The sequence below is a fragment of the Edaphobacter sp. genome (assembly GCF_028283685.1).
In the GTDB taxonomy this organism is placed as follows: Bacteria; Acidobacteriota; Terriglobia; order Terriglobales; family Acidobacteriaceae; genus Edaphobacter.
The window spans coordinates 346,030-403,700 of record NZ_JAPWKF010000007.1; the positions used below are offsets into that span (position 1 = coordinate 346,030).

At 59.2% G+C, this 57,671-nt stretch carries 49 protein-coding genes and 1 tRNA gene (2 of these 50 only partly in view); 18 read left to right on the plus strand and 32 right to left on the minus strand.

Annotated features, from left to right (window positions below; all coding sequences use genetic code 11):
* Both PW789_RS12245 and PW789_RS12250 read right to left on the minus strand, forming a co-directional pair.
* Window positions 1-131, minus strand: partial view of a TonB-dependent receptor gene (locus PW789_RS12245; RefSeq protein ID WP_299376639.1) — the 5' portion only. 2,158 nt of this gene lie to the left of the window's left edge; the window shows 131 of its 2,289 coding nt (coding positions 1-131); its start codon is at window positions 129-131; its stop codon lies off the left edge, out of view.
* A gap of 211 nt (window positions 132-342) precedes the next feature.
* Complete coding sequence (locus tag PW789_RS12250; RefSeq protein WP_299376641.1) at window positions 343-1,503, minus strand: PepSY domain-containing protein; 1,161 nt, start codon at window positions 1,501-1,503, stop codon at window positions 343-345.
* Between the two features lie 596 nt (window positions 1,504-2,099).
* On the opposite strand from PW789_RS12250, the gene PW789_RS12255 reads away from it, so the two are divergent.
* Window positions 2,100-2,876, plus strand: a complete 777-nt coding sequence (locus tag PW789_RS12255; protein WP_299376644.1) for a c-type cytochrome — start codon at window positions 2,100-2,102, stop codon at window positions 2,874-2,876.
* A 64-nt stretch (window positions 2,877-2,940) separates the two neighbouring features.
* Entirely contained in the window at window positions 2,941-4,638 is a 1,698-nt protein-coding gene (locus PW789_RS12260) for a PQQ-binding-like beta-propeller repeat protein (protein ID WP_299376647.1), read from the plus strand.
* A gap of 34 nt (window positions 4,639-4,672) precedes the next feature.
* Here PW789_RS12260 and PW789_RS12265 read toward each other — a convergent pair whose 3' ends face one another.
* Complete coding sequence (locus tag PW789_RS12265; protein ID WP_299376650.1) at window positions 4,673-5,485, minus strand: FadR/GntR family transcriptional regulator; 813 nt, start codon at window positions 5,483-5,485, stop codon at window positions 4,673-4,675.
* 261 nt (window positions 5,486-5,746) lie between these two features.
* Between PW789_RS12265 and PW789_RS12270 the strand changes: the two genes are divergently transcribed.
* From PW789_RS12270 to PW789_RS12300, 7 genes are read left to right on the plus strand one after another with little or no spacing between them, the layout of a single operon-like run.
* Window positions 5,747-9,001 (plus strand): carboxypeptidase-like regulatory domain-containing protein, encoded by a 3,255-nt coding sequence (locus PW789_RS12270; protein WP_299376653.1) that lies wholly within the window; start codon window positions 5,747-5,749, stop codon window positions 8,999-9,001.
* Window positions 9,002-9,017: 16 nt separating this feature from the next.
* Complete coding sequence (locus tag PW789_RS12275) at window positions 9,018-10,748, plus strand: beta-xylosidase (RefSeq protein WP_299376656.1); 1,731 nt, start codon at window positions 9,018-9,020, stop codon at window positions 10,746-10,748.
* Window positions 10,749-10,765: 17 nt separating this feature from the next.
* The gene (locus PW789_RS12280) at window positions 10,766-12,010 is read left to right on the plus strand and encodes an MFS transporter (protein ID WP_299376659.1); all 1,245 of its coding nucleotides are present in this window, start codon (window positions 10,766-10,768) and stop codon (window positions 12,008-12,010) included.
* Window positions 12,007-13,179 carry an L-rhamnonate dehydratase gene (locus tag PW789_RS12285; protein WP_299376663.1) on the plus strand — a complete coding sequence of 391 codons (1,173 nt, stop codon included), beginning with the start codon at window positions 12,007-12,009 and terminating at the stop codon, window positions 13,177-13,179. Before PW789_RS12280 ends, PW789_RS12285 begins: the two co-directional genes overlap by 4 nt.
* 12 nt (window positions 13,180-13,191) lie before the next feature.
* Window positions 13,192-14,202 (plus strand): AraD1 family protein, encoded by a 1,011-nt coding sequence (gene araD1 / locus PW789_RS12290; protein WP_299376666.1) that lies wholly within the window; start codon window positions 13,192-13,194, stop codon window positions 14,200-14,202.
* Between the two features lie 13 nt (window positions 14,203-14,215).
* Window positions 14,216-15,112, plus strand: a complete 897-nt coding sequence (locus PW789_RS12295) for an NAD(P)-dependent oxidoreductase (protein WP_367182550.1) — start codon at window positions 14,216-14,218, stop codon at window positions 15,110-15,112.
* Window positions 15,113-15,132: 20 nt separating this feature from the next.
* The gene (locus tag PW789_RS12300) at window positions 15,133-17,298 is read left to right on the plus strand and encodes a glycoside hydrolase family 3 C-terminal domain-containing protein (protein WP_299376672.1); all 2,166 of its coding nucleotides are present in this window, start codon (window positions 15,133-15,135) and stop codon (window positions 17,296-17,298) included.
* A 116-nt stretch (window positions 17,299-17,414) separates the two neighbouring features.
* On the opposite strand, the gene PW789_RS12305 is transcribed toward PW789_RS12300, so the two are convergent.
* From PW789_RS12305 to PW789_RS12335, 7 genes are all read right to left on the minus strand, one after another.
* Window positions 17,415-18,167: an SDR family NAD(P)-dependent oxidoreductase gene (locus PW789_RS12305; protein WP_299376675.1), complete on the minus strand. Its 753-nt coding sequence runs from the start codon at window positions 18,165-18,167 to the stop codon at window positions 17,415-17,417.
* Window positions 18,168-18,333: 166 nt separating this feature from the next.
* On the minus strand, window positions 18,334-19,404 hold the full coding sequence (locus tag PW789_RS12310; RefSeq protein ID WP_299376678.1) for a DUF481 domain-containing protein: 1,071 nt from the start codon (window positions 19,402-19,404) through the stop codon (window positions 18,334-18,336).
* Window positions 19,405-19,825: 421 nt separating this feature from the next.
* Window positions 19,826-20,485 carry an HD domain-containing protein gene (locus tag PW789_RS12315; RefSeq protein ID WP_299376681.1) on the minus strand — a complete coding sequence of 220 codons (660 nt, stop codon included), beginning with the start codon at window positions 20,483-20,485 and terminating at the stop codon, window positions 19,826-19,828.
* A 103-nt stretch (window positions 20,486-20,588) separates the two neighbouring features.
* The gene (locus tag PW789_RS12320; protein WP_299376685.1) at window positions 20,589-21,536 is read right to left on the minus strand and encodes a DJ-1/PfpI family protein; all 948 of its coding nucleotides are present in this window, start codon (window positions 21,534-21,536) and stop codon (window positions 20,589-20,591) included.
* An 80-nt stretch (window positions 21,537-21,616) separates the two neighbouring features.
* Window positions 21,617-22,000 carry a DUF1634 domain-containing protein gene (locus tag PW789_RS12325; protein WP_299376688.1) on the minus strand — a complete coding sequence of 128 codons (384 nt, stop codon included), beginning with the start codon at window positions 21,998-22,000 and terminating at the stop codon, window positions 21,617-21,619.
* A 6-nt stretch (window positions 22,001-22,006) separates the two neighbouring features.
* Window positions 22,007-22,843 carry a sulfite exporter TauE/SafE family protein gene (locus PW789_RS12330; RefSeq protein ID WP_299376691.1) on the minus strand — a complete coding sequence of 279 codons (837 nt, stop codon included), beginning with the start codon at window positions 22,841-22,843 and terminating at the stop codon, window positions 22,007-22,009.
* Between the two features lie 71 nt (window positions 22,844-22,914).
* Window positions 22,915-24,180: a cupin domain-containing protein gene (locus tag PW789_RS12335; protein ID WP_299376694.1), complete on the minus strand. Its 1,266-nt coding sequence runs from the start codon at window positions 24,178-24,180 to the stop codon at window positions 22,915-22,917.
* 83 nt (window positions 24,181-24,263) lie between these two features.
* Between PW789_RS12335 and PW789_RS12340 the strand changes: the two genes are divergently transcribed.
* Window positions 24,264-25,196 carry a LysR family transcriptional regulator gene (locus tag PW789_RS12340; protein ID WP_299376697.1) on the plus strand — a complete coding sequence of 311 codons (933 nt, stop codon included), beginning with the start codon at window positions 24,264-24,266 and terminating at the stop codon, window positions 25,194-25,196.
* Window positions 25,197-25,354: 158 nt separating this feature from the next.
* Here PW789_RS12340 and PW789_RS12345 read toward each other — a convergent pair whose 3' ends face one another.
* Window positions 25,355-26,035, minus strand: a complete 681-nt coding sequence (locus tag PW789_RS12345; protein ID WP_299376700.1) for a TetR/AcrR family transcriptional regulator — start codon at window positions 26,033-26,035, stop codon at window positions 25,355-25,357.
* Window positions 26,036-26,236: 201 nt separating this feature from the next.
* Here PW789_RS12345 and PW789_RS12350 point away from each other — a divergent pair, with 201 nt between their 5' ends.
* The 4 genes from PW789_RS12350 to PW789_RS12360 all read left to right on the plus strand — a co-directional run bounded on the left by PW789_RS12350 (window position 26,237) and on the right by PW789_RS12360 (window position 29,150).
* Window positions 26,237-26,863, plus strand: coding sequence for an NAD(P)-dependent oxidoreductase (locus PW789_RS12350; protein ID WP_299376703.1), 627 nt, complete (start codon window positions 26,237-26,239; stop codon window positions 26,861-26,863).
* Window positions 26,864-27,050: 187 nt separating this feature from the next.
* Window positions 27,051-27,923, plus strand: coding sequence for an NmrA family NAD(P)-binding protein (locus PW789_RS12355; protein ID WP_299376706.1), 873 nt, complete (start codon window positions 27,051-27,053; stop codon window positions 27,921-27,923).
* Between the two features lie 134 nt (window positions 27,924-28,057).
* Window positions 28,058-28,414 carry a DoxX family protein gene (locus tag PW789_RS20135; protein ID WP_367182569.1) on the plus strand — a complete coding sequence of 119 codons (357 nt, stop codon included), beginning with the start codon at window positions 28,058-28,060 and terminating at the stop codon, window positions 28,412-28,414.
* A 214-nt stretch (window positions 28,415-28,628) separates the two neighbouring features.
* Window positions 28,629-29,150, plus strand: a complete 522-nt coding sequence (locus PW789_RS12360) for a cupin domain-containing protein (protein ID WP_299376709.1) — start codon at window positions 28,629-28,631, stop codon at window positions 29,148-29,150.
* 218 nt (window positions 29,151-29,368) lie between these two features.
* On the opposite strand, the gene PW789_RS12365 is transcribed toward PW789_RS12360, so the two are convergent.
* The 5 genes from PW789_RS12365 to PW789_RS12385 all read right to left on the minus strand — a co-directional run bounded on the left by PW789_RS12365 (window position 29,369) and on the right by PW789_RS12385 (window position 36,777).
* A complete protein-coding gene (locus PW789_RS12365; RefSeq protein WP_299376712.1) occupies window positions 29,369-31,465 on the minus strand; it encodes a pyrroloquinoline quinone-dependent dehydrogenase in 2,097 nt (698 codons plus the stop codon).
* A gap of 334 nt (window positions 31,466-31,799) precedes the next feature.
* Window positions 31,800-34,250, minus strand: coding sequence for a TonB-dependent receptor (locus tag PW789_RS12370; RefSeq protein ID WP_299376715.1), 2,451 nt, complete (start codon window positions 34,248-34,250; stop codon window positions 31,800-31,802).
* 525 nt (window positions 34,251-34,775) lie between these two features.
* Window positions 34,776-35,585 carry an anti-sigma factor gene (locus tag PW789_RS12375; RefSeq protein ID WP_299376718.1) on the minus strand — a complete coding sequence of 270 codons (810 nt, stop codon included), beginning with the start codon at window positions 35,583-35,585 and terminating at the stop codon, window positions 34,776-34,778.
* Window positions 35,586-35,741: 156 nt separating this feature from the next.
* On the minus strand, window positions 35,742-36,320 hold the full coding sequence (locus PW789_RS12380) for a sigma-70 family RNA polymerase sigma factor (protein WP_299376721.1): 579 nt from the start codon (window positions 36,318-36,320) through the stop codon (window positions 35,742-35,744).
* Between the two features lie 380 nt (window positions 36,321-36,700).
* A tRNA-Arg gene (locus PW789_RS12385) sits at window positions 36,701-36,777 on the minus strand.
* A 63-nt stretch (window positions 36,778-36,840) separates the two neighbouring features.
* Between PW789_RS12385 and ispG the strand changes: the two genes are divergently transcribed.
* Window positions 36,841-38,073 (plus strand): flavodoxin-dependent (E)-4-hydroxy-3-methylbut-2-enyl-diphosphate synthase, encoded by a 1,233-nt coding sequence (gene ispG, locus PW789_RS12390; RefSeq protein WP_299376724.1) that lies wholly within the window; start codon window positions 36,841-36,843, stop codon window positions 38,071-38,073.
* A gap of 4 nt (window positions 38,074-38,077) precedes the next feature.
* On the opposite strand, the gene PW789_RS12395 is transcribed toward ispG, so the two are convergent.
* The 11 genes from PW789_RS12395 to queF form a co-directional block, all read right to left on the minus strand.
* Window positions 38,078-38,926, minus strand: coding sequence for a tetratricopeptide repeat protein (locus PW789_RS12395; RefSeq protein ID WP_299376727.1), 849 nt, complete (start codon window positions 38,924-38,926; stop codon window positions 38,078-38,080).
* 219 nt (window positions 38,927-39,145) lie between these two features.
* The gene (locus PW789_RS12400) at window positions 39,146-40,330 is read right to left on the minus strand and encodes a glycosyltransferase (protein WP_299376730.1); all 1,185 of its coding nucleotides are present in this window, start codon (window positions 40,328-40,330) and stop codon (window positions 39,146-39,148) included.
* A 206-nt stretch (window positions 40,331-40,536) separates the two neighbouring features.
* Window positions 40,537-41,769, minus strand: coding sequence for a spinster family MFS transporter (locus PW789_RS12405; protein ID WP_367182551.1), 1,233 nt, complete (start codon window positions 41,767-41,769; stop codon window positions 40,537-40,539).
* 26 nt (window positions 41,770-41,795) lie between these two features.
* Complete coding sequence (locus PW789_RS12410; protein WP_299376736.1) at window positions 41,796-42,902, minus strand: hypothetical protein; 1,107 nt, start codon at window positions 42,900-42,902, stop codon at window positions 41,796-41,798.
* Window positions 42,903-43,349: 447 nt separating this feature from the next.
* A complete protein-coding gene (locus PW789_RS12415; RefSeq protein ID WP_299376739.1) occupies window positions 43,350-43,643 on the minus strand; it encodes an EthD family reductase in 294 nt (97 codons plus the stop codon).
* 381 nt (window positions 43,644-44,024) lie between these two features.
* Entirely contained in the window at window positions 44,025-44,777 is a 753-nt protein-coding gene (locus PW789_RS12420) for an SDR family NAD(P)-dependent oxidoreductase (RefSeq protein WP_299376742.1), read from the minus strand.
* Window positions 44,778-44,902: 125 nt separating this feature from the next.
* Window positions 44,903-45,658 carry a PEP-CTERM sorting domain-containing protein gene (locus PW789_RS12425; protein ID WP_299376746.1) on the minus strand — a complete coding sequence of 252 codons (756 nt, stop codon included), beginning with the start codon at window positions 45,656-45,658 and terminating at the stop codon, window positions 44,903-44,905.
* Window positions 45,659-45,992: 334 nt separating this feature from the next.
* A complete protein-coding gene (locus tag PW789_RS12430; protein WP_367182570.1) occupies window positions 45,993-46,880 on the minus strand; it encodes a sterol desaturase family protein in 888 nt (295 codons plus the stop codon).
* 261 nt (window positions 46,881-47,141) lie between these two features.
* A complete protein-coding gene (locus tag PW789_RS12435; protein WP_299376749.1) occupies window positions 47,142-47,282 on the minus strand; it encodes a hypothetical protein in 141 nt (46 codons plus the stop codon).
* A 29-nt stretch (window positions 47,283-47,311) separates the two neighbouring features.
* Complete coding sequence (locus tag PW789_RS12440; RefSeq protein WP_299376752.1) at window positions 47,312-47,827, minus strand: BON domain-containing protein; 516 nt, start codon at window positions 47,825-47,827, stop codon at window positions 47,312-47,314.
* Between the two features lie 88 nt (window positions 47,828-47,915).
* On the minus strand, window positions 47,916-48,350 hold the full coding sequence (queF, locus tag PW789_RS12445; protein WP_299376755.1) for a preQ(1) synthase: 435 nt from the start codon (window positions 48,348-48,350) through the stop codon (window positions 47,916-47,918).
* Window positions 48,351-48,420: 70 nt separating this feature from the next.
* On the opposite strand from queF, the gene PW789_RS12450 reads away from it, so the two are divergent.
* Window positions 48,421-48,936, plus strand: a complete 516-nt coding sequence (locus tag PW789_RS12450; protein WP_299376758.1) for a cupin domain-containing protein — start codon at window positions 48,421-48,423, stop codon at window positions 48,934-48,936.
* A gap of 311 nt (window positions 48,937-49,247) precedes the next feature.
* Here the strand turns inward: PW789_RS12450 and PW789_RS12455 are convergent, their stop codons facing one another.
* The 4 genes from PW789_RS12455 to PW789_RS12470 form a co-directional block, all read right to left on the minus strand.
* On the minus strand, window positions 49,248-50,495 hold the full coding sequence (locus tag PW789_RS12455) for a M48 family metallopeptidase (RefSeq protein WP_299376761.1): 1,248 nt from the start codon (window positions 50,493-50,495) through the stop codon (window positions 49,248-49,250).
* Window positions 50,496-50,774: 279 nt separating this feature from the next.
* Window positions 50,775-51,221 (minus strand): type II secretion system protein, encoded by a 447-nt coding sequence (locus tag PW789_RS12460; RefSeq protein WP_299376764.1) that lies wholly within the window; start codon window positions 51,219-51,221, stop codon window positions 50,775-50,777.
* 77 nt (window positions 51,222-51,298) lie between these two features.
* Window positions 51,299-51,982 carry a type II secretion system protein gene (locus PW789_RS12465; RefSeq protein WP_367182552.1) on the minus strand — a complete coding sequence of 228 codons (684 nt, stop codon included), beginning with the start codon at window positions 51,980-51,982 and terminating at the stop codon, window positions 51,299-51,301.
* Between the two features lie 5 nt (window positions 51,983-51,987).
* On the minus strand, window positions 51,988-54,402 hold the full coding sequence (locus tag PW789_RS12470; protein WP_299376767.1) for a cohesin domain-containing protein: 2,415 nt from the start codon (window positions 54,400-54,402) through the stop codon (window positions 51,988-51,990).
* Window positions 54,403-54,797: 395 nt separating this feature from the next.
* On the opposite strand from PW789_RS12470, the gene smpB reads away from it, so the two are divergent.
* Together smpB and PW789_RS12480 are read left to right on the plus strand one after the other, a co-directional pair.
* Window positions 54,798-55,340, plus strand: coding sequence for an SsrA-binding protein SmpB (gene smpB / locus PW789_RS12475; protein WP_299376769.1), 543 nt, complete (start codon window positions 54,798-54,800; stop codon window positions 55,338-55,340).
* A 174-nt stretch (window positions 55,341-55,514) separates the two neighbouring features.
* Window positions 55,515-57,068 carry a leucyl aminopeptidase gene (locus tag PW789_RS12480; RefSeq protein WP_299376772.1) on the plus strand — a complete coding sequence of 518 codons (1,554 nt, stop codon included), beginning with the start codon at window positions 55,515-55,517 and terminating at the stop codon, window positions 57,066-57,068.
* Window positions 57,069-57,548: 480 nt separating this feature from the next.
* On the opposite strand, the gene PW789_RS12485 is transcribed toward PW789_RS12480, so the two are convergent.
* Window positions 57,549-57,671, minus strand: the 3' end of a protein-coding gene (locus PW789_RS12485; protein WP_299376775.1) for an arginine--tRNA ligase. Its footprint extends 1,959 nt past the window's final position; the window shows 123 of its 2,082 coding nt (coding positions 1,960-2,082); its start codon lies off the right edge, out of view — the gene reads right to left on this strand; its stop codon occupies window positions 57,549-57,551.

Below are 57,671 nucleotides of genomic sequence, written 5' to 3' on the forward strand. Positions count from 1 at the left end.
TGAGCGACGCCCGTCTCATTGGTCTTCTCATCCTCTACCGCCGCTCCGCAGCTGAGCGAGAGGTGAGCTCCGGAAATAGATGCACCCTGGGCATCCGTGACCGACAGCTCAACCGCAGTCTTTGCTCCCACACAGACTGCGGGGGCGCTATCCACAGTCTGAGCAGCAACGTGCATGGCAGCCAACGGGCCGGCCCCCAGGGCCAGCAGTAAAGCCCTTGTATAGTTCCTTCTCATGGTGTCTTCCTTCCCTCTATGCAAGAGGTTGTTTTGTCGATCTCAACCCTGCCCGGTGCTTCGCCAAAAGACCACCGGGACACGGCGTTTATAAGCTGCCCAGTCGCTAAGCCGCTATGCTGTTTCGCATGCTCTGCGGTGTTCTGTGGGCACGCTTCTTCCTGCCTCGCCACGCAAACCAGCGACGAATCGAAAGGGAGAAGCCTGTCAACACCAGCAGCACGGTGCCCAGTGCTGTAAGAAGCGACACGGTCTGCCCGACAATCCCGAAGAGTTCTCCGGTATGAACGAAATGGGCCAGCAGCCGCCACCGCCTTGCGCGCGTGTTGTCCTGGTACCGTGTCCACTTCGAGACTTCCGCGGTCTTACGCGTCAACGACAACTGAGACTTCGTGCGCGGATCGCCACCATTCCCCTCATCCAACGTAAAGGCGATCTCCTTGCCCCTGGCAGGCGGCATGCGAAACATCAGGCTCGACCACGCCGGATCCTGCGCTGCAGCCTTGGCAATCAGTCGGTCGAGATCCTTGTAACGCTCCACCGGAAGTACGTCGGCCCTGGCTTCACGCTCTGCACGCGCCGGCGGCAGTGTCTCTCCCGCGACGCGATACAACAGGCCATTCGCCCACGCGTAAGCCATGATCAGTCCTGTGAGCACGATCGTCACCAATGGCAGAAACAGCCAGAAGCCAACCACTGTGTGCAAGCTCCACTCCGAGGTACGGCCAAGCCCCTTCCACTTCGGTACCAGGCCAACCCGCGCATGCTTCCACGTCCATTGCCGCGGCAACCACAGCACCAGACCACTCACCAGAAGAAACAAGAAGGCGAGTACGCAAGCGTTCTTGATCGAGCGCAAGCCTTCATTCTTCGTGCCAACAAAGGCGACATAGCGATGCAGATCATGGACCTGGTCGAAGAACCCGCGTAATTGTCCGGCGTTCGCATCCAGCACGGCCCCACTGCACGCATCGACCAGCAGCAGCCTACCGTGCGGGAAGGCAACTTCGGTAGGCCGGTGGTCGGCATACGACATCCATGAGGATGGCGCACCGTACCCAAGAGAGGCCGTGTTCGTCAGAATTTGGGAGGGAGTGACACAGCCCTGTGCAGGTGCCACGGCAGACACAAACTTATGCTCCGACCACCGGATGATCTGCGACCGGAAGGCGAGGATGCTGCCCGTAATGGCAAGAAACGCCACGACGCTGCCAACCGTGATACCAGTAAAAAGGTGTAACCAAAAGAGGATCCGTCGAGCGGTCATATCGCACCGCTTTGCGTTTGATCTGATCCAGAGAAGACGAAGCTGCTAAGGCGCATGATGGCATCCATAGCTGATCGTGCTCCACATGATCTATAGTGGTGGGCATTCGTCAGCCTTTCAAATGTTGTCGATCTCAGCCTCCTTCGGTACTTCGCCAAAAAGACAGCCGAGGAGGCTTTACTTGTAGCTCTTATCATATAGGACAAAAACAGTCCTCGTTCAGTCCGATTGAACTATAGGATTCATTAAGCGAACCTTAAGCCTCCCCACGATGTGGAGTGCCATAGATACCGGCAGTCGCCGGTTGGAACTTGGCGGCTCTAATTCTCTCCTCCATCTCTCACAAGCCGGATCTTTTGAGAAAAGCAAACCGGGCTTGTTCGCCTATCCGTATTGAGCTGGATGAGCTCTCGTGGGAGGACGCTGATTGACCAGCGAGACGCAACACTGATATATCAACCCTACAAACGAAAAAATGAATGCCGCCTTTTGCTTTGCAGCTGACTTGCGTGCGCATGGCGAACTTCTTCCCAGTTGAGATATGACCGTTCTAAAGCCACTTTATGTATAACGATTTCCTGTCGAAAGTCCGGCACTTGCTTGTAGCGCTTATCGCGATGCTGGCATTCGCTCCCTCTCTGCTGCTAGCCCAGGGAGACGCCTCTGCCGGCAGCAGGATCTTTGCGACGAACTGTTCGGGATGCCATGGTGCAGATGGCCGCGGCGGCGAGCGAGCGCCCGACATCGCGACAGACCCCAATATCAGCTCTATGGCAGACCCTGACCTGGCTGGCTTTGTGAGGAATGGTGTGGCGGGCGCGGGAATGCCTGCATTCGGCTATCTGGGCGATGACGGCATTCGTAACGTCGTCGCATACCTTCGACAGCTGCAGGGGAGGACAGGGCAGGTAAAGGTCACGGGAGATAAGTTCGCAGGCAGGTCGTTGTTCCACGGAGAAGCGGGATGCGCAAAATGCCACATGATGCACGGAGAGGGTGGATTCATGGCAAGCGACCTCTCCTCCTACGGCAGCGGTGCCCCGGTGAAGCGGATACGGACAGCCATCCTCGATCCCGCCACCATCGTGACGCCGAACTCTGAAGTCGTAGAAGTTGCGAATGGTGCGGAAGTTCTACGCGGCGTGTTGCGGTCAGAGGATAACTTCAAGGTCATCGTTCAGACGGAGGATGGGAGCTTTCACAGATTCGCGAAGTCCGCTGTAAAGGTGACGTACACGGGCCACACCATGATGCCGGCCGATTACAAGAGCAGGCTCTCCGAGAGGCAGTTGAACGACATCGTCAGCTACCTGGTGTTATCGGCCAGCAAGATCGATCCCGCAACAGCGGGCAACAAACACGGTGAACAGTGATAAGAACACGGGTCAAAAAAAAGGCAACGGGGTATCTGCCCTACGCAGAACCGAAGGGTGCGAGATGAGCACTCAGCTTTGGAAGAGCGTTCTGCGGTCTGCCGCGTGTGGCATGCTCGCCGCGTGTGGGGTTGCATCAGCAATAGCCCAAGAAAAAAATCAGGAAAGCGGCATCGTCACCACCGAGATGCTGCGCAGCACAACGCTCCGGCAGAACTGGCCTTCCTATAACGGCGACTACACGGGACGCCGCTACTCCAGCCTCACGCAGGTGACGCCGCAGAATGCGGGGCAGCTTATGGTGAAGTGGGTCTTTCACAGCCGCAACGCAGGCATCCTCGAAGCCACGCCGGTCGTCGTGGATGGCGTGATGTATATGACGGGCTCGAATGATGCCTATGCCCTCGATGCGGTGACGGGCAAGGTGCTATGGCATCACCAGCGGTCCGTGACACAGGGACTCATCGACGATGCTTCGGGGCACATCAACCGCGGCGTCGCGATCCTGGGGCATCGTCTTTACATGGAGACGGACAACGCTCATCTGCTCTGCCTGGACGCGCGATCGGGAAGCCTGCTCTGGGATGTGGCCTATGCTCCGGGAAACAAGAACTACGGAGCAACCAGCGCACCGCTGGTTGTGAAGGACAAAGTTCTTGTCGGGACATCGGGCGGCGACGACGGTGTGCGCGGATTTATTGCGGCATTCGATGCAACGACCGGCAAAGAGGCGTGGAGATTCTGGACGATTCCTGCACCGGGCGAGCCAGGCTCAGAGACCTGGCCAAAGGGCTCGGCCTATCAGCATGGCGGCGGAACAACGTGGATGCCAGGCACCTACGACCCGGAGCTCAACACGATCTACTGGGGCACAAGCAATCCTTCACCGGACTTCGATGGCAGCGTGCGCGAAGGCGACAATCTTTACACGAACTGCGTCCTGGCTCTCGATCCCGATACCGGCAAGCTGAAGTGGCACTTCCAGTTCACGCCACACGACCTGAACGACTTCGATGCAACCGAGACACCCGTACTGATTGATGCCGCCCTCAAAGGCAAGAAGCGAAAGCTGTTGGTACAGGCAAACCGTAACGGCTTTCTGTATGTGCTCGATCGAGAGACAGGCGCGTATCTCCAAGCTACGCAGTTTGTGAAGGTGCAAAACTGGGCCAAAGGGATCGACGCAAACGGACGCCCCATTCGCACGGATCTGATCCCGATGGAGGAGGGCACGCGGATGTGCCCAAGCTATGCAGGCGGAACAAACTGGTATTCCCCCACATATAGCGAGCACATGCGGATGTTCTACTTCATCTCGCAGGAAGACTGCAGCGTGTACAAGGCGAAGCCCGAAGGCTTCGAAGAGGGACATGCGTACTACTCGACCGGAGCAACCCATCTGCCCACAGAGCTGAACCGGAAGTTTCTCAATGCATATGATCTAAGCACTCAGAAACGAGTGTGGAGCTACGAGCAGGTGGGCGACACGCGCAGCTTCGCCGGGGTTATGAGCACGGCAACGGGGCTGGTTGCCTTCGGTAATCCTGCCGATGAGTTTGAAATCGTGGATGGGCGCGACGGCCGTTCCCTCTGGCACTTCAACACCGGCCAGCAGGTGCATGCGTCTCCGATGAGTTATGCAGTCGATGGCAAACAGTACTTTGCCATTGCAGCCGGAAGCGATCTTTTCACATTCGGCCTGCCGGACTCAGCGGTAGGCATACACACAGGTAAGACGGGCAGGCGAAAGCCAACGAAGTGAATCTATTTCTCCGAACTTTAAGACAGCTCATCCATTAGCGTTTTTTTGGATTTTTCAACTTATGGATTGGCTCTTTTGTCTGAATGACCCTGGAATGCAGCTGCGACTCGTGCTGCTTGGTTTGTTCATTCAACAGTAATGCTGTTGCGTCCAAGATGTGATCCCTCATCAGATCTGCCGCCTCATCTCCTTTGCGCTGCTCAATCGCACGCATGATCGGCTTATGAAATGAGAGAGTATGCTCCAGCTCAACCAAGTGGGACGTCACCAGAATCATCTTTGCCATTGCATGGTGAATCGTCTGAAACAGACTACTCGCCGTACGATTTTTTGAAGCCTGAAAGATCGCTCGATGAAAGAGCAGGTCCGAGGATACAAGTTTCAACCGATCCTGCGAACTGGATTCCAGGTCTCGAATTGACTTCTTCAACAGAGCAATATCATCTGCGGTGGCACGCTGCGCCGCAAGGCGTGCAAGGCCTGGTTCCATCAGCAGTCGCAGCTCCGTCAGCTCTTCGACCGACGTGTCGTCGAGCAAGAAGAGAAACTGCAGTGGAACAGCAAGAATGGTTGAAGTATCCGTGTTCAGATAACTGCCGTCGCCAACTTTTTGCGTGATGATCCCCATGATCTCAAGCACCTTCAGAGCCTGGCGCAGCGATGAGCGCGCCACGTTGAAGTGCGCCGCCAGCTCCCTCTCTGAGGGCAAGCGCGTACCCTGCGTCAAAACCCCTTCACGCAGTAGTTCCTGAAACCGCTGAATGAGTAACTGGGTAACATTCTCCTTGCTTCCGGTCAAAGAAGTTGGAAGCAAGGGCTCATCGATCATTTTCTTCGCCTGACGCATACACGCATATTCAGCGAGGGCCGTCCCGATCGTCAATCGCTATCCCACGCCAGGACGCAGACAAAGGGAATTCCTGCCATCCGTCTTCCCTCCAGGCGCCTATCTGTCGATCTATCGGAAGAAAGTCTTGACAGATTTTTCTCAAAGGTAGTACCTTTCGCTGCGTTTCGTAACCCTTCACTTTTCGGGGTTGAACGGCTGGAGGCCGCAGGTATGTTTTGCAGAAGCCCAAAGATACTATCCGTGCTCGCGATGCTGATCATGAGTTTGGCATCGCTCAGTGACATCGCTCTCGCCCAGGTTGAGCAAGGCCGATTTGTCGGCCACATTCAGGATCCCACGGGAGCCATTATCGTCGGAGCCAGCATTGAGGCGACAAATGTTGCCACCAACATCATGCAGCATGCCGAGACGAACGAAGGTGGAGATTTCGTCATCACGCCTGTGCTGGCTGGAAACTATACCCTTGCGGTCACGGCACAGGGTTTTCAGCGGGCAACGACCAAGGTCATAGAGGTCCAAGTAGGACAGATTGTCCGTCAGGATCTTGTATTGCCCATTGGTACTGCCAATATGACGGTTGAGGTAACCTCTACTGCCCCATTGCTTTCAACGGATTCGGCTACTGTCGGCACCGTCATCACGAATAAGCAAGTCGTTGAGTTGCCTGTAAACGGTCGTGGCTTCTATCGGCTTGCGCAGCTCACACCAGGCGCTGCGCTGCTGCCGCCTACCGGCAACTCGCTCGCCATTCGTCCTGAGGTTGTCAACGGAAACGTCATTAGCGGGATTCGCGGCAGTGCAACCTCGTTCCTCATGGATGGTGTCGACGTCAGCGAACAGCATCAGGGTGGCACCTTCATCCAGACTTCGATCGATGCTCTGCAAGAGTTTTCGGTCGTGCAAAGTCCTTATTCGGCGGAGTACAACCGCGGCGGCGCCTTCTTCAACGCGACAACTAAGCCGGGAACCAATCGATACCACGGCGTCCTCTTCGAGTTTCTGCGTAACGATGCCCTGGATGCTCGCAACTACTTCTCGCTCACCCGTCAACGGCAGAAGCGAAATCAGTTCGGTGGCAATCTTGGCGGACCGCTAAGCGTTCCACATCTGTACAACGGCAGGGACCGCACGTTTTTCTTCTTCAACTTCGAGGGCCAACGCCTGCGCACTGGCCTTGTCAACAACATCATCGTTCCATCTGATGCCCGCCGCGCCGGAAACTTCTCCGATCTTCTTGGCTCGAACAGAATCATCTACGACAGAACTAATCTCGTCGGCGGTGTTCCTCAGCCGTTCCCGGGAAATATCATTCCTGCAAGCCGCCTCTCTCCGCAGGCGCTTGCCATTCAGCAGTATTACCCGCGCCAAAACACCGCGACTGGGACCAACAGCACTGCCCCCTCGCAGTCGATCGATTTCAACCAGTACATCGTCCGCCTGGATCACCAGATCACACCGAAGAATCGTCTGTTCGCGCGTTGGGTTTATATCCAGCAGAAGGAAGTCGATCCCAACTCCTCAGTGGCCCTGGGCAATGCGGCCCTGACGTCCTGGGGGCAGGACATCGCCGTTGGCGTGATATCCAACGTTGGCTCAACCATGGTCAACGAAGCACGCGCGCACTTCCTCCCCAGCCACGTCCGCCTGCAGGGTTTCCTGCAGGGACCTGATTGGAACGGAATCTTCGGCGTCAGCGGGTTCAGCGATCTGCTGCGGCCGGGTGTCGGCGGCGTCTTTCCTGACTACGCCTGGAGCGGCTATGGCTCCCTGCAGGGTTCGGGATTCGATCAGCGCCCGAAGTCGCAGGACCGCAAGGCCTTCGAAGCAACCGATAACTTCACCATCCTCAAGGGCAAGCAGGCGATTAAGTTCGGCGTGCTCTTCCGCTACTATCAGTGGCTCGGCTACGACAGTCAGAACTTCGCCGGCTCCTCCACCTTCAACGGCAACGCCACCGGTAACAACACGACCAGCGGCGATGCCTATGCCGATTTTCTGCTCGGCTATCCCTCTGCCGTTGTCAGAGCCTATCCAGCAGATAACTTCGGCGGCCAGGGCCTCTACAAGCAGTTCTTCGTGCAGGACGACTACCGCGTCAGCGATCGGCTTACCATCAACATGGGTCTTCGCTACGAGTATTCGCCCTGGCTCGACGGATATAAGGGGCAGATCGGAACCTTCGACCCCACGCAGTCGAAGCCCATCATCGTCTCAGGTACAGGTACGGTGCCGGACCTCACCAGTCAGTTTGCTGCACCTGCTGCCTACCAATACTTTGGACAGTACATTCAGACCAGCAGTCAGGCAGGCCTTCCTCTAAACCTCACCTACACCAACAAGACGCAGTTTGCGCCACGGGTAGGCATCTCATTCGGCGTAGATCGTAAAACCGTCATACGCGCCGGCTTCGGAATGTTCTACGAACCGGAAGGCACCGGCGGTCGCGTCAATCTGAACACGCTTCCGTATCGGCTGTCGGAGACGATCAATCAGACACAAAATGTCACCCCCACCCGCTCGCTTGCGAACTACTTCCTCGGCTCCCCGCTCGGTTCGGCGACCTCCACTCCGTCGCTTGGGCCAACGCGGACCCACCTCAGCATGGGAACCAATATCCATTACAGTCTGAACGTGCAGCGACAGTTCACAGATCACGATCTCTTTGAGATCGGGTATGTTGCGAATCGTGGCGTCCATCTGAGTTCCAGCAATGACGCCAACGTTCCACTGGTGCCGGGCACAGGCGCAATCCAGGCACGCCGGCCTTACCCATTGTGGAGCGGCATCACCTATCAGACGCAGGATATGTCGAATCACTACGACTCCCTGCAGACCAAGTTCGAACACCGCTTCAACCGCGGTTTCAGCGCTCTGGTCGCCTACACCTACTCCAAGACGCTGCAGTATAACCAGGCATCCGTCCTTGGAGGAAATACAGCGTACGAATATGCCCGCGCACCCTATGACATTCCTCACAATGTCGCGATCAGTGGCAGCTATCAGCTCCCCTTCGGCCACGGCCGCACCTACCTCAACCGTACCAATGGATTCGTCGATGCCCTCATCGGCGGATGGCAGGCCCAGACGATCCTGGTCGTCCGCAGCGGAACTCCGTACACGCCCATCATCTCCTCCGACCGCGCCAACACCGGCGTCGGCTCGCAACGTCCGAACCTCAATCCCGCAGGCGGCAATCCGAATTTCAAGCGGTCGCTCGGCGCATGGTTCGACAGAACGCAATATGTCGTCGCTCCAAACTTCACTTACGGTCAGGTGCGCGCAAACACATTGCGCTCCGGAACCTACAACCAGTTTGACGCCTCCATCTTCAAAAACTTCTCGCTCCCAGGTGAGAGCACGCTATCCTTCCGTGCAGAGCTTTTCAACTTCCCCAACACTGTCAGCTTCAACGCTCCCAGCAACGTGACCATCGACAACGCGGCTGCGGGACAGGTCACCAGCTCCTCCAACACACCGCGTCAAATCCAGTTCGCACTCAAGTACAACTTCTAACCAGACGAGGACCAGCTTGCTCAATACTGCATACATGAAGAACTCTCTCATTGCCTCTCTCATCGTCTGTTCAGCACAGGCGGCGCTCGCGCAGGGGGTAGTCCCTCCTGCGCCGGCAGCTTCTACCGAGAGCCCGGCCATCATCACAGTCGACCTCGCCAGCAAGGTTGGTCCATACAAGCCCATCTACAGCTGGTTTGGCTACGATGAGGGCAACTACACCACCATGAAGGACGGTAAAGTCCTGCTGCGCGAGCTCAAAGACCTCAGCCCCGTGCCCGTCTACATCCGTGCGCATCATCTCCTCACCTCCGGCGACGGCAAGGCCGAGCTGAAGTTCAGCTCCACCAACGTCTACACCGAAGACGCCTCCGGCAAGCCCGTCTACGATTTCAAGATCCTCGACGGCATCTTCGACGAGTACAAGGCCGCCGGCGTCCGTCCCATGGTGGAGTTCGGCTTCATGCCCAAGGATCTTGCCGCAGACCTGCCCGACCGCAAAGTCCCCTACCAGGTTCACTACCCCAAGAGCGCCATCAGCGGAGCGTCTAACAATCCCCCCAAGGACTACAAGAAGTGGGGCGAGCTCATCCGCGTCGTCACCGCGCACTTCGTCGAACGCTACGGCCGGGAGACCGTGCTCCAGTGGTACTTCGAGGTCTGGAACGAGCCCGACATCGACTACTGGCATTCCACCCCCGAGGACTACTGGAAGCTCTACGACTACGCCGTCGCCGGTGTAAAGTCCGTCCTTCCCGGCGCGCACGTCGGAGGCCCAGCCACCACCAGCCCCTCCAATGAGAAGGCTTACAACTATCTCAAGGGTTTCCTCGATCACGTCCAGTCGGGCAAGAGCCTCGCTGACGGCAAATCCATACCGCTTGATTTCATCTCCTTTCACGCTAAGGGATCGCCAAAGATCGTCGAGAATCGCGTCACCATGGGTATCAACCACGAGCTGGCGGATGCCGACCGCGGCTTTTACCTCATCTCGCAATACGCGAAGTACCGAGGCCTCCCCATCATCATCAGCGAAGCCGACCCCGAGGGCTGCGCCGCATGCTCCTCACGCGTCAACCCCGCCAACAACTACCGCAACGGCACACTCTACCCCGCCTATACCGCAGCCGCATACAAGGCGCTCTTCGAGCTGCAGGACAAGCACAAAGTCAACCTGCTCTCCATGCTCAGCTGGTCCTTCGAGTTCGAAGACAAGGACTACTTCGAAGGCTTCCGGTCCCTCTCCACCAACGGCATCAACAAGCCAATCCTCAATCTCTTCCGTATGTTCGGCCTCATGTCCGGCACGCGTGTTGCGACCACCAGCACAGCAAGCGTTCCTCTGGAAACACTGGTCAAGACCGGCGTTCGCGAGAAGACGGATGTTGATGGCATGGCGGCTATCGACGATCGCAAAGCGACCGTCCTGCTCTGGAACTATCACGATGCCGATCAGCCTGCTGCAGCCACGCCAACAACCGTCGAGCTCAGCGGCTTTCCAGCAGGCATCAAACGAGTCCTCGTGCAGCACTACCGCATCGACGACACACACAGCAACGCCTACACCGTGTGGAAGTCGATGGGCTCACCCCAGCAGCCGACAACCGAGCAGTACGCGCAGTTGCAGGCCATCGCCGGACTACAGCTGCTGACCTCACCCGTATGGGTGGATGTCGTCGGGGGCAAGCTCAATCTCCCTACCGAGCTTCCCCGTCAAAGCATCTCGCTTATGAAGATTACCTGGTAGAGAGGAACAGGCTAAGCGTGACCAATCGCAAATGGTATTTCGTTGTGATGGTGGCGGTGGCGATCGCCATCAGCTACTTCGACCGGCAGACGTTGCCGGTCGCGATCGCCGCCATCCAACACAACATTCCGTTGTCCAACCAGCAGTTCTCTTATCTGCAAACAGCATTTCTGCTCGCCTACGCCGCCATGTATGTGCTGGGTGGCAGGCTGCTGGACGCGCTCGGAACACGGAAAGGCTTCTTGCTCATCATGGTGTGGTGGTCGATCGCCTGCGCCCTGCATGGTCTTGCCACTGGCTTCACGTTGCTGCTCTTCTCTCGCCTGTTATTGGGTGGAGGCGAGGGAGGAGCTTTTCCCGCAGCGACGCGCGTCGTCGCCGAGTGGATCGAGCCGAAGGAGCGCTCGACCGCCATGGGGCTGATCAACGCAGGAACTGCCGTCGGTTCCGTGCTCGCTCCTCCCATCATCGGTTTTATTCTGCTCACCAGCGGGTGGCGCACCATCTTCCTCGTCGCTGGAGCAGCAGGACTCGCATGGGTCGTGTGGTGGGCCATCGCCTATCGCTCCAACTCCATGACGCTCTCTTCGAACACCGTGGACGCCCGCGTCCTGGGTGCTGGTATAGGACTCGGCAAGGTCATCTCCATGCGTCGCGTGCAGGCCTTCGTCTTCGCCAAATTCATGTCCGACTCCGCCTGGTACTTCCTGCTCTTCTGGCTGCCCAAGTACCTCTACGACGTACGCGGCTTCGACATCAAGCAGGTCAGTTACTACGCCTGGATTCCCTACGCAGCCTCGGGTGTGGGAAGTTTCATCGGCGGCTGGGCCTCCTCGCGGCTCATCCAGAACGGCCGTTCCATCGATGTATCCCGCAAGCTTGTCCTCGGCTGCTGCGCCCTCGGTATGCCCGTCGTCATGCTGGTTTCGATCGCACCCGTACAGATCGCACTCGTGCTCTTCAGTATTGCGTTCTTCTGCCAACAGGCATGGTCGGGACTCATCATGACCCTGCCGACTGACGTCTTTCCGCTCACCATCGTCGGCACCGTCGCCGGCCTCATCGGCTTTGGGGGAGCCATTGGAGGTGCACTCTTCGGCCTGGTCGCCGGATACCTGCTGGGCCACGGATTCACTTATGCGACCTTGTTCCTCATCGTTGGAACCTTTCATCTCATCGGCTTCCTCGCCATCCTTCTATTCGCTGGCAGGATTCAACCACTAAGCGCCATTGACCTACAGGAAATTGAGAGCGCCGCATGAAAATCACCGAAGTCCGTACTCGCGTCGTCCAGTGGGAAGGCAAGACCGTTCCCCTTCCCCCACACTTCTGCACCAATCCCATGGATCTCGTCTCCTTCCGCGAGGCCTCGATGGGGAACTTCGCGTTTCACAATTGGCTTGTGGTCGAGATCTTCACCGACAACGGTCTCATCGGCCTGGGCAACGCCGCGCTCTCGCCCATGGTGACCAAGCAGCTCGTCGACATCTACCTCAAGCCGCTGCTTCTCGGCGCAGACCCGTGGGACGTCGAATACCTCTGGCAGCAGATGTACCGCCGTACCCTCGCCTTCGGCCGCAAGGGTGTAGCCCTCACGGCGATCTCTGCAGTCGATATCGCACTGTGGGATCTCATGGGCAAAGACGCCAGGCAGCCGGTCTTTCGCCTGCTGGGCGGTCGCACCAAGGAAAATATCCCCGTCTATGCGAGCCGGCTCTACGCGATGCCCATCCCCGAACTTCGCACCGAGGCACAGAAGTACAAGGATGAAGGCTACAAAATGATGAAGTTGCGCTTCGGTTGGGGTCCGCTCGACGGCGCTGCTGGAATGCAGAAGAACATCGAACTCGTACGCAATGTCCGCGAGGTCATTGGCTACGACATCGATCTCATGACCGACGCTTACATGGGGTGGACACTCGACTACGCCAAGCGCATGCTGCCTCTGCTCGAACCCTTCCAGCTGCGCTGGCTCGAAGAGGCCGTCATCCCCGACGATACCCGCGGCTACAAGGAGTTGAAGAGTTACGGCCGCATTCCCATCGCAGGCGGCGAGCACGAGTTCACCATCTTCGGCTTCCGCGAGCTGCTCGAAAACAACGCGCTCGATGTTATCCAGTTCGACACCAATCGTGTCGGCGGTATCAGCCAGGCTCGTAAGATCTGCGCGCTGGCCGAATCCTTCCAGATTCCCGTTACACCGCATGCTGGGCAAATGCACAATTATCACGTCGTCATGGCGAGCCTTAACTCACCTATCGCCGAGTACTTCCCGCAGGTCGACGTCGAGGTCGGCAACGAGCTCTTCTGGTACATCTTCGACGGCGAGCCCACGCCGACCAATGGCACCATCAATCTCGACGATAACCTGCCCGGCCTCGGCCTCACCGTCAACGAAGAGTCGCTGAAGCGATTCCATGTCATCGAATAAGGAGCCACCACGATGCGTTTCGTTCAACTTGCTAACGGCGACCTGCGTGGTGTCGCGCTCGTCGAGGAGCCTCACCTCATCCTGCTCGCGGAGGTCACCTCGGTCTACCAGCTTGCACAGCGTGCGCTCACGCAGAAGCTTCCGCTGACGAAGCTCGCACAGTCGCTCGCCACCGGCGACCGCATTCTCTACGACGACGTCTACGCGCAGAACTCAGCGTGGACGCTGCTTGCACCAATCGATGTGCCGGGCGCGCCGCAGAGCACGCTCGTCTCCGGCACCGGCCTCACGCACCTCGGCAGCGCACGCGAGCGCCAGGCGATGCACACGGAGACGACGAAGAAGTCCGACGCCGAGATGACCGACAGCATGCGCATGTTTGAGTGGGGTCGCGAGAAAGGCCGGCCCGAAGCAGGCGAGATCGGCATCGCACCCGAGTGGTTCTACAAGGGTGACGGCGCGAGTATTCGCGCGCCGTTTGCCGCGCTCAACATTCCCGGCCACGCAGAGGATGGCGGCGAAGAGGGCGAGATCGCCGCGATCTATCTCATCGATAGCGATGGCGAACCGCATCGCATCGGCATGTGTACCGGCAACGAGTTCTCCGACCACGTCTTCGAGCGCAAAAATTACCTCAACCTCGCGGGCTCCAAGCTACGCGTCTGCTCGCTCGGGCCGGAGATCGTCATCGGCGCAGACTTCGCCGATGTTCCCGGCAAGGTGCGCGTGCTGCGCAATGGCGCGCCGATATGGGAGAAGAACATCCGCACCGGCGAAGACAACATGTGCCACTCGCTCGCCAACCTCGAGCATCATCACTTCAAGTTCGCCGGACACCGCCAGCCCGGCATGCTGCACGTCCACTTCCTCGGCGCGGATGCCCTCTCCTGCGGTGACAACGTAAGCCTCGCCGCAGGCGACGTCACCGAGGTCAGCTTCACAGGATTTGGCCGCCCGTTGACCAACACCATCGCCGCCGATGAGACCATGTCCTCAGCCGTCCGCGTACAGCCGATGGCATAAGGAGCCTGAATCAATGTCGAAGCAAACAGTAGCTCTTCTCGGTATCGGAACCATGGGCCGCGGCATGGCGGCAAACCTGCTGAAGGCAGGCTTTCCCCTTACCGTCTACAACCGCACACGCGAGAAGGCTGAGCCGCTCGCCGCGCAGGGCGCAACCATCGCCGACACGCCTGCCGAAGCAGCAAAGAATGCCGACGTCGTCCTCTCCATCCTCTCCGACGACGATGCTTCGCGCGCAGCCTGGCTAGGCGATAACGGTGCGCTCGCAGCAATGATGGCAGGCAGCACCATCGTCGAGTGCGGCACCCTCTCGCCGGAGTGGATCGCAGAGCTGGATGCGAAGAGCAAAGCCAAAGGCATAGGTCTCGCTGAAGCTCCAGTCACCGGCAGTCGTCCGCAAGCCGAGGCAGGCCAGCTCACCTTTCTCTGCGGATGCGAAGATGCCACGCTCGACAAGGTGCGCAGCGTGCTCGAACCCATGAGCAAAGGTATCGTGCATCTCGGCCCTGTCGGCAGTGGCGGACAGTTGAAGCTCATCAATAACTTCCTCTGCGCAGTGCAGGTCGCATCCTTCGCGGAAGCGCTTACGTGGATCGAACGCACCAGCCTCAATCGCGAACAGGCACTCGAGATGCTGAAGACCGGCGCGCCCGGCAGCGGCATCTTCAACGCCATGAGCCAGCGCATGACCGACCGCACCTACGAGGTCAACTTCCTTCTGCGCCTGTTGAACAAGGACGTTCGCTACGCCGAGGCAGCAGCAGCAGAGCACGGCGTCACGCTCACCACCGCAACCGCCACACTCAATCTCCTCAATCAGGCGGAGCAGCAGGGCCTCGGCGAGAAGGATATGTCCGCCGTCTTCGAGGTCGTACGCGAATCGCGCGACATACGCGAAAGCAATACATAGCAATACCGGAGGGTCTTCCCATGCGGCACTGGATCATTGCGGGCGCCATCGCCTGCGCCACACTCACCTCATCGCAGCTTCTGGCGCAGTCGCAACCGGCCTTCCGCAATACGAAGCTCCCCGTCGAAGACCGTATCACCGACCTCATCGGCAAGCTCACGCTCGAGGAGAAGGCGCAGCAGCTCAACCACACCAACAAGGGTCTGCCGCGCCTCAACCTCCCAGCCTGGGGCGGTTGGAACCAGACCCTCCACGGCGTGTGGTCGAAGCAGCCAACAACGCTCTTTCCCATCGCCACCGCCATGGGCGCAACCTGGGACCCTGATCTGATCCACACCGTCGCCGTCGCCATGAGCGACGAAGGCCGCGCTCTCTATAACGCCAAGGCAGAAGGCCCGCGCACCACCCACGGCCTCGTCTTCCGCTCGCCCGTCATCAACATCAGCCGCGACCCGCGCTGGGGCCGCGTGCAGGAGGTCTTCAGCGAAGACCCCTACCTCACCGGGCGCATGGCCGTCGCCTACGTCCGCGGACTGCAGGGCGACGACATCAGTCACCTCAAGCTCGCGGCCACCGTCAAGCACTTCGCTGTCAATAACGTCGAAACCGGGCGTCAGCACCTCTCCGCTACCGTCGATGAACGCAACCTCTTCGAGTACTGGCTCCCCCACTGGCGCGATGCCATCATGGAGGCGCACGCCCAGTCCGTCATGTCCAGCTATAACGCCATCAACGGCACGCCCGACGCCGTCAATCACTACCTGCTCACCGACATTCTCCGCGGCAAGTGGCACTTCGATGGCTTCGTCACCGACGACCTCGGCGCCGTCGAGCTTCTCTCCAGCACACGCCACAACGAAGTCGGGCAACGCTTCTCCGAAGACCCCGTCTACTCCGCCGCCATGGCCATCAAGGCAGGTAACGACTCCGACGATCCCGAGTTCGAGACCAACCTGCCCCTCGCCGTCCAGCGCGGAATGCTCACCGAAAAGGAGATCGATCGCGCCCTGCGCAACGTCCTCCGCGTCGGCTTCCGCCTCGGCGCCTTCGATCCACCCGAGGACAGCCCTTACTCGAAGATCGGCATGGACGTCGTACGCTCGCCTGAGCATCTCAAGCTCTCCGACCAGCTCGGAGCTGAGTCCATGACCCTTCTTCTCAACCGCCAGAACTTCCTCCCTCTCGACAAAGCGAAGATCAAGTCCGTCGCAGTCATCGGCCCCGCCGGTGGCGACGACTACGAGACCGGCAATTATTACGGCACGCCATACAGAAAGGTCAGTGTGACGCGTGGCCTTGAATCGTTGCTTGGCAACAAGGTCAAGGTTGAGTATGAAAAAGGTACAGGCTACATCGATTCGCTCGACCAAAAGGCCATCGACCGTGCGGTCGAGCTGGCACGTAAGAGCGATATCGTCGTTCTCTGCCTTGGCACCAATTTAAAGGTCGAAGCCGAGGGTCGCGACCGCCGCAATCTTGACCTGCCTGGCGCGCAGGAGCAGTTACTCGAAGCGGTCTATGCGGCCAACCCCAAAACCGTACTTGTCCTCGAGAATGCCGGACCATTGGCCGTCACCTGGGCGAACGATCACCTACCAGCCATCCTTGGCGCCTGGTATCCCGGCGAGGGAGCAGGCGACACCATCGCTCGTACACTCTTCGGCGACAATAATCCCAGCGGCCACCTGCCTTATACCGTCTACCAGAGCCTTGATGGCGTCCCGCCGCAGAATGAATACGACGTCAGCAAGGGCTATACGTACATGTATTTCAAAGGCCTTCCCCTGTACCCGTTTGGACATGGCCTCAGCTATACAAGCTTTTCCTACAGCGGCCTGAAGGTCGCACGTTCCGCTGCCGGGCTTACCGTATCCTTCGCCATTAAGAACGTGGGCGAGCGTGCGGGAGCAGATGTCGCACAGCTTTACACCCATCAGCGGAGCAGCTCGACCTATCAGCCCATCAAAAGCCTCCGCGCCTTTGAACGCGTACTTTTGAAGCCAGGTGAAACCAAGCTCATTTCATTCGAAGTTCCTTACAGTCATCTTGCTTTCTATGACGTAAAGATTCACGACTTTCGCGTCGAACCCGGAACCTTCGATATCCTGATCGGATCTTCGTCTGAAGACATCAGGCTTCGCAGTGAAGCAAACATCTCTGAAGCCATCAGAGCTGCGAAAAAATAGACGACATCACGCTCGCACCTGGCGACTGGGTGCGAGCGCTTGGCTGGTCGTCGATCTCTGCAATACGCTCGTGCAGCCATCCCGGCCAGCAGACAGGTATTGCATGCACAAGCCTCTCAATAAGTCGCCCGGCCCCCGCTCAAGTCGAAGACCGCGCCCGTCGTAAACGAGTTCTCCTCTGACACCAGCCACGCAACCATCGCGCTCAACTCCTCCGGCATTAAAAAACGTCCGCGAGGAATCTTCGAGAGCATGAAATCGATGTGCTCCTGGCTCAGTTGCTCAAAGATGCGGGTCTTCGCCGCAGCCGGGGTAATGCAGTTCACCGCAATGTTGTAGCTCGCGGTCTCTTTGCCCAGCGACTTGGTCAACGCAATCACCCCAGCCTTCGACGCGCTGTAGCCGGACGCCGTCGGATTCCCTTCTTTACCCGCGATCGAAGAGATATTCACGATGCGTCCATAGTTGCGTTCCATCATGCCTGGCACAATCGCGCGGCAACAGAAAAAGACCCCGGTGAGATTAATCTCCATCACCTGGCGCCATGCGTCGACGGGATACTCCCATGTCTTGAAGTTCGGCCCCGCAATTCCGGCGCTTGCCACCAGGATGTCGATCGCTCCGTGCTGCTTGACCGTGTTCGCTACAGCAGCATTGACGCTCGCTTCATCCGCAACATCCACGACTTCCGTCGTCACAGTTCCAGCTACCTGCAGCTTTTCCCAAGCGTCCTTCAAAAGCGCCGGGTCCTTGTCCCACAGCGAAACCGAGGCACCGGAAGCCAACATCCGCTCTGCAATGGCAAACCCCAGGCCCTGGGCACCCCCTGTAATCACGGCATGGCGTCTATTCAGGTCGATATGATTCACATCTGTCTCCGCGGAATAGTTATAACGCAAAGTGATTGCATATGCAGCCCCTTGTCTGCACAGATAACACCATATTCAAGAAGACCCAAGTCACGCTCATACCGGAATGGATCCCGCGCGCTGCCCGTCCGACAATCTACACAACCTGGGGGCAACGTCCTCGGGATCACTTCAGGGTGTACGTTACTCCGGTGGTGAACTGGAACGAGTTGCGGCGGAAGCCCTCCGGCGGGTTACCGAGGTAGTTGTCGGTGTTCATCACAGAAAAGTTCAGGCGCTTGTAGAGGGGGAAGACAAAGCCGGCCGACGCGACGCCGGAGTAGGCCTGGATGACGTTGAAGGTTGGGTTCAAACTCACGGATTCGTTGAACTTGATGTTGTGCGGGAAGACACGGCTCCACGTCTCTCCGATGGAGGCGCTCACCAGATTCTCGCTCGGCGTGCCCAGCCCGCTGGTGATTCCGTTGTAGAACAGCTGCTGCTCATACTGCAGACTTGTCCGGAACGAGAGATCGTTCTGTGGCGTTCGCAGGATCGCCCAGCCGATGCCCGCGCCATAAGCATGTTGCAGCTCCAAACCAGAGCCGAAGTTGTGGTCTGCTCTTCCATTCACCAGGCCGAAGACCATCGGCGAGAAGAACTTGTCGTACTCCAGGTCGCCGTGGAGAATATTTGTCTTCGTCACCGATTCCGTCTGGTAGACGGTTCCTCCGGAGATGATCTCCGGGGCCTTCGCCAGGCCATAGGTTCCGCTCAGGTTCAGAATCGTCTTGCTTCCGGCCGGCAATCCTGCAATGGTGGGGATCGCTCGCACCAGTCCGACGCCACCAGTGTAGGTCTGCGAACTATTCGTCGCGCTAACCAGCGCCGCACCCAGGGTCACGGTGCCATTCCATCCGTAGAAAAAGTCCGACTGGTTGTGCAGTTCGCGTGTGTAGGCGGCCTCTTCAAGCATGAAGGAGATATCTTTTACCGGGAACTCACGCACCTTATTCTCCGGCAACAAGACAGAGAGAGTCTCGTTCTCCAGCTTGATTGTTCCCACCGGCACCTGCTCCGCGATGTTCTTCTTCTTCAGCTTCTGTGTGGTCAATCCCGTGGCAAACACCGTAGCCGTATGCATTGACTTGATCTTATTTAGCGGGATCGTGAGATCGCCCAGCACGTCGTCGTGGAAGCTCACATTCCCATAGACGACCTTACCGACTTTGCCAGTGAGGGCATCACCGTTGCTCAAGATAATTGCATCCTGATCGCCCTTAGTTTGATTGTCCGTCGCTTTCTCTGCCTCGGTGGCCTGCGCTCGCATCTGTCTGCCGGCAGACAGCATCACCATCCAAACCACCATCCAAACTATGTGCAGCGTACGACTCGACCCCAAGAGACCCGTATTTCTTCTAACCATGACTTCTATGATGACAAAGCCTCGCCTGATGCGATGCACAGGCGAGACTTCTACCTCATTCCCCAATGCTGCGGCGGCCCCGTCGGTATAGAGCTTTGATTCACAATGCCGTTCTTTTCTAGGCCCGGCAATTGCTGAATCAGCCTGCTCCAGGAAGCATGAGAGGATTCTCATCCTCGCCACGGGCTTAGTGACCGGAAGCCCGTGGGCGCTCGTGGCGGTGTCGGATTGGAGTTCTTAGGATGCCCCCTGATCAGCCGCGCCGCCAGCCGGACCCGCGAATCACCGAGCAGAAGTTTCCCCGAATGAATGCAGGGTCCTTGTCCGCAAGCACGTCGGCTTTGACGTTTCCAAAAGTCGTCTCCGGCTTATGCTTTATGCCATCGTAGAAAGCCTGGATGATGTCCTCCTTGAAATCGGGGGTGCGCGGAAACTCACTCACAACAGCATGTCTCTCCTGCTCGCTGAACTTGTCATAGGTCAGTCCAAGAACATCCATCTCCACCCCCGCGGTGACAAGAGCAATCACAGGGTCCATGTACTGAGGGATGCCAGGTGTCGTATGCAACGCAATCGAGGTCCACACCGTCCTCGCATCGTCGAGCGAGATGCCGCGATCCGTCAGGAAGCTGCGAGCCGCGTTAGCGCCATCCACCTCAAAGCGATCATGCTCACTGCTGAAAGTCGGCATCAGCCCCAGATCGTGAAACATTGCACCGGCATACAGAAGCTCAGGATCAAAACGCAGTCCCTCACGCTCGCCGGTGATCGCCGCGAAGCAGTACACGCGTGAAGAATGATTGAACAGTAAGGGGGTCTCGTTGTCCCGAATAAACTCTGTGATCTCCTGGCTTAGTCTGCTATCGGGTACCCGAATATCCATGCCGTGCTCATGTGCCGCAGTCTTCGTCATCTCGCATCTCCTATGGGAATTCCCCATAGGAAGAACCTATCGATTCCCCATGCTGGACGCCATGACACCGTTGCAACGATTTCGGACATGCAAGGGTCCCACTCTATCCCTTCATGCGACCGAATCGTTGCGCATAATCGCCAGCAGAGATACCCAATGTGCGAACGAACGCCCGGCGCATCACTTCAGCGGAGCTGAAACCGCACTCCGCGGCAACTTCCTTAAGGCCCTTGGTCGATGTATCGATGAGCGACTGCGCGGTTGCAACCCGGAGGCGCTCCACAAAGTGCGCCGGGCTCATGGCGAGTTCACTATGGCAAATACGCGCGAAGTGACGCTCGCTCATTCCCATTCGTTCAGCAAGCGTCTCCACCGTTAGCTTCGATTGCAGATGATCCTGGATCCACACCTGAAGCTCACGGAGTGGACGTGACGCTCCGAATTGCATCGAAAGCATGTGGCTGAATTGAGATTGATCGCCAGGCCGCACAAGAAACATCACCAGGAACTTCGCAATACGCAAGGCTGCTTCGTGCCCCTGATCCTCCTCCACCAGCGCCAATGCCAGGTCAATGCCCGCCGTGATTCCCGCCGAAGTGTAGATGCCCTCATCCTTTAGGAAGATGGGCTCTGGACAGACCTCTGCCTCCGGAAATTCCTGCGCAAGGCGCGCGCAAAAGCTCCAGTGCGTTACAACTCGTCTCCCGGCGAGCAGTCCGGCCTGTCCTAAAACAAATGCACCGGTGCAGATGGCAGCCACTCTGCGGCAAGTTGGAGCGACTCGCTCCAGCCACGCCACCAGCTCTTCATGCGGAACTCCGGACTCAGCTCCGGGTCCACCCACAACGACCAGTGTGTCGATCGGCCCCACCAGTTCGCTCAATGGAGTAGCTTCGCCAAGAGCAATACCTCGACTCGTCATCACCGACCTGGTATCACCCGGCGTCGCAAGGAGAACCTGATAATCGGGAGCATTGGAGAAAACCTCCAATGGCCCAGTAACATCCAGAATCTGAACGGGAGGCGGCCCTACGATAACGACTCGCTTCATAGAGATGATTCTATGGGGCGGCTCGGTCTCCAACTCAACCGGCTGTGCCACCTGTCCATAAAGTCGAACCGATCTCTCTACTAAAGAAAGCAGGCGCTGATCAGGAGCGTCATAAGTACCACAGACGTAATCACCACGTATGTCTTGTCGCGTTCCAATGCAAAACCCACAACAGACAAGGCGACGCGCATCACCGGCGTCGCGAGCAGCAGCAGGATTCCAAGCTGCACAACAGCCAGTTCCCTCTTCCCTGCCGGCTGCGCATAAGGGGAGACGATCTCCCGAACGATCTCCACTGGCGAAAGGAAGGCAGAGCTCGTTCCACGAAATGTTGCGAACGACACACTATGAGAACCGTAAGCCCCAAGGTACCAGGCTCCGCCGATAACACCCAGAATCGCTGCACCTGTAATGCCGATGCGCAAGGTCGCACTGATAAGAGATTCCAGCGAATAGCTTTTCATGGCCTGTTACTTTCCTCCATGCAGACCGTGTGCAATCATTTGGACCGCAATGACGGCCACGACGATGGCAAACAGACGCCGCAATGTTTTTACCGGAAGATGGGCCAGGAGCCGCGCTCCCAGAATGGATCCGCAAAGAACGCCAAGCATCACCGGTAATGCGATCAAGGGCTGGATATAGCCTCGCTTGAGATAAATTGCAGCACTTGCCACAGCGGTAACCCCGATCATGAAGCTGCTCGTCGCAGTCGACACTTTGAAGGGCATTCCCATCACACGGTCCATTGCAATCACCTTGAGCGCTCCGGAACCGATTCCCAGCATCCCCGAGAGCATGCCGGCGACATACATCAGGCCAAAACCAGACTTCGCACGCGAGACACGATACGCCACGTCCCCCTGAGGCGAGGTATAAACACCGGCCAGCCTTAGCCTCTGAGCCAGCGGATCAGCTGGCCCAGTGACCACCTGCTGCTTCTGGGGCTGCACAACCTGCCAGGCAGAGTGCAGAAGAACCAGGCCAAACAATATCGCCAGAGCGCTCGTTGGAGCTTTGCTTGCGAGTAGTGCACCGGCGATGGCGCCCACCGTCGTCGCAACCTCAAGGAACATACCGATCCGTATATTCGATAGCCCATCCCGCACATATGCAGCCGCAGCACCTGACGATGTAGCGACAACAGACACCAGGCTCGCACCAATGGCATAGCGGATATCCACGCCAAGCAGGAGGGTGAGCGCCGGTGTGACGACGATACCTCCACCAAGCCCGGTAAGCGCTCCGAGCAAGCCTGCTGCGATAGAGATAGCGAATACGACCAGCACAAAAAAATGAGCCGACATGATTTAGACCTCATGAAGCGGACGCACGACGGGCGCCAGTTGTTCCACCCGTCGTGCGCCGGCCTCTTCGTTCAGCCCGCGATGATAGGCTGCTTTTCCGTTGGGATTTTCTTGAGTGCCGCTGCGTCGAGATGCAGATGCGCTGAAGCCATCTCCGGCGGCATCCGCCCAATCCAGTTATTCAGCGACACGTCCACGAACCGCGGCGCTTTGAACATCTCCAGAAAGACAAGATCGGTCTCGCCCGTGTTCTCGATGTAGTGCCCTGCCACTGCGGGCACAAAGCCAACGTCATTGGCAGCGAAGTCCATCGTCCGCGCCCGGCCCTCGGGCATCACGATCGTCATCCGTCCATGCCCCTTGAGCCAGAACTGCCACTCGGATGCATTTGGATGCCAGTGCAGCTCGCGAATGCCGCCCGGCTTGATCCGCACCAGCGCCGAGGCGATGCTGCTGTTCACCGGGAAGTTCGTCGAATCGACGATACGGACTTCGCCGCCTGCACCTTTGAAGGCCGGCTCCATCGAGCCCATCCTGAAGGTGTACTGCTGCTGCGCCGCGACCTTGCCGCCACCGATAACACTCCGATCCGCGGATAGCGACTTCGGCAGCTCAGACGGGAAGATGTACAGCTCATTCTTTGGAAGCTTTGCGATGTCAGAGGACGAGAGCCGCATGTTTTTTTTCAAAATCTCAGGAGGCACATGCGCCATAAACTCCGAGATCAGAAAGGTGCCGTCCTCCGAGAATCCACCCTCATCGAAGACGAGCAGGAACTGGCATCCATCCGGGCCCAGGCCCTGAATCGAGTGCGGGTATCCCGCCGGAAAGAACCACAGGTCGCCCTCCCCAACGTCGTCGATGAACATCGTTCCGTCGGGATTCATCACCGTAACCCGTGCGCTTCCGTACTCCATGATCGCCCACTCATTTGCCGTGTGCCAGTGCAACTCGCGGAAGCTGCCCGCGGTAAGACGCATGTTCACGCCCGCGATGTCCGCCGATGGTGGAAGCTCGCGCTGAGTCACCTGGTGCGTCCAACCGCCTTCTTCGACACGCTTGCGCGCAAGGTCAAAGGAGTACCAGATCGGGCCGATATCGCCGTGGTCTGTGGGCGGCGGTGTGTTCGTATTCGGATTGATCCCAAACAGTGTGCTGTTTACAGGTCCCGGGTTACTCGAAGAATGATCGTGTTCGGCACCATCCGTATCCTGCGCCTGCTGCGCGAGTGCGGATGTCGAAATCGCAGCGGTCGCAAGCGCGGCAGATCCGGCGCCAATGAACGCTCGCCGCGACAATGCAGTATTGCTCGTTGAGGACTCGTCTGGACTTTGCATGGAAGAACCTCCTTGAAGGACCGGGTTCCTGATCCCTGTCCTGCAATCGATTAGAGGTCCCCTCCAGTATTCTGTCCAATCGTATGATTGATATGCAGAATTCTGTTTTAGCGAATAGACCGTATTGGAGAAAATCGATGGAGCTTAGACACATGCGTTCTTTCCTGGCTGTTGCCGAGGCTCTCAGCTTCGTACGCGCCTCCAGGATCCTGCACCTTTCTCAACCCGCTCTCACCACGCAAATCCAGCAACTGGAAGAAGAGCTTGGCGTGCGCCTCTTCTTCCGCAACAAGCGGCGAGTGGAACTGACCGATGCGGGAAGACTCTTTGTCGGCGAAGCGAGCGAGGCGCTTGAGCGCACCGCAAAAGCGGTCGAGCGCGTTAGGCGTGCCTCCCGTGGCGAGATCGGTCTTCTTCGGGTTGGCTTCGTGTCCTCGGCGGCTCTTAGCATCATCCCCAGGCTCGCAACCGCCTTCCGTCGCAGATATCCGCTCGTCCAGCTTGAGCTGATGAATCTGCGGACGACCACGCAATTGGAACAACTGGCGAACGGGACGCTCGACATTGGCTTCGTCAGACTCCCGGCTCAGCAGCGGGGACTTCTCTTCACTCCCATACACACAGAACCATTCGTGATCGTCCTATCGAAGCATCATCGTCTCGCCGGGAAAAAGTCGTTGTCTCTTAAGGATCTCGCCGAGGAAAGCTTCATCCTCTATGGCAGGCGCTGGGCTCCCGGGTTCTTCGACCAGGTGATGCGCATGTGTGCCAGTGCCGGCTTTACACCCAATCTCGTGCAGGAGACCGGCGAAATGTACACCGCCGTCGCGCTCGTTGCTGCAGGCGAAGACATTTCCATTCTCCCTCGTTCAGTCGTCATGTCGCAGGGGCTTGGGATCGTCTCAAAGACGATCCCAGGCACGTTTGGACGATCGGAGATTGCGCTCGTAACCCGCCAGGACGTGTCATCTCCAACGATCGATAACTTCGTCGGCTTTGCTAAGCGCATGGACTAAGCTGTTCGTCTGCCAAACACTGACCTTGATTCAACAATCATCGATCACTGTTTCATGCCCGCCCGAGTTATCCGACATCTTCGGCACGGCCTTGGAAAGTGGTGGGTCCCGGTAGCCCACTGGTATGTCTCCAACGACTCCTCAATAGACAGGGGCTCTTAGCGCTTTGGAGCAATGGACCGGCTGGATCGCTTAGAGACTGCGCTCTTCGGCAATCGCGGAACAGCCTGGACGCCCGCCCACAGTGTGGCGATCGTTTGCTCGACCACGAGAGTCTGGTCAGGCAAGTCAGGCACAGCCCCCTGGATGACCATGAGCGTGGCGAGGCCGAAGATTGTGTACCACCAGGTGTGAGCTACCACGATGTCATCCTTGCCTGGCAATCCTTCATCCTTGGCAACATCGAAAAAAAGCTGTACGAAACGTTCAAACAAAGGCCTGCCAAGGTCGTCGATATATTGTCCAGCGCGAATGCCGTTGCGGTTCTCCGGCCCGAAGAAGACATTGCGGAACTGCTGTGGATGGGCGATGCAGAACTGAATAAGGCCGCGTGAAGTCGCAAAAAGACGCTCCTTCGGTGACGGATGTCTAGCGGCAATCGCATCGAAGTTCTGAATCAGCAGCCCGATCGTCTCGCTGCTCAATTCGGCAAGAATATGCCATTTATCAGGGAAATGCTGGTAGATCACGGCATGCGTATAGCCGATCTCTTTAGCGATCGCGCGAAGCGTCACGGCTTCGTAGCCGCGATCGGCAAACATTTTGCTGGCAGCCGCAAGGATTTCGCCCCGCAGCCTTTCCTTGCGCTCTACCCGACGACTTGGTGATGTTGTTGTCACTTCAATAGCTTAGCCTCTTTCGGCGATATTTGCGTCCATTTGTTAATTAATAACCATTGGTTATATTTACAAGCGCGCAGGCGTCAATTTGTCGAAATTAAAACCATCGAATATTTTGTAACCATTGGTTACTGTATACCTCTAATCGTCAGGTCGCACATTTGGATGGACGGCCAAATACGAGGCAGAAGGAGGGATGCGATGAAAGTTCTAGTGATTGGAGCAGCGGGCAGGAGTGGAGAAGCGCTGGTCGATGAGGCACTGGCGTCCGGGCATACGGTGACGGTTTTCGTACGCAATGCCGCGCAGTACAAGAAGGCGAACGTCCGGGTTGTTGCGGGCGATGTGCTGGATGCGGCCGCAGTCGACGTTGCGGTAGCGGGGCAGGATGCGGTCATCGACGCGCTGGGCGGCAAGACCCCGTGGAAAGTGACGACGATGGAGACGCGCGCCGCACACAATATTGTGGACGCGATGCGGCGCAATGGCGTGCGGCGATTGCTGAAGATTTCGGTGGTTGGCGCGGGCGAGAGCGTCAAGAACGCCGGCTTTTTCAATGAGCACCTGCTCATGAAGACCTTTCTGCGGGGTCTGCTGGTAGACAAGGCGGGCATGGAGGCCGAGATCGAAGGCAGCAACCTGGACTGGACGCTCGTGCGGCCCCCAATGTTGACCGACGTCGAAAAGACCGGCATTGCCAGGGTGCTGAGCACGGAGAGCGGCGAGAAGGCGTACAAGATCGGGCGCGCAGATCTGGCTGCCTTCATGGTGCAGCAACTGGAAAGCAGCCGGTATGTGCGTCAGGCCGTGACCGTGACGACCACATAGCAAGACCTCCGCGAGGATCAACCAACTCTCTCATCGAGGCGATCCGATCGGCGGTGTAAGGGACTGTAACGATTCATGCGACAGATAACTGTGGAAGCCACGGGACTAGCAGAGTGCTAGCTGCGCAAATCACAAGCTCTGGCGTTCGCACTAGAGCTCATCTTCGAGCTAACAAGGAGAAACGAGCATGTATTTAGTCATGGGCATTACTGGAAACGTTGGGGGCGCCACGGCGCGGCATCTGCTGAAGCAAGGCAAACAGGTGCGAGCCCTTGTGCGCAATCGCGAGAAAGCGGCGAAGTGGGCAGACCTGGGCGTGGAGTTGGTGGATGGAGACTGGAACGATGCAACAGCCATAGCTTCGGCGCTCAAAGGTGTTGAGGGCGCGTTTGTTATGTTGCCGCCTGTATGGGCGCCCTCGCCTGATTACAGAGAAGCAAAGGGCGTGATTGCGAACTATGTTGAAGCACTGACCCAGGTGAGTTCCCCGCGAGTGGTAGCGCTCTCGTCGATGGGCGCGAATAGAACAAGCGGGCTGGGGCTGATCACGGCATCATCACTCCTGGAGCAAGGCTTTCGCAGCCTGCCATCTCAGGTCGCATTTGTGCGCGCAGGCGGCTTTTACGAAAACTTTCTCTTCGGCTTACAGGCCGCCCAGGGCGGAACGCTACCGGTCTTCTACAATCCTACGAACCGAAAATCGACGATGGTCGCGTCAGACGACATCGGTGCAGAGGTCGCAAAACTTCTGACCGGCCCGGCATGGTCAGGGCATCGCTTCATCGAGCTGGGTTCGATGGTAAGCGCGGATGAAGTGGCCGAACAGTTGGGTGAGGTCCTGTCACTCGACGTAAAAGCCTTTGCAGTCCCGCGTGCTGGGTGGGCCGAAGTGTTCGAGCAATTCGGCATCCCGAAGGGCCACACTGGACCTGCCGAAGAATTGTATGAGGGCGTCAATGAGGGATTGATGGACCTCGGAGCCGCGGGTACTGAGCATGTAGCGGGTACGACCTCTGCACGCGATGTGTTTGCGGCTGCGCACAACGCCGTCAAGGCATAAGTCCGGGGTAGCGGGTGGAATCCGGACGGCTGATCGTCCGGTTCCACTTTGGCGAGGAGGGTCGCTTTTATATGAAAAATGAACACACAATAGATACATCCGCGCGGGCAGGTCGAGCGACGCAAATAGCTGCGATGGTAATAACCGCCCTTGTCGCCTTCGTCTGGGTGTACTTCGGAAGGTTATATCTCATTCACGATCCCGAGGAATGGAGGATCGCGAATCAGCAGCTCGGATACCCGCTTTATATCATCCCTCTGATTGGCGTGACCCACATCCTTGGTGGCGTAAGCCTTTTGATTCCCAATGTGCCTCGATTGACTGAGTGGGCTTATGCCGGTCTCACCATCAATCTTCTACTCGCGTTCTATTCACAAGTGAATAGCGGTGGGAGTACCTGGGATAGATTCGATCCGATTCTCGTCATGGCGTTCGTCTTGGCTTCGTATGTATTAAGACGCTGCATGCGCGCAAACAGGTGGTCGATATGAAGAAAACGTTCGGCGAGCAGTTTTACTTTTTCCAGTAACGTCGCGGAGGCCAGACGAGGCTCCTGCCAGAATCCGTTTCCTCATTGGTCGGCCAACCACCTCATCGAGGCAATCCGATCGGCTGTGCCAGGGCTAGCGGAGTGCTAGCTGCGTAACTCACAAGCTCTGGCGTTCACATCAGAGCATCACCTTTGTTCTAAGAAAGGATCGTTTTATGTCAAACTTCCCCACACCACTTGAAGAAGTCATTCATCACAACGTTATTAAGAACAACAAAACAGGCGGTCCTGCGCTTGATGTCGGGCAAATGAAGTTGCTCTGGAGGGCCTTGGGAGAAAACACGGGCTACACCTTCTCTATCTTCGAGAGCACGTTCGCGCCGGGCATGGGTATTCCACTTCATAGGCACCCCTTCCCAGAGTTTTTCTATGTACTCGAAGGCACTTTGGCAATTGGGTATTGGAACAACCAGGGTGTCACGGAGTGGGATACGTGTGAAGTCGGGGAGAGTCTGATGGTGCAGCCCAACGCGCCTCATACCTTCTTCAACAAGAGTGAACATCCGTGCCGCGTGCTGAGTGTGTCAACGTATCACCACGAGCGGATGATGAAGGATGCTGTGCATCCGGAGGGCAGGACAGATTTTCTACCCGCTCAACTCACCCAGGCCGATCTTCAGAGATTGACGAAGTCGATGGAGAAGAATCAGACATTCCTTGTCGCAGACCATGCGTAGGTCACATAGGCGTGCTTTGCGTCTTATCGCAAACGAGGCGAGATGAAGTCGTCACAAACGTGCTTTTCTCTACACATTGAGGGAAGGTGGAGTTCCCGGCTTGCTATGTGCCAGTGACGAAGCAACACACTGGAACAAAGAGAACCGGGCACTCCATCCTTCAACACGGATACAATCTACTCCACAAAAAATTCTTAGCGGGGCCAGTCGGAAAGAGGCTATGGCAGTGCGAAAGCTACATACTTCGCGCCCTGCTTTGCTTTGGGATTGTGGACGCTGCTGGTCGCAATGACGACATACTGTTTGCCCGCAACCATGTAGGTGGCTGGCGTTGCGTTGCCGGCAAAGTCCATCGTGTACTCCCACAGCAGCCTGCCATTGCTTACATCGTAGGCGTGCATCTTGTTGTCGAAATTAGTGGCCCCGATGAAGAGCAGGCCTCCTGCGGTGACAACGGGACCACCATAGTTCTCGCTGCCCGTATCCTTCATCCCCTTCACCGCAAGTTCAGGATATTCGCCGAACGGAATCTTCCAGACGTATCTCCCCGTATTCAGATCGATCGCGTTGAGTGTGCCCCACGGCGGTGCCACGGCAGGATAGCCCTCCGGATCGAGAAACTTGCGATAACCAGTGAACTGGTATTTGGCTGGCGGTGCCGCATTTGCGCCGGCGCCTGCGGCAAGCTCAACCTTATCGTCGCGATTTACGCTGCGGCCTGCCGACTCATCGCCCGTGCGCACGTAGGCCAGCAGCGCTTGCAGTGTGTCCCCTGTGAGGGTGGGAAAGCTGGGCATACGACCGCGTCCATCGTGGACTACCCCCGCCATCTCGTTCGCCGAGAGTCGCGTCGTTGCATCCACCAGCGATGGAAACGCCGGCGGCTGCCCTCTGCGGTCGACCCCATGACAGACAGCGCACTGACTGCCGTAAGTGGTCGCGCCCGGGCCATCTGCAACAGTCGGCTTCAGGCCGCCGGTCCATGCAATGTCGTTGGAGTTGATATAGAGTATTGCGTCTTTGGGATCGACGGCCTCACCACCCCACTCCGCACCACCGTCAAAGCCCGGAAAGACGACCGTCTGCCTGCCCACGCGCAAAGGTATGAACTGGCCATCGCTGATAAAAGTGCCGAACTCCTTCGCGGCCCATGCATGGGCTTCGGGGGTGCGCTGCGTCAGCAGGTCTGCGGTCAAGCGCTGGCGTGCGAAGGGCTCAGGCCTTGTTGGCATCGGCTGCGTTGGCGATGCAACCTCGCCGGGTGTGGTGCTGGCGGGATACGGACGTTCTTCCATGGGGAAGAGCGGCGAGCCGGTAACGCGATCGAAGACGAAGACCTGGCCATGCTTGGTCACCTGCGCCACCGCATCGACCAGTTTGCCATCATGGCGCACGGTGACCAGCACGGGAGGTGCCGGAAAGTCGCGATCCCACATGTCGTGATGCACGGCCTGAAAATGCCACAGCAGCTTGCCCGTCGCCGCATCGATGGCGAGCAGGCAGTTCGCATAAAGATCATTCCCCGCACGGTCTGCGCCGTAGAAGTCTGTGACGGCAGAGCCCGTGGGAGCGTAGAGTATGCCTCGCTTCTCGTCGATCACCGATCCGGCCCAGTTGTTCGCCCCACCGGTATACTTCCACGCGTCCTTCGGCCACGTTTCATAGCCAGGCTCGCCGGGGTGCGGAATAGTATGAAAGCTCCACTTCATCTGCCCTGTGCGGACGTCATAGGCACGAATGTCCCCGTGCGGCGAAGGCGAGGTCTCTCCCGTGCGGAAGCCCAGGATGATCAGGTTCTTGTAGACGGAGCCGGGCGTAGTGATGGCGACCGTGCCTTGCGGAGACTCAACGCCGAGGTCGTTACGCAGGTCGATATGGCCACCATCGCCGAAACCTTCAATGGGTTTGCCGGTCGCCGGATCGAGCGCCCAGACAGCGTACAGCGTCTGCGCGAAGAGACGCTTCTCCTTACCATCCGCGCTGCTCCAGTAGGAGAGTCCGCGATCAGGCTGGCTGCTTTTAATACCGGAGTTGAAGCGCCACAGCTCCTTCCCTGTCGCGGCGTCCAGCGCCAGCACAATCTGGCTGGGCGTGTACGCGAACAGCGTGCGGCCAACGATGAGCGGTTGCGTTTGCATGCCCGTGGCCTCACCCGTGTCGAATGTCCAGGCCACCTTCAATCGTTTCACGGTGTCACGATTAATCTGCGTCAGCGGCGAATAGCGCTCGCCCGCTTTGCTGCCACCGTAGACGGGCCAGTCGAGATTCTTTGGTCCCGCGGCTGCAGCCTCAACATGACGATGGGCGCTAATCATGAGGACTGCAATCACAACGAAAGCCGCACAGAAGGCAGCCTGCCGACGACACAGATCATCCACAATCATAGGTTAGGCGTTCTCACTGTTATTCCATATCCTGCGCGATGATTAGGGCGCCATTGATCACACAGTGTGAAATCATCTCACACGGCCCGCTTGGATGGCGCCATTTCTACATCAAGCCCATCAACAGCTCAGATCACCTCGAGCACGCCGACGGGCGGGTTGGTTCATGCCCAACCCTCGCCCAAACTAAGAAACAATGAGATCGGACTTAGTGAGAGAGCGCAAGCACTTCGCTCAACATACCGAATTGAGCGCGGCTCATCATTCAACGCTTCCTCAGAGTGACCTTCAACCCGCCGAACACTGTGATCGGAGCTCCGGGGGCCAGAAATGTACTGCTGCGAACCGGATATTCGGTGTCTCCATCAAAGCTGACAGGGGCAAACGGCCGCGCCGCAAAGTTGCCGTTGTCATCGTATGGTGTCGTGGCCAGCTGACCGGCGGTGTAGTAATGCCTGTTCAGCAGGTTATTGATCTCGGCGAACAGCTCGAAGTGATTCGAAAGCTTGTATCGCGTTCCCAGGTTCACGACCCCATAGCCAGGGCTCTTTCCTGATCCAAGAAAATACATCCCGTCCGGCTGATGCTGGTTGTTCTCGTTTCCGCGCACATACGACGAGCTGATCAGGTTGAAGTCCGTGTCGATGGAAAGCCTCTTGGTGGGATGAAAATCGCCGAACAGCTTCAGCATATGCTGCGGCACCTGCGGTATCCGGTTGCCTGGCGATATGGTGATGTTGCCGCCATCTGTAACGCCCTTGCCCCCATCGAGTGCATTGCTGTTGCTGCTATTGCTGCCGCTGCTTAGAGTCTGCGGGCTCTGATAGGTCGCATCCAGGAAGGTATATTCCGCTCCCGCATCGACATGACGCAGACTTGCAGAGAGACTTGTCTCCACGCCCTGGCGTCGCGTCTTACCGAAATTCTGGAAGTAGCCATACCCGGTCTGCTGCGAAGCGACGAACAGGAGATCGTCATAGTTGTCGCTATGGAAGAAGCCCGCGCTCCACTTCAGGGTTGCGCTCGGATTGCCACGTAGACCAGCCTCAAAGGTCCTGCTCACAACCTGCTTAAGCGGAGGATCGCTGACCAGGGCATTGGGAAGGCTGCAGGGAAAATCCGGATCGGCACATCCAAGCTCAGTGGATGTGGGCGCTCTGCTGCTCTCCCCATAATTGAAATAGGCATTCAGCGCGTTCGAAGCCTTATAAACCACTCCCGCAGATGGATTGAAGCGCTGAAAAACATTCACCGCGGTTAGCGTCCCGCGATAATCAACAGGAGGCAGACGATCCACATTGTTAATGTTGGTGTGGTTGTAACGGCCTGACGCGGTGAAGACCCATTTCCCGTAAGAAAATGTATCCGTTACGAAGAAGCTGGGAGTGTTCGTCGTTCCATGCAGGTTGACCCGGTTGTCCTGGGGATCGCCATCAACCTCAGTCGAGCCATCGAGAAACGTGGGGATTCGCGTAATCGTAAGTCCGTCGTTGTTGAGATAGCCATACTGCGCACTCTGAACGAAGGTGAGCGATCCCCTGTCCCAGCCGGCTCCAACAGCCAGGCGGTTGTGCGCGGTTTGCCAGGAAAGCACGCCGGACAAGCCATAGGCGTGTTGCTTGTCCACGGTATCCGTGTCGACGCCGGTGCACTTCTCTCCCGGCTCATCCTCCTCCAATCCCTGCGCAATGCAGCGCAGGTACGGAAACGGAGTATTGGCCGGAGTAATCGTTGCAGGATACGGTATTCCGGCAGCAGTGAGCGCACGCTTATCCGCCGTGCTCAAGGTGTAAAGCGACTGATCGAAGGAGTCGTCGTTGATGTCGCCATTTGTTGTATTGGTCCGGATATACCGGACATACGCGTTGACATTGAAGCTAAGACTGTTCGACAACCCGTGAGTCGCATTGAATGTAAGGAAGGGAGAGTGCTGCCACGTCCGGTCAGGAATACTGTATACGCTGTTGTAGCCATGATTCAGACCGGTAGTGCGGTTAATCGCGCGAAAATCCTGGGTGCCGTTACCCGTCAGATCATTGATCGAATAGCCCCCCGAAAGCGAAAGGACGGTACGGTCTCTGTTGTAGCCAAGCTTCGCAAAGGACTGGCGCACGCTGGATGGGGATTGGACTCGCCATCCATCCTCGTGAAACAGCGTACCCGCAGCGAACCAGTTCAGACCGGCCTTGTTGCTGCCGCCATACTCCGCATCGAGAGCCCTGCGGCCAAAGCTTCCGCCATAACCACTGATGGAGAGCCCCGAATTTGTGAGGCCGTTCTTCGTCTGCACGGCAATGGCGCCACCCAGCGTATTAAGGCCATAAACCGGATTCGATCCAGGAATAAGTTCAGTGGAGTCGATCGCGACCTTGGGAATCAGATCCCAGGCCACGACGTCGCCGAAAGGTTGATTCTGGCGCACGCCATCCACATAAACTGACAGACCGGCAGGGGAACCGACAAGCGGAGACGCCGTGTAGCCTCTATAGTTCACATCCGGCTGAAAGGGATTGTTCTGATTTTCATTGACATAAACGCCATTCAGACGACGCTTCATCACGTCGGTCAGGTCAATCGCGTTCGTATCCTGGATCGTCTGCGAAGTCAGCGATTGAACTGGAACCGGAACATCAGCTTGCGGCAGATCCAAAGGCCCGATCGGTGTCGATGCAATCACGTCAACGGTCGTCGAAACACTGCCGACTGCCAACGTCACGTCGTGGCTGATGGGAGATGCAGACTGAATTCTCAGATCCAGAATCTTTGTTGCAAAGCCGGGATGCGATATCTGAAGGCGATATTGGCCAAAACGCAGTCCTGACAGCACCAGAGAGCCATCCGAAGCTGTTTCGACCGATCGAACGTGAGTCGCCGTGGGTCCTGTCAGCGTCCCGTGAGCCTGTAACGGCCTGTTTGCCGAATCGTGTATCTGAAGCCGAACCTCTCCAGCACCTACAACTGAAGAAGTCTGGGGATTCTGAGCGGCGACATTTTGCGCCATAGGAACGGACAGCACCAGAGACAGAATGGCGAGGCGCGAGTTGACCAGCATCCGTAATGATTCCTTCGAAGGCTAAATTTTTCCGTGTTCATGGTGTTAATGCCAGATCAGGGCAATCCGTTCATTCTTTTTTTCGGAAAGTTACGAATCCCTGTGGAGGCCATGCGAGATCGCGCGAAGAAATCGCATTCCCGTCCTCGCACTTCAAAGGCCGCAACGCGAAATGAGCCTGGAGGTGGCTTATTGCTCCGTCATGGCCTGAGTCTGAAGCGGGGATTCCGTGTGGAAAAAGTTCTTATACGCGCCGATCCAATCTGTCGCTATCGCATGCTGAGCATCGCTCAGTTCGATCTCACGCTTGCAGACGAGCATATGCAGCCTGTCTTCCAGAGCATCTTTCACCCGAGCGTTCCAGATCGTCCTCTCGTAAGGCTCTGGCCATAAATTTCGGATTTGACTCGTCCCCCCAAGTTGAGGACTGATCAGGTAGTCCACCTGGAAGTTCTTCTGTTTGCTTCGCGCCGACAAGCCATATTCTCTAAAGACCGATTGCGCAGTCGTCGCCGGTACAGGAGGATCCTTATCCTCATCCTTTGCCGGACAAATCTCCGAGTAGGACACCTGCCTCACATCGCCTGGCGTCAGGCTTGGATCTGGCGACGATAAAAAATCCCTCGCACCATACCGCACCGAAACGATGCGCTGATACGCGCCATAACCCGTAAGCCCCAAAACAAGAAGCCCCACCGCGGCATACGCAACGATCGAAGAGGAGAGTCTCTCCGAAGCCGCCTTTGGATGGCTCAACGATTCCTTTTTCAGCAAATCCTTCAGACGTTCCTGTTGTTGCGTATGATCTTCGACTGAGACCTTCGTCCACATCACTCCATCGAGTTCCCTGCTCAGGCTCTGAGTCTCCTCGAAGACAGCGGAGCATCGATCGCACGTCTCCAGGTGCAGCAGAGCCTTGGCGCGATCTTCCTCGTTCAGTTCGCCGTCAAATAACAGCAAGAGCTCAAGCTGTGACAGGTGGTCCGTCTTATCGAACATCGGTACCTCATTCTGCACTTTGCCGTGTGATCAGGAGAGCCATATGGAACTCGTCAATCGTTAAAGGCCATCCAGGGCAAAAGCGTTCAGACTGAATTCCATGGATGACGCATTGCAGGACGACCTTCGTGGAGTTGCCCAACCCAATTGCCTTCTCTACTCCTGCCCCGACTTCAATCGATCAAATGACCTGGATAACGAGTTATGCACGGAACCAAGTGAGATCTTCAGCGAACTTGCAATCTCGCGATAGCTCATTCCTTCTGCTCGCAGCTGCAAGCAGAGTCTGTCCGATTCGGGTAAAACGCGAAAAATATTACGGAGTTTTCGTTGCCGGTCATTCAAAATCGCCTCTTCTTCAGGATTGACCGTTTGCGAGGGGAACGAATCCGCGTCCCGCTGAAAATCGAGGAGTTGAAGAGAGCGTTGCTGGCGACGCCGCTTAATCGCCATCCGATGCGTCACGCGGAAGAGCCACCCCGGAAGATTCTGTCGTGAGCGACGCGCAGTAAGATGTCGGAAGAGTTCGAGGAAGCCCTCCTGGATGACATCCTCAGCCTCGGCCGGTTTGAGCCCCAGCGAAAGAATGTGACGCGACAGCTGTGGGCCGAAATGATGATGAAGGCGCAAAACGTCGTGCTCAATGACACCCCTTTCATCGCCACCAGGGTCCGATAACGGCATACACCCCGACCACAGCACACGATGATCCGACTTTTGCATCGCTTCGTCCATCCAGATCCGTTTCGATAGACTCCCTATGATCGCTTACAACACACAATCGATTCAGCGCCCGGAACCAATCATTTAGAGGGTGATAAACGTCGAAACGCAAGTGTATGACAAATCTTGCAGGCCTCGCAAAAACCTTGATGCAGACCCTCCCGCTGCCTGGAATCCATAAGAAGATTGCCGTCGTTTGTTATAGACATCTCCTTATCTAAGAATGTTCCACGCGCTCGATCATAGGGCGCGGACCGTGATCTGCACCTTTGTGCACGCACAAAGGTGCACCGACAGGCATCGGAAACCGGCCACGAAGTATCCCTGGAGAGACACGGCTATTCTATTCCGTGACGGATCCACACAAATGGTCAACAATATCAGAGGTTTAGTGGTGGCCCGGGCAGGAGTCCAACCTGCGACCTTCGCGTTAGGAGTGCGCTGCTCTATGCAACTGAGCTACCGGGCCATAGCCTCAGTGTATCGCGTCCTTCGACCGCCCTCGAATGGTAAACTTTAAGGTGGAGAGTTTATGCCTGAGATACAGCGTCGTCGTGCCGTAACGGTCAACATTGGTGGTGTTCAAGTCGGTTCTTCCGCGCCCGTCGTCGTTCAGTCGATGACCAACACCGATACTGCCGACGTCGAAAGCACCGTCCAGCAGATCGCCGCCCTTGCGCGCGCCGGATCGGAGATGGTCCGTATCACCGTTAATAACGATGATGCCGCAAAAGCTGTGCCCTACATCGTCGAAGGTCTCCAGCAGAAGGGATGGAACACGCCCATCATCGGCGACTTCCACTACAACGGTCACCTCCTTCTCTCCAAGTACCCCGACACCGCAAAGGCTCTCTCCAAGTACCGCATCAATCCCGGCAACGTCTCCATCGGCCGCAAAGATGACGACAACTTCCGCACCATGGTCGAGGTCGCCGTTCAGCACCAGAAGCCTGTGCGCATCGGCGTCAACTGGGGATCGCTCGATCAGGCGCTGCTCACCAAGATGATGGACGAGAACTCGAAGTCATCCAATCCGCTCCCCGCGCGCGACGTCATGATGGAGGCGATGGTCGTCTCCGCACTCGACAACGCAGCCGCCGCTGAGCGCTATGGCCTTCGCCGCGACCAGATCGTCCTCTCCGCCAAAGTCTCCGGCGTGCGCGATCTCATCGACGTCTACTCCGAGCTTGCCCGCCGCTGCGACCACGCCCTGCACCTCGGACTTACCGAGGCTGGCATGGGCATGAAGGGCATCGTCGCCTCTGCCGCTGGCCTCGCTCCCCTGCTCCTCTCCGGCATCGGCGATACCATCCGCGTCTCGCTCACACCGACACCCGGTGGCGATCGCTCCGAAGAAGTTCGCTGCGGCCAGCAGATCCTGCAGTCGCTCGGCATCCGCAGCTTCATGCCGCAGGTCACCAGCTGCCCCGGCTGCGGCCGCACCACCTCCACCTACTTCCAGGAGCTGGCCGAACGCATCCAGGGCTACCTCGTCGAGCAGATGCCCGAGTGGAAGAAGCAGTACGCCGGTGTCGAAGAGCTGAAGCTCGCCGTCATGGGCTGCATCGTCAATGGCCCTGGTGAGTCCAAGCACGCCAACATTGGCATCTCGCTTCCCGGCACCTTCGAAGAGCCCAAGGCTCCCGTCTACGTCGACGGCAAGCTCTACACCACACTCAAAGGCGACCGTATCGTTGAGGAGTTTCAGGTCATCCTCGATGAGTACGTCGAGCGTCGCTACGGCCGCGTACTCGTCGAGGCCTGATCGCTCATCGCTGCAACAGACTCTGCACATTCACACAGGAGGCGCACTCTTTCGCGAGTAGCGCCTTTTCTGTTGTCAGCTCCTTGGTGACGTTGTCTGCCTCTTCATCGCGATGTGACTGCGTCAGATAATTCTGATATTCGATCAGCGCCAGTAGCAGCGATCGTCCGGCCGGCACCGGCTGTGCCCGCATTGTCTCGATCGCAGACCGCATTGCAGGCTCTGCCTCTTGCAGCCTGCCGCCCTTCCAGGATGCGAATCCCAGGGCCATCATGGCGTGCGCTGCCGGCATCGAGTCAGCGCCAAAGCTGCTCTTCGCCAACGCAACCGACTCCTGCGCCGCAGCCAGCCCTTCGGCGCAGCGACGAAGCAGGCAGTGCGTAAAGGCAAGTCCGTTGAGCGCCGCGATGCGATCGAGCGGCTCAGGATCATTGACCGCGCGCATCACTTCAAGCGCCTCCATCGATTCCATCTCTGCCTGCTTGAACCGGTGCCTGGCAAGATCGATCTCCGCAAGATGCTCCTTGCTTCTCGCCAGCTCCAGAGGAATACCAAGTCCCTCGCGGACTTTTTCCCCCATGCGGTTATAGCGCGTCGCCTCATCCAGCTTGCCGTACACCAGGTACAGCATGCCGAAGTTATCGAGCGTAGTGGCATAGTTGCGCGCCGCGGAAGGGGTATTGCGCTGCAGTTCCAACGATTTCAGATACGCCTTCTCCGACGAGGTGAAGTTGCCGGCCTTGCGATACTTCGACGCCAGCACCGCCCAAAGATAGCCGATGCGTTCTGCCGGAAGCTGCTGCCGGGTTGCGGAGCCGATCACATCGATCTCGCTCTCGATCTCCTGTTGCAAGGTCGCTGCTGTCTCTTTTGAAGCAGGTTGCTGTGCGTCGACAGGACGCGTGACGAAAATGACGGGAAGAAGGGCGCAGAGACAAAGCGACCTTATAACGCCTGAAAGCGCTTGTTGGGACATCACGAACCTCTCTTTCGGACTACCGCTACCGGCGAATTACGCGGTGGTTCGGACGAGGTTCCCAGTTTGTGACGAAAGGTTTCGTAGGTGGGGAGATTATTTGAGCGGGGCGGCGTTTCGCCGCAGTTCGGCGAGGGGATAAAACGTTCCGCGCCAGGTCACACCACCGGCCTTCAACGTCAGGAGAGTTGACTTGAGGATGGAGTAGAGGAAGAGGAGTGCCGCAACAGGCAGTAGAAGGAAGTAGGCCGCGCGAATGCGGCTGTGACGCTCGGAGAGAGCATAGAGCGCCGCGATTGCGAGCAGCGCCAGGATAGAAGGAACTCGCGTTGCCGGTAACGCGAGCAAGACGTACGGTCCGAGACAGAATAGAAGGAGAAAGATGCAGGCGCCAAGCATCAACTCGACGCGGAAGCGGAAGACCGAGAAGAGATTTTTGGTCATCACGTTGACGATGCCGGTTGCGCCTTTCGCCCAGTGCAGCGAAACCATCCCAGGCGCGACGGCGACACGCTGCTTGAGACCGAGGATTTTGACCTTGCGGGCGAGCATCAGGTCTTCGAGGATCTCCATGCGCAGGGCGTCGAAGCCGCCTAGCTTTTGATACGCCTCGGTTTTGAGGAGGTTGAAAGCTCCGATGCCGATGGAGTCGCGAACCGCTTTTGGATCGGAGGCCTTCCAGGGCCGCGTCGCCCAGAGGCCCATCACGCCGAGATAGCCGAGCATCATGCCTTCGCCGGGGCTCTTGATGATCGGTGTCGGGAAGGTGACGAAGTGGTCAGCGTCGGACTCGACGGCCTGGGCGAGCGAGCGGCGGATGGCTTCGGGCTGGAAGAGGATGTCGGCGTCGGTGAAGAGAAGGTAGTCGGGATGATGCATCGCGATGGCGTGGCGCGCGGCGAGCGCCATCGCATGCGTCTTGCCGAGCCAGCCTTCGGGAAGCTCCATGACGCGGATCGTCTTCAGACGTTGCGGATTTGCAGCGGCGAGTTGGTCGATGATGCTGCCGGTCGCGTCGGTGGAGCGATCGTCGACGGCGATGATCTGGAGGTTTGGATAGTCCTGCGCGAGGAGGGATTGGAGGCAGGCGGACAGCGCTTCGGCTTCGTTGCGAGCCGGGACGATGACCGTGATGGAGGGATTGTTGCGGGGGCTGCGGTTGAAGCGGGATTCGTGAAGATTGGGAATGGTCGGAAGTCCGCGCCAGGCGGTGATTGCCTTCCAGAGCCAGCCGAGGGCGACGAGCCAGGCAAAACCGGTTGTGATTCGATTAAGGTACATCAGTAAAAACAGATCTCTCCGCTACGCTGCGGGATGCAATTCTTTTATCGCTGAGGTGACAATTTCTTTGTTCGCAGGGGTGACAGTTTCTTTGACTGCAGTATGGGAATTTCGTAAACCGCGCGATGACAATTCAGGGATGAGGGTCTTCATCCGCTGCTGGTTCACAATTCATGATGCGACATCGAGTGAACCTCAGCGGCGGATCATGCGGCAGCGGCTTCGGCTACATCGTCGGTGAGCGGTGGAGCGTAGCGTGAGCCGATGAGGAAGATGACCGCGGCGAGCACCATGGTGATGAGGGTGGAGCCGAGCCCGAGGTTGAGCGTGGAGCGGTCGCTGACGGCGCCGATGATGCGCGGTGAGATGGCGTCGCCGAGCGCATGAATCATGAACAGTTGGCCGGCCATGGCGGTGGCGCGGACTTCGGGACGGACGGCGTTCATCGTCGCGGCGTTGACCGGGCCGGTTCCCAGGAAGATGAGGAAGATCGCCAGAGCGAGCGCGGGGACCGTGAGATTGTGCGGGCCGAAGAAGCAGATCAGCGCGGGCGGCACGGCGAGGGCGGCGCTTAGAGCGGGCACAAGGTAGAGCGCCTTTGGCGTCTTTCGCGACCAGCGCTGCGCGACGACGCCGCCGGTGATGGTGCCGAGGAGGCCGGTGACGACGGTGATGGCGCCCATCAGGAAAGCGGCCTTCGATTGCGTGTAGCCTTCGATGCGCTGCAGGAACGAAGGCATCCACCAGGAGATGCCTCCGAGCGAGAAGGTGACGGCGGCGTAACCGAGGATAGAGGCGAGGTAGGCCTTGTTCTTCGCAAGCTCGAGGACGGTTCCCTTCTTGAGCTTTGCCTTCTCGTGCTGGCTGGCTCCGCGCGCGGGCTCCTTCATGAAGAAGAGGATGAGGAGGCCGATGATGGCTCCAGGAATTGCGGAGACGATAAAGGCCATGCGCCAGCCGTGATGCTCGCCGACGAAGCCACCGACCAGATAACCAAGTGCGGCGCCGACGGGGATGGCGACGTTGAAGATGGTGAGGACGCGGTTGCGCTGCTCGGGCGGATAGAAGTCACTGAGCAGAGCGGGAGCGAAGATGCCGAAGCTGGCCTCGCCGATGCCGAGCGCGGCATGACGGAGGTTGAGCGAGTCGTAGCTGTGGACCGAGGCGGTGAAGAAGTTGATGCCGCTCCAGAACAGGGCCGCGATGACGATCATGGGCTTGCGCGGGAAGCGGTCGCCGAGCCAGCCGGTGATGGGCGAGGTGAACATGTAGGCGAGCATGAACCAGAAGGTGAGGGTTCCGATGTGCTCGTCGGTGAGATGGAACTCGCCCTTGATCTGCTCCTGCACGCCGGGCAGGATGTAGCGATCGATGTAGTTGACGAAGTTGAGGGCGGTGAGGAGAACGAGTGCCGTGGTCGCCCCGGCGACAGATGCCACGCGGGTTGGTTTGGTCGCCGAAGCCATCACAGGGAGGATAGCAGGGTCGGGTGGTGGGGAGAGTTCGTGATTGAGAAGCAGGTCTCTCCACTGCGCTTCGCTCCGGTCGAGATGACAGTGTGGTGGGGGTGATTGGGTGGCGTACGTGGCCGGAAAGCAGGTCTCTCCACTGCGCTTCGCTCCGGTCGAGATGACGGTGTGGTGGGGTGATTGGGTGGCGTTCGTGGTCGAGAAGCGGGTCTCTCCACTGCGCTTCGCTCCGGTCGAGATGACAGATTGGTGGGTGGTGTGGCTTCGCCGGAGGCGAGGTGGCTGGTGGAGAGTGCGCGAGTCCTGGGTATGGAGGTTGCCTGCATTGCAGCTATGACGATGTGCTCCGGTTCGCCGGCTTGCCATGGTGTCGCGGAGAGACTGCATTGGGGAACGTCGTCTTCGGATGGCTTGCGATCTGCGGGAGAGCCGGTGAGGGGCTGGTTCCTGCTGTGGTGGCGGCCCAGCTCTTCGAGGAGCATGGAGCCGGTGGAATTGGAGATCTTCTTCCACTGGGCGGGGCGCGGGGTGAAGTCGGGGATGGCCTGGTCGTGGGCCACGCGTTCGGCGGAGACGTAATTGGGGGCGGTGGAGATAGGCTCGCCTTCGGGTGTGGCCTGGGGGCGGCGGCCGGTGCCGTAGTGATCGCCGGAGTTGCGCATGTGCTCGAGGTACTCGGCGTTCTCAAACTCGCGAGGCTCGCAGAGGTACTCCATGGTTTTGGGGAGGGCCTTGAAGTGGTTGCGCTGGTGCTCGCTGATGTTGCTGGAGGCGATCTGCAGGCCGTAGAGGAGAAGTCCGGCGCGGCGGAGGTCGATCTGGTTGCCGGCGATGGCCTGGGTGACGGCGTCGAGGCGGGCCTGAATGTCGGCGCGGGTGCGGAGCCGATTGCCGGGGAGCATGATGGAGCGGTGGCGAGCCTTACGGATGGCGATCTGCTCAGGGGTGCCGCGGGTTTCGTTGTGGTAGTAGCAGAGGTTGCTGCCGCGGAGGGCGGGACTGCCGCAGCGTTCGCCTCCGGGCTTGCGGTGGTGGCAGCGGACGGTGGCGCTGGGCGGGATGTCCTGCGGCAGGGATGCGAGGTCGAACTCGAAGTCGTTCATGGGTGGGCCTCCGGATCTTTTTGTGCAAAGTCTTCGAAAGAATCGGGTTGCGGGCGCGGTTACCTTTTGGAGGGGCCGCTTAAAGCAGAAAGCCCGGCTTATGGCCGGGCTTTCTCGTTTTGTTCATGTCTTACTTTAAGAATATGGTGTGGTGTCAAGAAATTGCTGTGGATAAATCATGTAAGTGGAGACGGGTAATGGGTTGCGGAGGTGCCGATGGTTTTGCGGCAGATCGCTTCCCTTCCTGCTCCGTTGGGAGGACAGAAAACGAGACGAGGGGCGATTGGTCATTCGTGGTCGAAAAGCAGGTCTCTCCACTGCGCTTCGCTCCGGTCGAGATGACGGCATTGGTGTTGGATCGTTGCGTCCGTGGGGTCGAAAAGCAGGTCCCTCCACTGTGCGGCTGGGCCGCTTCGGTCGGGATGACGGCATTGGTGGTGGGTTTGCCTACTCGTTGATCTGGATGATGGGTTGGACGTCGGTGAAGTTGGGGATGTCGCCGATGACCTCGGGGCCGTGGGTGGCGAGGGCGGACTGCAGATGGGCGAGGGTGGTGAAGCTGATGAGCGCCATCAGCTCGTAGGTCACGGGCGGGCCGTCGGGGGTGGAGAGGCCGCGGAGGATGGTGATGCTCTCGGGGGCGAGGCGGGATTTTACGAGCGGGGTGTGGGTGTCGCGGTAGTAATCGTGGTCGAAGCGGGAGGCGGATGTTTTGGGGTAGAGGACGGAGAGTGTGACCATGTTGGGAATTATGGCATGGGGATGGTGGGGTGAGCTTGGGCGCTCGTGGTCGAAAAGCAGGTCTCTCCACTTCGGTCGAGATGACAGGCACGAACAAGCGGCGAGCCTGTGGTGCGGGCTCGCCGCTTGTTTGTGGGCTGGTGGCTTTGGCTAGTTGAAGAGGCCGCAGCGCTGTTGCTGGACGTAGTCGGAGCCGTTGAGGTCCTTGTCGGTGAAGCTGAGGACGAAGAACTGGTTGGGATTGGTGTTGGGTCCGGAGTAGTCCTGGACTTCCTTGAGATGGATTTATAGGAGCTTCGCCATCGTAGGAGGTGGGGTAGGGCGGGATTGAAGCGTGGATGAATATTGCGCGAAGGGACGGTTACAGATGTGGATATGGCATCAGCGGTGGCTGAGGCGCAGGGACTGCCAGGAGGCGTCGGCGGTCCAGCCGCCGTCGACGGTGAGGGTGTGGCCGTTGATGAAGGCGGAGCGTGCGGGGTCGGCGAGGAAGTGGACGGCGTTGGCGATGTCGTCGGGTGTGGCGAAGCGGGCCATGGGGACGCGGTCGATGATGTCGGAGTCGGAGTAGGCGGATGCGGCCTGGTCGGCGTGATCCATCTCGGTCTTGACCCAGCCGGGGCAGACGGCGTTGACGCGGACGTTGCTGGCGCCCCACTCGGCGGCGAGGGTGCGGGTGAGGCCGATGAGGCCGTGCTTGGAGGCGTTGTAGGCGGAGCGGTCGGCGATGCCGGAGAGACCGGCGATGGAGGCGATGTTGACGATGCTTCCCTGGCGCTGCCGGAGCATGACTTCGCCTGCGGCGCGGGAGAGGAGGAAGGGCGCGACGAGGTTGACCTCGAGGACGCGGCGGAAGTCGGCGGCCGAGACGGTCTGAGCGGGCGCGATGAAGCTGATGCCCGCGTTGTTGACGAGGGTGTCGATGCGGCCGAAGCGCTGCTGGATGGCGGCGACGGTGGAGAGGATGAAGTCGTCGCTGGTGAGGTCGCCGGTGAATTGGGCGACATCGGCGCCGGGGATTTCGGGGCAGGGCTGGAGGTCGATGAGGGCGAGGGAGAAGCCGTTGGCGGCGAGGAGCTGGGCGGTGCGATGTCCGATGCCCTGGGCGGCTCCGGTGATGATGGCGACTGGCATGAGGCTATTGTCGCCTGAGCGATGCGTGTGCGTGTTGCGGGCAAGCAAAGAGCCGTGTCGGCGCAAGAGGGGCTGACACGGCTCTTCGATTGGGAACAGCTCTTCGATGCGGAACGGAAAGGGGTTTACCCTTTCAGCTTCCTGTAGCGACGGCCGACGTAGCCTGCAGCACTGAGGAGACCAGTGGAGAGGAGGACGAGAGAGCCGGGCTCCGGAACGGGCGAGGTGATGGTGACGCCGTCGAGGAGAGCGAAGGGCGGATCACCGGCGGGCGTGCTGTCTGCCATAAAGGAGAGCAGCTCGGAGGTGCTGGTTGGGGTGAAGGTGAAGCTGGCAGCCTGCCATCCGGTGAAGCCATGGTTGTCGACGCTGAGGACATCCGTGGTGTAGGTCTCGGAACCGAGGCTGATCTGGATGGCATCCGTGGTGTCGCCGTCAAAACCATACTGCTGCGCGCCGGCGTAGTAGAAGGAGATGGTGACGGGCGAACCGGGGGTCAGGCCGGTGACGACCTGGGTAAGCGGACCGGGCTGGTAGACGCCGTCGATAGCAACGAAGTTGCCGCCGTCCGGGCTGGCGGTGAAGCCGTTGTTCGATCCGTTGGCCGGTCCCCAGAAGATGACGGGGTTATCCGTGCCGACGGCACCGGTGGTGTTGGCCGTTCCGGGAAGGAAGACGAAGTTGTAACCGGTGGAGTTCCATCCCGTGACCTGCTGGGAGGGATACTGTGAGCCGAACTGCGAAGAGGTCGGGGTGAGCGTCTGTTCGAAGCCACCGTTCACGATCATGGGATCGGCGTGAGCGACGGTAGCAGCCGCCAGGGTGAGAGCAGATAGAATGCCCGCCGAGCGGAGTGCCACTTTGGCAATTGCAGTCTTCATGAAGATTTCCTCTGCGTACCCGCAGGGAGGTACGCGGTTAGGGGGCCCGGGTAAAAGAGCAGTCGAGGCTCTTGCAGGCGCCCTAGTGAGGCTTGGGGAGGCGACCTTCATCGACCAGTAAGTTAGAAGTGGTGCGTAAAGGGCTTTGCAATCGGACCGCCACTGCGGGCAGCAACGGGAGGGAATATATCCCTTGTTTTCAGTGCCGAGAGAAACCCTATGCAAAATACTTCAACGAACTGTGCAGCACGTTGCAGGGGAAAACAGAAGCAAAAGCCTACTGCGCAACAGGTGTCGGACGGTAGATGAATATTCGGTAAACGAAGGGCGGATTTTACGCGACGGATACGTCGTCGCGCTTGTCCTGGTGCTGAAGGCGGGATTCGGGGGTGTCTGCTGCGAGCGAGGGATCGAGGGACGCTGGATGCCGGGGACGCGGGGAGGGCAGGAAGGGATCGACGAGCTGGCCGATGAGTGAGGGGGAGAGGGGTTCGTCGATGCCGTAACGCTCGGGCTGGCGGTCGTGCGGAAGATAGAGGGTGCCGAAGATGCGGTCGACGACGGGCAGCATGGGCGCGTAGTTCTTGTTGATGACGTCGGGGGAGTCGTTGGTGTGGTGCCAGTGATGAAAGGCCGGCGTGGCGACGATCCACTCGAGCGGGCCGAAGCGCCAGCGAATATTGGCGTGGATGAAGAAGCCCCATACGGTGCCGATGAGGATGAGCAGAACGGGAATGAGGCTGCCGCCGCGCTGCATGGGCGAGGCGAGGCCGAGGATGTAGAGGGGCACAAGACCGCAGAGACGGGTGAAGATCATATCGACGGGATGGGTGCGGGTATTGACGAGGTAGTCGACGTGCTCGGCGGAGTGGTGAATGGCGTGGAAGCGCCAGAGAAGGGGGATCTCGTGGCTCCAGCGATGTCCCCAGTAGAAACCGATCTCGCCGATGACGAAGGCGAGGAGGACGCGGCTCCATAACGGAAGCGATGCGATGGATGCGGTGAAGGCGGAGGGGATGAAGCGATGCGTCGCCCATGCGAGGACGGCGACGGGAAGACTCAGGATGAGTCCCGGGACAAAGCTGCTGAGGAAGTAGTAGCCGAGGTCGGTGAGGATGGCCTTGCGGAAGATCTTTTTGGGGTGCAGGGCGAAGAGGCGTTCGAGCGGCGTGAAGATGGCGGCCAGCAGGACGAGCCAGATGGAGAGGCGAAGAACCTGCAGGGCGTAGGTCCAGAGTCGTGGTACCGAAGAGGTGAGAAATTTCCATCGTCAAACCCGCGTGACCTGGGCCTGAGAACAGCGGTGGGGCGGTCTGGCCCATCCGGCTGGAGTTGTTATATCAGAAACGGTGCGCGGATCGGAGGCAGTGAAGCCGTGGGGGGCGGAGGCCAGGAACCGGTAGCGGTTCAAGGCGGACGCAGGTCAGTTTGCCTGAAAGAAGGCGCACCTGTAACTGCGCCTTGCGCCTGCCTGCATCACGAGCTATTGCGAGTGGCGACCGTGTCCTTGTCCGGCGCGATGGTTGGCGAAGCGTTGGTTTACGGCGAAGAGAAACACGAGATGCCACACGAGGAGAGAGGCCATGGGAACAGCGAAGAGGCAGAGCATCAGGAACGACTTCATGGTTCACCTCCTGGTGAATGTCGTGAATGTCAGCTGGCCTTGCCGACGAGACACGGGCCGTTGGGTACGGAAAGGACGGAGGGCCTGGCGTTGGGATCGACGGCGATGCGATTGACGACGCTTTGGACTCCGATGATGGAGAGAGCGGTGCGTTCGGCGCAGAGGCGCTGAAACTCCCAGCGGCATACACCGTGGAGGGTGACGACACCGTCGACGACCGTGTGCGTGGGGAGATGGTCGAGGACGCTGGTGGTGTTGCGGAGGGCCGCAGCAAGCTCGCGGGCGATCTCGTGATCGGCGCGATGACGATCGGCGAGGACTTCGAGGTGATTGACGACACGGTTGACGCCGTAGACGGCCTGAGCGGCGTGGTCTGCCTCGACCACTTCGATGCAGGTTTGAACGCTGCCACGGAGGTAGACGATGCCGTCGCGGACTTCGACGCGGATGTGGCGGGCGTCGATGTCGGACTGCCAGGTGATCTGGCGCATGAGATCGCAGAGGATGCGTTCGTCGGCTGTGTCGGGAAACTGGAGCGGGGTCATGGCGGCTCTCCCTTCAGCTATGAGGCTAAGGAGAGCCGCGCGTGAGCGCTGTGATGGCGGTCACGAAGAGCGAAGAATTATCGTGACGTTATCGCGGGCCCTTGGAGTTTTTGGGCCGGGGATAGAAGGCCTCGACGATGGTGGAGATGCCGCCGCGGGGGCGGAAGTCGCCGACGACGAGCGCCCACTCGGGGTCGGTGGCCTTGACGACGTCGTTGAGCACCTGGTTGGCGATGTTCTCCTGGAAGATGCCGAGGTTGCGATAGGTGAAGAGATATTCCTTGAGGCTCTTCAGCTCCATGCAGCGCTTGCGGGGCATGTAACGGATGGTGAGGCGTCCGAAGTCGGGCAGGCTGGTCTTGGGGCAGACACTGGTGAACTCGGGGTCGTCGATGAGGATCTCGTAGGCCGCGAACTGGTTGGGCCAGGTCTCGATCTCGGGGAACTTGGTTTCGAGGCCAGCGGCTGCGTGGTCGTCGGTGTAGCCGGTGGTCTTTTTCTGTTTGGTTTCCTTCTTGGGCATGGGGATATTTTATCGCTTTTTGGGGCTGCGACGCCTTCCGGACGGCATCGAACGGGGATACGGAGGGACGATGAGCGAAGCGGAGAAGACGATGATTCCGGCGGACGATCTGGCGAGAAGCCTGGTGGTGAAGGATGTGGAGACGGCCATGCACCTTGGGCTGGTGGGCGATACGTACACGGTTCTGCTGCGCGGCGAGGATACGGCGGGGCGGCATTGCCTGATCGATATGTATGTTCCTCCGGGTGGAGGACCGCCGCCGCATCGCCACGACTTTGAGGAGAGCTTCACGCTGCTGGAGGGTGAGCTGGAGTTTACCTTTCGCGGCGAGAAGCAGAGGGCGCGGGCGGGCGTGACGGTGCATGTGCCGGCGAATGCTCCGCACATGTTTCGCAATGTGGGCGATGGGCCGGCGCGGATGCTGTGTATCTGCTCTCCTGCGGGGCAGGAGGGATTGTTTGAGGCGGTGGGAGTGAAGGTGGGTGGGAGGACGGAAGCTCCGCCAAAGCTGAGCGAGGCGGAGATGAAGGCTGTGGGGGAGAAGGCAGTGGCTCTGGCGGCGGAGTATAAGACGGAGATGCTTTGATTGGTTTGTTGTCATTCGCGGTTGAGAAACGGGTCTCTCCGCTGCGCGCTTTCGCGCTTCGGTCGAGATGACAGTTTTTGTGGGTGGGGAAAGCTGATCCCTTCGCTGCGCTGCGGGATGACGACAATTGATACTGCGGATGACTTATGCGTGACGACTTATGCGTCACGACAGATGAATGGAGAAGGGCTGCCTTGCGGCAGTCTTTCTTTTTGCCATGGGTTGTGGGGTCGGATGCCAGGTGACGTCTTAAAAGTGAGAAGCAGAGAGCAGTTGCTCTCTGCTTCTTATGTCTTCCCGGAGCTTCTTGCTTAGTCGCGGCGGCTCAGGGTTGGGCGGTCGTCGCCGGTGCTGGAGGGATTGTTCGGGTTGGTGGAGTTGGGATCGTTGTTGCCACCAGCGGTACGGCGCAGGGTGGGCTTGCCGTCCTTGCCCTTGTCGTTGAGCTTGCGCTTGTTTTCGATGCGTGCGAGGCGGCCCTTGACGTCGTCGAACTCGGAGGTGGAGACGATGTAGTCGGGTCGGGCGGGCAGGATGGTGGCGATCTCATCCTCGGAGCGGTTGATGCGGTCCGGGGTCTGGGGGTGGTCGCTGAAGACCTTGGCCAGGGTGCCGGGCTTGTGCTTCTCGAGGGCGTCGATTTTTTCGAAGAACTGGATGAAGGCCTGCGGATCGTAACCGCTCTTGTACATGTACTGGACGCCGAGCCAGTCGGCCTGGGCCTCGTCCATGCGGGAGAACTTGAGGAAGCCGATGGGGATGGCGAGCTGGGTGGCCTCGTAGATGCCATAGCCGGTCCAGGAGCCGGAGGTAAAGATGATGAGCGGGATGGAGCCGATCTGCGCCATGTTCATCTTGGTCATCTGGCGTGCGGCGTGGTGGGCGCAGACGTGGGCGATCTCGTGCGCCATGACGCCGGCGAGCTCAGCCTCTTCGTCGGCGGCCATGATGAGGCCGGAGTTGACGTAGAAGAAGCCACCGGGCAGGGCCATGGCGTTGATCTCGTCGGAGTCGATGATCTTGATGGTGAAGGGGACCTTGCAGTCGGAGTTCTTGACGATGTTCTGGCCGACGCGGTTGATGTACTCGACGACGACGGGATCGTTGACCATGTGGGCCGACTTTTCGATCTCCATGGAGTACATCTTGCCGGTGCGGATCTCCCAGTCGGTGGAGTACCAGTTGCCGATGCCGCGGCCGCCGATGTTGCGGGTGCCAATGGCGTCGACATCATCGTCGCTGCCCTTCTTGATGTGGGGATCGAGGGCCTCGCCGGGGGATGGGAGGGAGTCGGCCTTGTCGGACTTCTTGGCGGGGTCCTTCTCCTTTTGATCGAGGGCGGGGTCTTTGTCCTTGGTGCTGCCGGTGTCGGCGCTGGGGCCGTTGTTCTTGTCGTCCGTCGTGGAAGACGGCGGTGACGGGCGGGTGGATGTGGGCACCTGGGTAGACGGAGGCGTGGAGGAGGGGGTCGGCGTCTGGGGCTGCGTCGTGGACTGTGCGTAGGCGGAGACCGAGAGGCTAAGAAGGGCTGCCATGCCGATTTGGGCTGCGCTACGCATAGGAGTTCTCCTGAGAGGGAGCCGGTTTCCTGGATTGCATGGGGGAGACGCAGCTCAACGCTCTGTTAGACGTAGTATGCGCCTGAAAAGTTACGGGGGACAAGGGGCGGGCAGATGGATAAGACCGGAAGGGGCGAGCTGGAGTGCGGTGGCCGGGAAGCGGGTCTCTCCACTGCGCGGCTGCGCCGCTTCGGTCGAGATGACGGTGTATTGGTTTTTTGGCCGAAGTATTGGCTGCGCACGGCTTAGGCTGTCCGATGGAAGCTGCGTCGTTCTCGGCTACCAGGTGGAGTAGGAGCTGCCGTCGCCGGCGACTCCCTGGGCGCCGGAGTGGACGTCGGTGATGCCGGACTCGGTCTGGTCGAGGGTCATGAAGGCGTCGTCCTGCGAGGGGACCCAGGTGTCGGCGCGGCTGGTCATGGGATCTTTGGGCATGGACTTGAGGTAGCCCTGCTGGACGAGGTCGTCGAGGGACTGCGGGGCCTTCTGCTTGTCGATGGTGTAGGCGTCGATGGCGGCGCGCATGGTGCGGAGGTCCTCCTTGAGGACGGCCTCCTTGGCGTTGCGGACGCTCTGCACGTACATGGGGACGGCGATGGCGGCGAGCACGCTGATGATGATCATGACGATCATCAGCTCGATGAGGGTGAAGCCGGACTCGCGGGTGCGGCGGTCTCCGTGGGCAGGAAGGGGAGCAGATCCCTCCGCTACGCTGCGGGATGACAAGCCAGGGCTGCGGGATGACAAGCCAGAGAAGCGGAATGACAGCCAGGGAGCCAGTCTTCTGCGGATGGAGGAGATCGCTACCATGTGGCGTACCTCGTTCCATCCATGGCTGTGGCGGTGCTCTTGGAGTGGACGTCGTAGATGTTCTGGCCGCCGTAGGAGTCGGAGTCGGCGTCGTCCTGGTTGGAGCGGAAGCCCCAGTCGGCGTTGCCGGTCATGGGGTCGACGGGGATCTTTCGCAGGAAACGGACTTTTTTGTCCTGCACATCGACGCCGTTGACGAGGGTTTCGAGGTCGGGCGGGTAGCCCATGGAGTCGGCTTTGACCTGGAAGGCTCCCTTGTCGGCGGCGTCCTTGTACTTGTCGATGGCGGCGCGCATCTCCCAGAGGTCGGCGCGGAGCTCGCGCTCCTTGGTGCGGCGGACCTGGAGGCGCGCGATGGGCAGCGCAGCGGTGGCGAGCAGCGAGAGGATGGCGATGACGATGATGAGCTCGACGAGGGTCAGACCGGCCTCGGCGTGCTCGATGGGCGGCGTGGAGCGTTTGGGGATGGGGCGTTTGATGGACGCACCCTTATCCAGCGCAGCCAACGGTGTCCACCTCATGCCCGATGAAGACGATCTGCGGTCCCACATCTCAGAGGCGAGATGTGGGGCACCCTCGCTCTGCGCATCGACGCTCTGTACATCGACGGTCTGCGAATCGACGCTTGCCGATTCGCCGTGGCGATGGGAGCCCCAGAGCTCTGCGATAGGCAGCACAGCGATCACCTGACATGCACCACGGACTGGGAGCCGACGGCGGGTAATGTGGCCTGTGAGCTGGATCGCGCGGCGACCTTGACGATGTTGAGGCTGGAGTCTCCCTGGGCCAGGGCCTTGAAGGTCAGGGTCGCGACGCTTCCCTGCCCGTTGATGCCGGCGACATTGGGGGGCCGGGAGGTCGAGATGGTCACCAGGCCGTTGCCCTCGTCGCGGTGGACGATGGAGACGGCCTGACCGTCACGCGAGAGCAGGTCGCCTGCATCGACGTTGACCAGCTGCAGCACACCGGGGTTGAACTGGAGCTGCATGGGGACGGCGAAGAGATCGCGGGCGTTGGCGGCTGTCACCGTGACCTGGAAGGTGCTTCCGACGGCCGGGTTGGCGGCAGGAGGCGTCATGATGAAGCTGATGGGCGGGCCTCCGGCGGCAGGAGCGGCCTGCGGGGAGGTTGTAGCACCGGGTGCTGCCGGAGTGGGCGTCGGCGTTGCGGGCGGACGAGGAGCGGGCTGAGCGGCCTGCTTCAACGTCTCCACAGCCGCGGAGGCGGCGTTGGCAGCAGTGATGCGGTTGGTGTCCTGCTTGATGGGATTGATGGGGATGTCGAGATCGCCGAGCGAAGGATCCTCGCGCAGCTCGATGCCCTGGCTGGTGCCCGTGTCGATGGCGCGGACGTTGGCGCGGGTGAGGACGGACTCACGCACGATGTGCGGGATGAGCAGGAAGACGATCTCGTTCTGGATCACTTCCTTGTTATTGCTGGCAAAGAAGTACTTGAACAGGGGCAGCTCCCCGAGGAACGGGGTTCCGCTGATGCTGTTGTTGTCCTGCTTGGTGACGAGTCCGGCGAGGATGCTGGGCTCGCCCTCCTTGAGCTGGATCTGCTGCTCGACGACGTTCTGGCCGATGATGGGTTCGGTCACGCCGGAGATGGTCTGGGAGCCCTGCTGCGAGGAGACGGTCATCTTGACCTTAAGGCCGACGTCGCGATTGAAGTGGACGGTGGGCGTCATGTCGATCTCGACGCCGACGTCGAGGTAGGTGAACTGGGTCTGCACGCCAAGGCTGGAGGTGGTGGACAGCGTAGAGCTGTAGGAGCCGGTGGCGATGGGGATCTTCTGGCCGATTTTAAGATTGGCGCGCTGTCCGTCGGTAGCGCGGATACGCGGATTCTGCAGGATATGGGTATTCGTATCGGTCAGCAGGGCGTTGAGGGTGCCGGCGGGGATGCCGACGGCAAAGTTGGTGGCGTTGATATTGGCCAGCGAGTTGAGCGTGAAGTTCGAGGTCGTGGTGGTGGTGCTCGACGAAGAGGACGACGAGGAGCTGCTGGTGGAGGAGGTAGCGGCCTGCGGCGTGATGGTAATGGACTGCGGCAGGGTGATACCGAGATTGCGGACCTTATCGCGGTTGACCTGGAGGATGGCGACGTCAACGACAACCTCGGGACGGGCGCGGTCGAGGTCGGTGATGAGCTTCTGCGCGAGCAGGAGCTGATCGGGGGTGGCGCGCAGGACGATGGCGTTCTGGCTGGGCACGAGGGTGATCTTCATGCTGGGATCCATCAGATTGCGGAGCGCGGTGAGGACCTCGTTGGCATCCTGCTGCTGGGCGGCGTTGGTGAGGTAGAAGGTCTGGACGGCGAGCTCGTCGAGATCGGTGCGCTTGGTGCGGTTGTTCTGCGCGACGAAGATGGTGTTGGAGGTGACGGGCTTGTAGAAGGTTCCGGCCAGGGCGCCGACGATGCGCAGGGCATCGGCCAGCGAGACGTTGGTGAGGTCGACGGGAATGCGCTTGGAGGTGTAGTCGGGATCGAAGATGACGTTGAGGCCGGCCATCTTGCCGATGGCGGCGTAGATGTTCTTGACGTCCTCGACCGCGTGCAGGGTGACGGGGTCGTTGGAGACGGGCTTGAGCCGGATGGGTCCGGCGACGTCATTGAGATTGCGGGAGACGACATCGGGGCCGGAGACTCCGGGAAGACCGGGAGTCGGAGAAGCGGTCTGGGGAGCGGAGAGCTCGTGATTGACCTGTTCGATCTCCTGCTGGGCGGCCTGGTTGCCGGGGTCGATGGAGCTGGCACGGTTGAACTCGCTCAGCGCTCCGTTGAGATCGCCGTTCTGGCGTAGGATGCGACCGCGATCGACGTGCGAGACAGCGGACTGAAAGCGCATGTTCTCGAGATGCGCCTTGTAGCGAAGGTCCTTGGGATCCTTGAGCATGGCCTGGCGATAGTCTTCGTAGGCGGCATCCCAGTCCTCGTGGAGTTCGGCGGCCTGTCCGCGCTTGTACCACTTGTTGGCGGACTGAGCGTGGGCGCTGACGCTGGCGGAGAAGACGGCTACGAGCGCAAAGGCGGGAAGCACCTGCGCAGCGCGTGTAGCGAACGTGGAGGAGAAGACTTTCGAGCCGCGACCCATTCTGTGTTTCTGCGCATCCTTTATTAGTTGCTGAAGAGTGAGCCGAGCGCCGGGAAAGGAGCGTACCTCCACGCTGAATGGGGGGAGGATATTGCCGGAAGAGGCTTTGCCTGCCAGGCTGTCGCGCTCGGGTGAGTATAGCATTCGTCGCAAATGGTTCCCCTCGGGTATATACAGGTCTTCCCCATGGATCATCGCGCCTGGCAGAGGGGCAGATGGTCGTTGGGTGCTCTCGTCGGCAGTTGCGAGATTTCTATAAGTTTAGACGCTGCGGAGGCCCGGGGGTGAGATGCAGACGAAGAGAAGGGCGATTCCCTGCCCGGAGGGTGGCCCGGATCGCGGCCGGCGAAGAAGAAACGGGGCGAACGTCAAACTTTTGTTAAACTTATAGATCAGTGCCCCGCTCTCTCTCCAATCCGACTACGGCGTATCAGCCAAAGGCTGCGATCGCCAAGCCGAAGGACCGCGATCCGGTGGCGGCGGGGCAGCGCGATGCCGCGTTCAACCGCTCGGCGAGCCATAACTACTTCCTGACGGACCGTTTCGAGGCAGGCGTTGCGCTGCGAGGGACCGAGGTGAAGTCGATCCGCGAGGGCAAGGCGAACCTGAAGGACTCCTACGGCCTGCTGAAGGACGGCGAGTGTTTCTTGCTGAATGCCCATATCGGGCCGTTTTCGCATGGGAACGCGATGAATCATGAGTCTCTGCGGACGCGGAAGCTGCTGCTGCATAAGCAGGAGCTGCGCAAGCTGGAGACTCTGAGCCGGCAGAAGGGCTTCACGCTGATTCCGACGCGGTTGTACTTCCGGCACGGCCGGGTGAAGTGCGAACTGGCTCTGGCCAAGGGCAAGCAGGACTGGGACAAGCGAGAGACGGAACGCAGACGCGAGGCCGATAAAGAAGCCCGTGCAGCGGTGGCACGCAGCCAGCGCCGTTAGGCCGGCCTTTCGCTACGCCGCTATGTCGGATTGGTTACTGCGCCGTTGATCAGGATTCGCTACTATTGGAACTCGCCGGAAAATGTTTGAGGCCAACGGGTGGACGAAGGCCTTTCTTTTGATTGTGCTGGGAGTTTGTAGGTTCATAAACAGTTGTCGCGCTAGGATATTGCCATGGAGACGAAGTTACTGTTTCAGGATGCGGCCGGTCTGGCCACACCGCTGCTGGCAGTGTTTGCAGTGGACGTTTCGATCGGGAAAGACGCCGATCCGCTGGTGGCGCTGCTGACGACATCGGACGCGGTGAGCAACGCCGCGGCTTCGGTGCTGGCCACGGGTGAGTTTCAGGCGACGCTGGGGGAGCAGCTGCTGCTGCACAAGCCGGACGGCTTGAAGGCGGAGCGCCTGCTGGTGGTGGGTCTGGGCAAGGCCAAGGCGCTGTCGGTGGATGGTGTGCGCAAGGCCGCGGGTACGGCGGTGCGTGCAGCCAAGCCGCGCGGGGTGAGGGAGATGGCGATCGCCTTCCCCGAAGATCATGCGCTGGACGATGAGCACCTGGAGAATCTGCCGCCGACGCTGCTGAGCCGCTCGATTCTGGAGGGCGCGCTGGTGGCGGAGCTGGACTGGGACACGTATCGCAGCGACCGCAAAGACCGCTCGGTGGATGCGCTGACGCTGGTAGCCCGCGAGGTGGAAGAGACCACGAAGAAAGAGATTCAGCTGGGCTTCGACGAGGGCCGCGTGGTGGGCGATGCGCAGAACTTCGCGCGTCTGCTGGTGAACGAGCCGGGTAACGTGCTGACGCCGACGGAGCTGGGCAAGCGGGCCAAGGCGATGTGCACGGAGGCCGGGCTGAAGTGCGAGGTCTACTCGACGGAGAAGCTGCTGGAGCTGGGCATGGGCGCGTTCCATGCGGTGGCGAAGGGCTCGGCTGAGCCTCCGGCGCTGATCGTGATGACCTACGAACCCAAGCTGGAGAAGGGCAAGACGCTGGCGAAGGACGCTCCGGTGATGGGACTGGTGGGCAAGGGCATTACGTTCGACACGGGCGGCATCTCGATCAAGTCTGCCGACGGCATGGAGAAGATGAAGTACGACATGGCGGGCGCGGCGGCGATGATCGGCGCGATGCGGGCCATTGCGGCTCTGAAGCCTGCGGTAAAGGTGATCAGCGTGGTGTGTTCGGCGGAGAACATGCCGAGCGCGACGGCGTACAAGCCGGGCGATGTGCTGAAGGCGATGTCGGGCAAGACCATTGAGGTGCTGAATACGGATGCCGAGGGGCGTCTGGTGCTGGCCGATGGCCTGCACTATGCCAAGACGCTGGGCTGCACGCACCTGATCAACGCGGCGACGCTGACGGGAGCCTGCGTGGTAGCGCTGGGCATGATCAACGCGGGTGTCTTCTCGAACGATGAGGATGCGTATGCGAAGTTCGATGGCGCGCTGAAGATCTCCGGCGAGAAGTTTTGGCGGCTTCCCTGCACCGACGACTACAAGGACGTGATCAAGAGCCAGATCGCCGACATCATGAACACGGGCGGAAGCCGGTGGGGTGGGGCGATCTCGGCGGCGATGTTCCTGAAGGAGTTCGCGGGAGATACACCGTGGATTCACCTGGATATTGCCGGCTGCGCCTGGAACGAAGAGGTGAAGCCATGGCAGACGAAGGGTCCTAGCGGCGTCGCGGTGCGGTCGATTGTGGAGTGGGTGCGGAGCTTTGCTTAGGGTTGTTGGCTAGTGAGAAGAGGCGTCCCTTTAGGGGCGCCTCTTTTGTTTGTGGCTCGAGTTGGCGTCCTGCGAACCCACCTTAGCCGCCTGCGGCGTCGAAGATGGGGCACCCGGTTTTTGTGGGTGCGATGCGGTTGTTACTGCGATGGCATCCTGCAAAAAATGCGGGGGTTCCTCGGCTTCGCTCGGAATGACAAAGTTGTGGCAGTGGGGAGGAAGGCGGTTCGCGCTTTGCGCGAATACCCACTCATGCGGTGGGGCTGCATGAATGGGGCACCCGGCGCCTCTTTTGTTTGTGGCTCAAGCTTGCGTCCTGCGAACCCACCTTAGCCGCCTGCGGCGTCGAAGATGGGGCACCCGGTTTTGTGGGTGCGATGCGGTTGTTACTGCACTGGCATCCTGCGAAGAAATGCGGGGGTTCCTCGGCTTCGCTCGGAATGACAGTTTAGTGGCGACCGGCTCGCTGCCAGAACTTCTCTACATGCGCTCGGGAGCCTCGATGCCGAGGTAGCCCAGGGCGCGGGTCATCTCTCTTTGCGCCGTTGCTGCGGTGGCCAGGTAGAGGGTCTTCTTTGTGGCGTCCTCTTCGTTGAGGATGTG

What these genes read in the sequence shown, in the direction of transcription:
- PW789_RS12480 (WP_299376772.1), top strand. Translation starts at nt 55,515, where the DNA reads ATGGAGACGAAGTTACTGTTTCAGGATGCGGCCGGTCTGGCCACACCG.
- PW789_RS12320 (WP_299376685.1), bottom strand. Translation starts at nt 21,536, where the DNA reads ATGAAGCGAGTCGTTATCGTAGGGCCGCCTCCCGTTCAGATTCTGGAT.
- PW789_RS12340 (WP_299376697.1), top strand. Translation starts at nt 24,264, where the DNA reads ATGATTGATATGCAGAATTCTGTTTTAGCGAATAGACCGTATTGGAGA.
- PW789_RS12355 (WP_299376706.1), top strand. Translation starts at nt 27,051, where the DNA reads ATGTATTTAGTCATGGGCATTACTGGAAACGTTGGGGGCGCCACGGCG.
- PW789_RS12265 (WP_299376650.1), bottom strand. Translation starts at nt 5,485, where the DNA reads ATGCGTCAGGCGAAGAAAATGATCGATGAGCCCTTGCTTCCAACTTCT.
- ispG (WP_299376724.1), top strand. Translation starts at nt 36,841, where the DNA reads ATGCCTGAGATACAGCGTCGTCGTGCCGTAACGGTCAACATTGGTGGT.
- PW789_RS12455 (WP_299376761.1), bottom strand. Translation starts at nt 50,495, where the DNA reads ATGCGTAGCGCAGCCCAAATCGGCATGGCAGCCCTTCTTAGCCTCTCG.
- PW789_RS12335 (WP_299376694.1), bottom strand. Translation starts at nt 24,180, where the DNA reads ATGCAAAGTCCAGACGAGTCCTCAACGAGCAATACTGCATTGTCGCGG.
- PW789_RS12315 (WP_299376681.1), bottom strand. Translation starts at nt 20,485, where the DNA reads ATGACGAAGACTGCGGCACATGAGCACGGCATGGATATTCGGGTACCC.
- PW789_RS12360 (WP_299376709.1), top strand. Translation starts at nt 28,629, where the DNA reads ATGTCAAACTTCCCCACACCACTTGAAGAAGTCATTCATCACAACGTT.
- PW789_RS12330 (WP_299376691.1), bottom strand. Translation starts at nt 22,843, where the DNA reads ATGTCGGCTCATTTTTTTGTGCTGGTCGTATTCGCTATCTCTATCGCA.
- PW789_RS12420 (WP_299376742.1), bottom strand. Translation starts at nt 44,777, where the DNA reads ATGCCAGTCGCCATCATCACCGGAGCCGCCCAGGGCATCGGACATCGC.
- PW789_RS12400 (WP_299376730.1), bottom strand. Translation starts at nt 40,330, where the DNA reads ATGTACCTTAATCGAATCACAACCGGTTTTGCCTGGCTCGTCGCCCTC.
- PW789_RS12295 (WP_367182550.1), top strand. Translation starts at nt 14,216, where the DNA reads ATGTCGAAGCAAACAGTAGCTCTTCTCGGTATCGGAACCATGGGCCGC.
- PW789_RS12470 (WP_299376767.1), bottom strand. Translation starts at nt 54,402, where the DNA reads ATGGGTCGCGGCTCGAAAGTCTTCTCCTCCACGTTCGCTACACGCGCT.
- queF (WP_299376755.1), bottom strand. Translation starts at nt 48,350, where the DNA reads ATGCCCAAGAAGGAAACCAAACAGAAAAAGACCACCGGCTACACCGAC.
- PW789_RS20135 (WP_367182569.1), top strand. Translation starts at nt 28,058, where the DNA reads ATGGTAATAACCGCCCTTGTCGCCTTCGTCTGGGTGTACTTCGGAAGG.
- PW789_RS12260 (WP_299376647.1), top strand. Translation starts at nt 2,941, where the DNA reads ATGAGCACTCAGCTTTGGAAGAGCGTTCTGCGGTCTGCCGCGTGTGGC.
- PW789_RS12440 (WP_299376752.1), bottom strand. Translation starts at nt 47,827, where the DNA reads ATGACCCCGCTCCAGTTTCCCGACACAGCCGACGAACGCATCCTCTGC.
- PW789_RS12375 (WP_299376718.1), bottom strand. Translation starts at nt 35,585, where the DNA reads ATGTTCGATAAGACGGACCACCTGTCACAGCTTGAGCTCTTGCTGTTA.
- araD1 (WP_299376666.1), top strand. Translation starts at nt 13,192, where the DNA reads ATGCGTTTCGTTCAACTTGCTAACGGCGACCTGCGTGGTGTCGCGCTC.
- PW789_RS12435 (WP_299376749.1), bottom strand. Translation starts at nt 47,282, where the DNA reads ATGAAGTCGTTCCTGATGCTCTGCCTCTTCGCTGTTCCCATGGCCTCT.
- PW789_RS12250 (WP_299376641.1), bottom strand. Translation starts at nt 1,503, where the DNA reads ATGACCGCTCGACGGATCCTCTTTTGGTTACACCTTTTTACTGGTATC.
- PW789_RS12325 (WP_299376688.1), bottom strand. Translation starts at nt 22,000, where the DNA reads ATGAAAAGCTATTCGCTGGAATCTCTTATCAGTGCGACCTTGCGCATC.
- PW789_RS12415 (WP_299376739.1), bottom strand. Translation starts at nt 43,643, where the DNA reads ATGGTCACACTCTCCGTCCTCTACCCCAAAACATCCGCCTCCCGCTTC.
- PW789_RS12285 (WP_299376663.1), top strand. Translation starts at nt 12,007, where the DNA reads ATGAAAATCACCGAAGTCCGTACTCGCGTCGTCCAGTGGGAAGGCAAG.
- PW789_RS12350 (WP_299376703.1), top strand. Translation starts at nt 26,237, where the DNA reads ATGAAAGTTCTAGTGATTGGAGCAGCGGGCAGGAGTGGAGAAGCGCTG.
- PW789_RS12270 (WP_299376653.1), top strand. Translation starts at nt 5,747, where the DNA reads ATGAGTTTGGCATCGCTCAGTGACATCGCTCTCGCCCAGGTTGAGCAA.
- PW789_RS12450 (WP_299376758.1), top strand. Translation starts at nt 48,421, where the DNA reads ATGAGCGAAGCGGAGAAGACGATGATTCCGGCGGACGATCTGGCGAGA.
- PW789_RS12380 (WP_299376721.1), bottom strand. Translation starts at nt 36,320, where the DNA reads ATGGACGAAGCGATGCAAAAGTCGGATCATCGTGTGCTGTGGTCGGGG.
- PW789_RS12425 (WP_299376746.1), bottom strand. Translation starts at nt 45,658, where the DNA reads ATGAAGACTGCAATTGCCAAAGTGGCACTCCGCTCGGCGGGCATTCTA.
- PW789_RS12410 (WP_299376736.1), bottom strand. Translation starts at nt 42,902, where the DNA reads ATGAACGACTTCGAGTTCGACCTCGCATCCCTGCCGCAGGACATCCCG.
- PW789_RS12300 (WP_299376672.1), top strand. Translation starts at nt 15,133, where the DNA reads ATGCGGCACTGGATCATTGCGGGCGCCATCGCCTGCGCCACACTCACC.
- PW789_RS12365 (WP_299376712.1), bottom strand. Translation starts at nt 31,465, where the DNA reads ATGATTAGCGCCCATCGTCATGTTGAGGCTGCAGCCGCGGGACCAAAG.